This window comes from Domibacillus sp. (genome assembly GCF_031181085.1).
Classification (GTDB): domain Bacteria; phylum Bacillota; class Bacilli; order Bacillales; family Domibacillaceae; genus Domibacillus.
Window position 1 is genome coordinate 57107 of the sequence record NZ_JAPSLE010000005.1, and the last position, 57671, is coordinate 114777.

Genomic DNA, 57671 nt, shown 5'->3' on the forward strand with positions numbered 1-57671 from the left:
GAATTATCCAATCATATTGCTCAGGTGACGGATATTCGACATGAATCTCCTCAGGTGATTTATTTTAAAAATGGAAAACCGGAGTGGAATGAATCTCACTGGAAAATTACAAAAGACCAACTTGCTTCCGTTCTATAAGTCAAACCCAAACGAAATTCGTTTGGGTTTTTTGGTCCTTTTGCTTTAACGCTTAAAAGCGTTTTGGTAATAAAGTAAAATTATCGTGACTTTTCTAAACGGTTGATTTATAATAAATGTAATTAAGAATTGAAAACGGCATTTGTTTGCTTTGAATTGAGGAAATATTTCGATTATATCAGTGTGGAAGGATGAGACATGTGAGCAATCAGGAACTAGAACAGTTAAGAAGCAGAGTGGATGAAATGAATGTCCAGCTGCTAAAGTTAATTAACGAACGGGCAGAACTTGTTCAAGAAATCGGGCGCATCAAAGAAAAACAAGGTGTTAACCGTTATGATCCAGTTCGTGAACGCTCTATGCTTAATAATTTACTAGATAAAAACGATGGACCGTTTGAACGTTCCACTATTGAACATATTTTCAAAGAAATTTTCAAAGCAGGTCTTGAACTTCAAGAAGATGATCATCGAAAAGCGCTTCTTGTTTCAAGAAAGAAAAAGCAAGAAGATACTGTTGTGACGGTGCGGGGACATAAAGTAGGAGATGGCAATGTTACGTTTGTTTTTGGACCTTGCGCGGTTGAATCGTACGAGCAAGTAGCAGAAGTGGCAAAATCGATCAAAGGCAAAGGGTTGAAAATGATCCGTGGCGGTGCTTACAAGCCGCGTACGTCTCCATATGATTTCCAGGGACTTGGCTTAGAGGGGCTGAAAATTTTAAAGCGCGTAGCAGATGAATTTGACCTTGCTGTTGTCAGCGAAATTGTCAATCCGGCTGATATTGAAACGGCCTGTGACTATATCGATGTCATTCAAATCGGTGCCCGTAACATGCAAAATTTTGAGCTTTTAAAAGCAGCAGGGGCTGTGAAAAAGCCTATTTTGTTGAAACGTGGTTTAGCGGCTACCATTGATGAATTTATTAATGCAGCAGAGTATATTCTTGCCCAAGGAAACAATCAAGTCATTCTTTGCGAGCGGGGCATTCGAACTTATGAACGTGCTACGCGAAACACGCTTGACATTACCGCGGTGCCAATTTTAAAACAAGAAACGCATCTTCCTGTTTTCGTGGATGTTACGCATTCAACTGGACGCCGTGATCTTCTTCTTCCGGCGGCAAAAGCAGGTATCGCAATCGGGGCAGACGGAATTATGGCAGAAGTGCATCCGGACCCGGCCGTTGCACTGTCTGATGCAGCGCAGCAGATGAATTTGCAACAATTTGATGAATTTTATGATGAGATTTTAAAATCTGTACCGGTAAAAGCATAAAATTAGAGCTCCTGTGTTTGCACAGGAGCCTTTTTTCGTTAATATAGAGAGAAAGAAACGAAAAGGAGCTATTACCCGATGAATATTACGATTTATGATGTAGCAAGAGAGGCAAACGTGTCGATGGCGACAGTATCGCGCGTAGTAAATGGAAACCCGAATGTGAAACCGGCAACAAGAAAGAAAGTAAATGATGTAATCGAGCGTTTAGGCTATCGTCCAAATGCGGTTGCACGTGGGCTAGCGAGCAAAAAAACAACAACTGTCGGATTAATCATCCCTGACATTTCAAATATTTTCTATGCAGAACTTGCGCGCGGAATTGAAGATATTGCGACTATGTATAAGTACAACATTATTTTAAGCAACTCAGATCAAAATGAAGAAAAAGAGATGCATTTAATTCAAACGATGCTTGGCAAACAAGTAGACGGCCTTATTTTTATGGGCAATCACATTACAGAAGAGCATGTAAAAGAATTTGACCGTTCACCAGTACCGGTTGTGCTGGCGGGGTCTGTTGAAACATCTGGAAAAACAGCTTCTGTTAATATCGATTACAAAGAGGCCGCTCGTGAGGTAATGCAGTCTTTAATTGAAAATGGGCATAAGCGTATTGCTTATGTAGCCAGCCCGTTCCACGATGTGATCAACACAGAGTATGCGCTTGCGGTATACAAAGAGGTGCTTGAAGAAGCGGGTCTTTACGATGAATCCCTTGTTGTAGAAGGCGATTACACATATGATTCTGGAATTGAAGCATGGGAGAAGCTAAGCGAAGCAGATGAAAAGCCAACAGCTGTATTTGTTTACAATGACGAGATGGCTCTTGGTGTTGTTCACACAGCTCAAGAAGCGGGTCTGTCTATTCCAGATGATCTTGAAGTGGTCAGCTTTGATTCAACAAAGCTGTCTCTGATGGTGCGTCCTCAACTGACAGCGGTTGCGCAGCCGCTATATGATATTGGTGCCGTTGCAATGCGTTTGTTAACAAAGCTGATGAACAAGGAAGAAGTAGAAAACTCAGTCGTGGTACTGCCGCACCGCATTGAAAAGCGCGGCTCAACGAAAGCATAAAAAAACAGCATAAACAATAAAAACCGGGCGGGCACAGTGTAAAAACAAACTGTGTCTGTCCGGTTATTTTTTTTGATCACGGAGCGGATAAAGAAGCTTGTCCACCGTCAGCTGGTTCTTTTCTATAATTTCACTTTTTCGCGGGATAGCAGGGTACATATCAGGCGGATCTGTCCAGGACGAGGGAAGGGGATGCGGTGCTTTCGGCTGCCACTTTGCCGTCCAGCCCTCTGGAAATGTTGCGGCAAGATGCTGCTGTCCGCTCATCTCGAGCCATAGTAGAGACCAAGCGCGCGGAACAACACGCCATATATCATAGCCGCCCCCGCCAACCGCAATCCAGCGGCCATCACAATATTCGTGAGCGAGCTCATGGGCCAGTGCCGGAATATGCTTGTAAATGTTAATCGTAGCGGACAAGTGCGTTAGCGGGTCATAATAATGGGCGTCCGCACCGTTTTGCGTTAAAATCACGTCCGGCTTGAAAAAGTGCGTCACTTCACGCAGTGTCGTTTCATAGGAAGCGAGCCAGGACTCATCTTCTGTAAATGCATCGAGCGGTACATTAAAAGAATAACCATAGCCTTGTCCATGTCCTCGCTCTGTTACATTGCCTGTTCCGGGGAAAAGGTAACGCCCTGTTTCATGAATCGAATATGTTGCCACATCCGGATCATCATAAAAAGCCCACTGTACACCATCGCCGTGGTGGGCATCTGTATCTACATATAAAACCCGTGCTTTATACTTTTTTTGCAAATACTTGATCGCAACGGCACTGTCGTTATAAATGCAAAAGCCGGACGCTTTGCCGCGAAATCCATGATGAAGACCGCCGCCTAGATGAATGGCATGATTGGCCCGGCCGGTCATTACCTGGTCAGCCGCGGTCAAAGCGCCGCCGACCAGAAAAGCACTTGCTTCATGCATGTCTTTAAACATCGGTGTATCTTCTGTGCCAAGTCCGAATCCTTCACCGACTGATTCAGGCAATTCACCGCGTCCCGCTTTTTTTACTGCTTCTACATACTCATGGTCATGAATAAGCGTCAACTCTTCATCACCTGCCATACGAGGTTCAATGATCTGGCTGTCGCCCAATGCATTCAGGTGACGAAGCAAATCAAGGGTAAGCGTAAGGCGAAACTGATTAAAGGGATGATGTTCTGAAAACCGATATCGCAATAATTGATCGGAATAGATAAAAACGGCATCATGGTTCATGAACGAATCCCCGGCATGTTTGGCCAAAGCACCTCGTGGCCTTCTTTTTTCAAATCGTCGATGACGCCGACCGGATTCATCGTTCGAATGCGTAAAACAATCACTTTATGTGTTGCAGCTGTGCGGTCCGGATAAACAAGAACACTTTGTACATTTACCCTCCGATGATGCACCACATGTAAAATCTCATATAAAACCCCTGCCCTATTCTCCACACGGACTTCGACGCGTGAACCAGGCTGGTTAACACCCGTGAGTTCTACAAAAGTATGAAGAACGTCGGTTTCTGTCACCAGCCCGATCACTTTGCCGTTTTGAACAACGGGCAGGCAGCTGATATGATGCTCATAAAAGGTTGCAGCGGCATCTTCAACAAAATCGAGCGGGTGTCCTGTAATTACATTTGTTTTCATAATAAGACTGAGCGGCTTGTTTAATTGTTCAGAGCCGTTTTCTTGTTTTAAAATGGAGGGTGTCGCGTCTTTTATGTCTCGATCAGTCACCAGTCCGGCCGATGTATGATCTGCATCTAAAATAGGGATATGGCGGATTTTATGGTCACGGCAAAGCTGAAGAGCGGCCCCGATCGTATCATCAGGGGTAAGTGTATGTATATGAACTTTCATAATTTCTTCAAGGACCACTTGTCAGCCCTCCTTTCTTAATACATAAAGCGGTTCATAAAACGCACCTGGTCAAATTTTTGAATTGATTCCTGATCTACTCTTGAACCAATTCGGACCATTAAACAATTCGCAGGATGAGAGCTGATTTCCGGATCGTCTGTTGCGTACCATACAAGTCCGCCAGCACCCATCATTTTCTCCATGATTTTACGGTATTCCCACACATTTAAACCGGTTCCTTTTAAATCCCAATGCCAATAATATTCGGTGGTGATGGTGATATACTCCTCCATTTGGTCGTCCATCATGGCAACGTGCAGCAGCGTTTGGCCAACCCGGGCTCCCCGGTAATCCGGCGCTACTTCAATCGCGCCAAGCTCAATAAGATTATCAAGTTTTGCTTCTGACCACCGCTCTAGAGGGTCGGGATACAAAAAAGTAACATACCCAACGATCGTTTGATCATTTCTTGCAATAATAATCCGCCCTTCGGGAAGACCCGCAATTTCAATAAGAGCTTCAAGTTGCTGGTCAGGCTGGCGAAATGCTACCAGTCCTTCATGGAACTTGTACTCTGCAAGCTGTTCCGGCTCAATAGGACCTTCTACAATCAGTGTCCCGCTGGGTGTTTGTAATTCTTTCGAATAATAGGTTTTGATATGTTCCATTAGGTCACCGCCTTCATAAATCTTCTATCCTAACCATATACATAAATAAACAATAAATAAAGCGTTTTCACTAAATTTTCATAGAATCCTTACAATCTTCATAATTTTAATTTTGTATAAATTGTGAAAAATCTGGATGTGTTATATAATAAGGGGGCATTCATCATACAAAAGGGGGAATCGGTTTATGAAATTGGAAGCGCTATCAGCTGTACAGGGAAATTATAATTTAGCAGATTATGATCAAACGTATGCCTCTTTTGATTGGAAAGAAGCAGAGAAAGCTTTTTCCTGGTCCCAGACAGGTAAAGTAAATGCGGCATATGAAGCGATTGACCGTCATGCCGAGTCTGGCAAAGGGGAAAAAGTGGCGCTTTATTACCGGGATGCCAGCCGCAGTGAGCAGTACACGTTCGCAGAGATGAAAGCAAATACAAACAAAGCAGCCAATGTACTAAAGCAATACGGAGATCTTCAAAAAGGAGATCGTGTCTTTATTTTTATGCCGCGTTCACCAGAGCTTTATTTCGCAGCATTAGGGGCTATTAAAGCAGGAGCTATTGTAGGACCATTGTTTGAAGCATTTATGGAAGGGGCTGTCCGGGACCGTCTGGAAGACAGCGAGGCACGCATGATTATTACGACGCCGGAGCTTGCAAGCCGTGTTCCAGTGGATGAGCTGCCGAAGCTGGAAAAAGTATTTATCGTGTCCGACAGCGTAGAAGAGGACGAAAAGCAAATAGATTTTATGCAAAAGTGGAAAGAAGCATCAGACCAGTTTGGGATTGAATGGGTAGATCGTCAAGATGGGATGCTGCTTCATTACACATCTGGTTCGACCGGAAAACCTAAAGGGGTTTTGCACGTACATAATGCAATGATTCAGCAATATCAGACAGCCAAGTGGGTGCTTGACCTGCAGGAGAATGACGTATACTGGTGTACAGCGGACCCGGGCTGGGTAACAGGTACAGCTTATGGCATTTTCGGCCCATGGCTGACAGGCTCTACAAACGTCATTGTTGGGGGACGCTTCAGTCCGGAGGCATGGTATGGAACGATTGAAGAGTATAAAGTAAGCGTTTGGTACAGTGCGCCAACAGCTTTCCGCATGCTGATGGGCGCTGGTGACGAAGTTGTGAAAAAGTTTGATCTGTCGTCCCTGCGCCATATCTTAAGTGTTGGAGAGCCATTAAATCCAGAGGTTGTACGCTGGGGTAAAAAAGTTTTTGACCTTCGCATTCACGATACATGGTGGATGACAGAAACAGGCGCTCAAGTGATTTGTAACTATCCGTCAATGGATATTCGCCCGGGATCTATGGGTAAACCGATTCCCGGACTGAAAGCAGCGATTGTAGATGACCAGGGCAATGAGCTGCCGCCAAACCGAATGGGCAATCTGGCGATTAAAAAAGGCTGGCCATCTATGATGGCGGCGATTTGGAACAATGAAGCCAAATACGAATCTTATTTTATGCCGGGTGACTGGTATGTATCCGGAGATTCCGCATACATGGATGAAGACGGTTATTTTTGGTTCCAAGGCCGCGTAGATGACGTCATTATGACAGCTGGTGAGCGCGTCGGCCCATTCGAAGTAGAGAGCAAGCTTGTTGAGCATCCAGCTATTGCCGAAGCAGGGGTGATTGGAAAACCAGACCCGGTCCGGGGCGAAGTGATCAAAGCATTTATTGCGCTTCGTGACGGATATGAACAATCGGACGACTTAAAAGAGGAAATCCGCCAATTTGTTAAAACAGGCCTTGCTGCTCACGCTGCTCCACGTGAAATTGAGTTTCGTGACAAGCTTCCGAAAACACGCTCCGGCAAAATTATGCGCCGCGTCTTGAAAGCTTGGGAGCTTGATCTGCCAACGGGCGATTTATCGACGATGGAAGACTAACAAGTTTGAACGGCTGCTCCGTAAAAAAAGCGGAGCAGCTTTTTTAGTGAAGCAGGAGCAGCATGTAACAACAGACAATTTCCATTTGACAAACAAAGTGGTGCAGGCTACAATGTGTGTTATATTCAATAAACAAAGCGATGAACGGAACAAGTAGTCTGCTGTCCCTGTTACAAAGAGAGCTTTCGGCTGGTGGAAGAAAGCACAAACAGTGAGATGAATTACCTCCCGGAGCTTTCGCCGTGAACAACAAGTAGCGGCTGACGTCTGCCGTCGTTACCGGTATAGAGTGGAGAATAATTTTTTTCTCAAGCCTGGGTGGTACCGCGCGTAAACAGCGTCCCTGCATTGATTGCAGGGGCGTTTTTTTGTTGAAAAGGGAGAGGATAATATGGAATTGTTAGAAGACTTAAAATGGCGGGGCATCGTCTACCAGCAGACAGACGAAGAAGGCATTGAAAAAATGCTAAAAGATGAAAAAATTGCCTTGTACTGCGGTGTCGATCCGACAGCAGACAGTATGCATATCGGCCATCTGCTGCCGTTTTTAACACTGCGCCGCTTCCAGCAGCACGGCCATAAGCCTATTGTACTGGTGGGTGGAGCGACGGGAACAATCGGCGACCCGAGCGGGAAAAAAGAAGAACGTACGCTGCAGACGATGGATCAGGTGCAAAAAAATGTGAATGGCCTTCGTGCCCAGCTGGAAAAAATATTCTCAGTAGAAGGTGAAAATGGCGCTGTTCTTGTCAATAACTACGACTGGATCGGGTCTATGGATGTAGTGACATTCCTGCGTGACTTCGGAAAAAATATCGGTGTGAACTACATGCTGGCCAAGGATACAGTTGCATCACGGCTTGAAAGCGGCATATCATTCACAGAGTTTGCTTATACAATTTTACAGGCGATGGATTTCTACTATCTTCATAAAAACCACGGCTGCCGCATGCAAATTGGGGGCAGTGATCAATGGGGCAATATTACAACCGGCCTTGAAATGATCCGTAAACTAAACCCAGAAGGCGAGCAGGCATACGGCTTTACCATCCCGCTAGTAACGAAATCAGACGGAACAAAATTCGGAAAAACTGAAAGCGGCGCAGTATGGCTTGATCCGGAGAAAACATCTCCTTACGAATTTTACCAGTTTTGGATTAACACAGCGGACGCTGATACAATCCGCTACTTGAAAATTTTTACGTTCCTTTTAAAAGAGGAAATTGAAGCACTTGAAGCATCAATGAAAGAAGAAGCGCATCTTCGTAAAGCACAAAAAGCGCTTGCAGAAGAAATGACACGTCTCATTCATGGAGAAGAAGCGCTGGCTCAAGCGATCAATATTACAAAAGCGCTGTTCAGCGGTGACATTAAGTCATTATCTGCTGATGAAATCGAGCAAGGGCTTAAGGACGTTCCAAGCTACACGGCAGAAGGAGAGCTTCCAAACATTGTTGACCTGCTTGTCGACGCTAAAATTTCTCCATCAAAACGCCAGGCGCGTGAAGATGTGCAAAACGGTGCTGTATCGATCAACGGTGAAAAAATGACAGACACGGCTTATGTTTTATCGGAAGAAGACAAAATGGACGGCCGATTCACTGTCATCCGCCGCGGGAAAAAGAAGTACTTTTTAGTTCAGTACAAGTAATCAATAAAGTGCATATGCATTCAAAAAACCGTCACGCAAAGGGGACGGTTTTTTTGCTTTTTCGATCGATAAATAGGGATTGCTGTTTTATGGTAAAATAAAGAGCAGAGAAAAATAAGAGTCAATCCATTTTGTGATGAAGTCAGGGAGTAATTATATCAGATGAATACATATTTTAATTTAAAAAGAAACTATTATATTGGAATGGGATTTGTAATAGCAGCCATGATAACAGGATTATTGTGGGGGAATCCTCATTTTCATCAAATGGATTCAATCTTTACGATGCATGTGCTTCTTGTAGCCGCAGTTTCTTTGTGCCTTCTCATGTATCCTGCTTTTCAAAACCGGGTGATGAAAACTGTGCTCATTTCGGCAGCCATCGCTTATTTTTATACGATTTTCTTCCTTTATCCAGATACGTGGTCTACGTTTATTTACATTTGTTTGATTCCGGCTATCTCCATTTTATTCTTTGATCCAAAACTTTTTTATTTAACGCTGTTTATGAATACGGCCGCTATTACAAGTATTGTGAGTTATGTCATGATCACTCAAAAAGGCGGACTGTATGTTTTAATGAAGCAGGATCTGATCGGAAATATGATTAACTTTTTCGGCAGCCAGATTATCTTGTGCCTTCTTTTTTATCTGACCTACTTACGAATTAAAAAACAGCGTCTTTATTATGAACAAATTCAGCAGGCGGAGCGAATTAAAACAGCTGGACAATTAGCGGCTGCAGTTGCACATGAAATAAGAAATCCGCTAACGGTCGTAAAAGGATTTTTACAGCTGTATGAACAAGACTCTTCATACGATGAAGAAGCAAAAAAGCACTTTGCTTTAATGATAGATGAGCTCGATACGGCGGAGGAAGTAATTTCTCAATTTTTATCGCTTTCTGCGCCAAGCAAAGAAGTGAGTATGGAAAAAATAAAGATAAAAGAAAGTCTCTATAGTGTAGTGAGCCTGCTCCATTCATATGGATTGCTGCATGCAAACCGGATTGAGTTAGAAGCGGAGGAAGAGTGTATGATTGCGGCCAATCAAATAGAATTCAAGCAATTATGTATTAATCTCATTAAAAATGCGATAGAAGCGTCTGAAGAAGGTCATTCTGTACTTGTTCGGGCAAAACGGGTTAAACAGAACGTAGAAATCTGCATTATTGATCATGGAAAGGGCATGTCCGAAACGGAAATTCAATCACTGGGCACTCCTTTTTATTCATTAAAAAGCAAAGGAACCGGTCTTGGCTTAATGATTTGCTTCAATATCGTGAAAAAATATAAAGGAACGATCCGTTTTCAAAGTGTAAAAGAAAAAGGAACAACAGTAACGATTCAATTTCCTTTGTATGAAGAGATGATATAAATCTATTGAGCATAAAAAAACACCAGCTGTTATATATAACAGCTGGTGTTTTGCGTAAATCCATAAAGCGATAAAATTAACGAGAGTAGAACTCTACGATAAGCGCTTCGTTGATTTCTGCTGGAAGTTCAGAACGCTCTGGAAGACGAGTGAACGTACCTTCAAGTTTATCAGCATCAAACGTCAAGTAGTCAGGTACGAAGTTGTTTACTTCTACTGCTTCCTTGATGATTGAGAAGTTGCTTGATTTTTCGCGAACGCCGATTGTTTGACCGATTTTCACTTGGTATGATGGAATGTCAAGACGTTTTCCATCAACTGTGATATGACCATGGTTAACAAGCTGACGAGCTTGACGACGAGTGCGGGCAAGACCTAAACGGTATACAAGGTTGTCAAGACGTGATTCAAGAAGAATCATGAAGTTTTCACCGTATACGCCTTTTAGTTTACCAGCGCGGTCAAACAAGTTACGGAATTGACGCTCAGTCACGCCGTACATGTGACGAAGTTTTTGTTTTTCTTGAAGTTGTTGTCCGTATTCAGACATCTTTTTACGCTGGTTCGGGCCGTGTGGACCTGGAGCGTAAGGGCGTTTTTCGATTTCTTTACCTGTACCGCTAAGAGAAATGCCTAGACGGCGGGAGATTTTCCAGCTTGGACCTGTGTAACGAGCCATTGAATGACTCCTCCTTCTGTGTTTTTATTTTGTTGTAAAATAAAAACCGGTGTGAATAACTGCCAGCACATTTTGTTTTCATGCACCATCGCCCTGCAGCAACGGGTTACACGATGCCCCTTTTCCAGATTGATACCGGATAAAGAAACAAAATGACATCTAAACAGCGAACACATAGGCTGCATTTATTTTACACAAAGAATAGTATATAACATGCCTATTATAGTGTCAACCTTTTCTTATAAAAAGCGGACGAGTGTTTCGGCAAACTGAACTAGTCCTTCTTCATCCTCTTCGTCAAAACGGTTTGTTTCCGGGCTGTCAATATCGAGCACACCCAGCAGCTCGCCATCTTTGATTAAAGGAACGACAATTTCAGACCGGGATGCCGCGTCACAGGCGATGTGTCCCGGAAATGCATGTACATCTTCAATACGAAGTGTTTTTCGCTCAGCAGCAGCTGTTCCGCATACGCCTTTGCCGAACGGAATGCGGACACAGGCAGGAAGCCCCTGGAAAGGCCCAAGTACGAGTCCGTTTTTGTTTTCATCGAGTACGTAAAACCCAACCCAGTTAATCCGGGGAAGGAATTGGCCAAGAAGAGCCGACGCATTGGCTAAATTGGCAATCGTATTCGTTTCTCCTGTCAGCAGTGCTTCTAACTGCTTATTTACAAGTGAATATTGTTCTGGTTTTGTGCCAGAGTAAGCGGCGGTTTGAAACATGTTTAAACACTTCCTTCTATTATAATAGTACGGTCAATTTGCTCTAAACCCTGACCAATGCCGGCAGCCGCGTGAGCATCTGATCCGTAAACGAGCGGAATACCGAGCGAATGAGCGGCACGGGCAATATCAAGAGGAGGATATGTTTCACCGCAAAGCGGTTTAACAAACCCGGCCCCGTTATAATCAAGCGAATAATTGGCCAGTTTAATGGCCTGCAGCAAGCGGTTTATATGCGGCTCGAACGATGTTGTGCACGGATATAGGAGCTGAAATTTACGCGCAAGCGTAATATGTCCAATTCGGGTTGGCTTAAAAGCTCCGAGATTTGCTTGTACAGACTTCAATACGGTATCATAGTATAATTCATAGACAAATTCAATCGATCCGGCTTCTTTTATAATTCGTCCAAATTCTTCTTCACTAAAGTCGACGCAGACAAATCGTTCGTTCAACGGAAGAAAATGAACGGATAAAATCGCATCATCTAAAAAGGGCCCGTATTCTGTTAGAAATTGAGTGGTTGCTTCTTCGAAACCTGTGATGAAATCTACTTCCAGACCGGTATAGATGGTAAGAGAAGAGGCATATTGCTTTTTCGCGTTTTCCACTTCTTTTAAATACTGTTCAAGGTCGCTTTTTCGCATAGAACTGTCCCGGTTTGGTGCAGGGTCTATAAAGTGGTCCGGCAGCGGTGCGTGTTCTGTAAACGTAATTTCTGAAAAGCCAAGCTCAAGTGCACGCTCAATATACTGATCTAAAGAATCGGTTGAGCCGTGTGGGCAGTATCGTGTATGAATATGTCCGTCTCTAAGCATGCGAAAAAACTCCTTTTTCTTTTAAAAAGCACTTATTTTGACATTTTTTTGTGAAAACCCGCTTAAAAAAACGTAAGTTCCCATTAAAAATGTGGACAATCATGCTATTATTAATGATAGTGAAATTATACGCAATTGACTGAAAGGACGCAATGAGGCGTTTTCTTTCTATACATACTATTTATTCGTGGTTACGAGGGGGCTTATGAGGGTGGAATTTGTCATTGGAGCGATCATTGTCGTACTTGTTTTTTTCATCTATACACTGATGAATAAGAAAAAAAACAGGGCTGAAATCGATCGGCTGGATATGAAGAAAACAGAACTGCTTCACCGGCCGGTTCATGAAGAGCTGGCTAAAGTAAAAAGACTTAATATGACAGGGCAGACAGAGGCTCTGTTTGATAGATGGCGCACCGAATGGGACGAGGTCGTAACCATCGATCTTCCGGCTGTGGATGAAAAGCTTTTTCTTTCAGAAGAGCAGACGGATAAATTTCGATTTGGCGCCGCCAAAAAAACAAATAATGAGATTGAAAGCCGCCTCCATCAAATTGAAAAAAAAGTAAATAATATTTTATCGGAACTCGATCAGCTGGTTGGAAGTGAGGAAAAAAACCGGTCCGAAGGTGAAGACATGCACACACGCCAGCGTGAAGCGAGAAAAAGACTGCTTGCTCATCGTCACACTTTTGGCAAAGCGGCATCCGTGCTTGAGGTGCAGCTTGAAGTGCTTGCAGGCCGTTTTGAAAAGTTCGCCGATTTAACAGAAGAAGGCAACTATCTTGAAGCGCGGGAGCTGTTAATGGAAATTCAAGCGGAAATGGATGCGATGGAGCATAAGATGTCGCGCATTCCTATTTTAATGACAGAGGTAAACCATACGCTTCCGGCTCAATTATCGGAAATTGAGCATGGCTATAAGGAAATGAAGCAGGACGGCTATCTGCTCGATCATTTACAGATTGAAAAAGAAACAGCTGCTTTAAAAGAAGAGCTGAGCCGCGGACGCGATCTTCTTTTGAAAACAGAAGTAGGAGAAACAGAGCTTATTGTGTCCGATGCCAGAGACAGTATCGAATTTTTCTATGATCTGCTTGAAAAAGAAGTGATGGCGAAGCATCAAGTGTTAAAAGATGAAGGTGAAACAGGTACGGCTATTGCCGGGATCAGTGACCAGAACGAGGAGCTGCTCGAAGAAACCGATCTCGTGAAACAAAGCTATCAGCTCAGCGGAGAAGAATCCGATGTGCCGAAACGGCTAAAAGAGGAAATTTACCATCTTGAGAAACAATATGAAATTTTACACGGGCGCATTCAGGAAGAAAAAACGGCTTATTCGTTCCTTCATGATGAATTAAAAGAAATCCAGGTCCGTATCGCCGAAATGAAAAAAGAGCAGCAGGGCTTTGCTGCTTTCCTTCAAACGCTTCGAAAAGACGAGGTAGAGGCGGCAGAGGAACTGTACGGACTCAGAAACCAGCTTCAGCAGATTATGCGGAAAGTAAAGCAAAGCAATCTGCCGGATATCCCAGATTATTACCGGGAAATGAGTGAAGATGCGCGTGTACGTATTCAGCAGACGAATACACACTTGAATGAAAAACCGTTAAATATGAAAGCGGTGCGGGAACAGCTGGATGCAGCAAGTGCCTCGATTGATCATCTTGCTAATAAAACAGACGAGCTGATTGATCAAGTGGCGCTGGCAGAACGAATGATTCAGTTTGGCAACCGGTACCGCCGCACTCACCCTGCTGTGGGACCTAAACTGAATGAAGCCGAGCTCGCTTTTCGCCAAGCAGATTACAGTAAAGCATTGGAACTGTGCGCGACAGCGATCGACAGGGTGGATTCCAAAGGACTCAAAAAGTTTGATGCCCAGTTCAAACAAGAACAATGATAATGCAGAGCCGCCTCGAGAAAAAGAGGCGGCTTTTTTTGACTCAATATGCTAACATGGATAGGTAAAAAAAATGAGGAGCGGCGCCTATGATCTATTTTGACAACAGTGCGACAACGATGCCCGATGATTCGGTGCTCGAGACATTTATAAAAGCAAGCAAGCGTTTCTTCGCCAATCCGTCTTCCCTTCATCATGCAGGTATGGAGGCAGAACGATTTCTTCAAAAAGCGCGTACTCAAGTGGCTTCGCTATGTGGAGTGTCAGCGTCCGAAATTATTTTTACGTCGGGCGGTACAGAATCCAATAACCTGGCGATCAAAGGTACGGCACAATTCTACAAGGGCAGGGGACGGCACATCGTCACGACTCAAATTGAGCATCCTTCTGTTTTTGAGGCATGCCGCGATCTCGAACAGGAAGGATTTCGGGTGACGTACGTAAAGCCGTCAGCAAACGGGGTTGTGACGCCGGCGGATATTGAGCAGGCGATAACAGATGAAACGATTTTAGTTTCTGTTATGCACGTGAACAATGAAACGGGTGCGGTGCAGCCCATCCAGGAGATCGGACGTATCATCCAGCAGCATCCGCAAACACTATTTCATGTAGATGCTGTTCAGGGGTTCGGCAAAGTGCCGCTTAACTTGGAGGGTTGGGGTGTTCACCTGATGTCTGTATCCGGTCATAAGCTGCATGGATTAAATGGCACAGGCTTTTTATTTAAAAAGCACGGTATCCACCTTGCTCCTTTGCTTTCGGGCGGCGGGCAGGAAAGCGGCTTCCGAAGCGGTACAGAGCATACGGCTGGAGCAGCTTCACTGGCAAAAGCCGTTCGTATGGCGTTTGAGTCGGATATGGAACCGGTGCGGCACATCACCGAATGGCTGTATCATGAACTGGGAAAACGTCCGTGGGTAAACATCCATACTCCGGTTGCTCAGTCAGCTCCACATATTTTAAGTTTATCTTTTCCTGGATTAAAGGGGGAAGTTCTTGTACATGCCCTTGAACAGGAAGAAGTGATTGTTTCAACGACCAGCGCCTGTTCTTCGAAGCTCGCAAAGCCAAGCCGGGTGCTTCAGGCGATGGGCATCAGCAGCGAACTTGCGGCTTCGGCAATTCGCATCAGCTTGTCATCCCGCAATACGATGAAGGAAGCTGAACAATTTATCGAAGCGTTGGACCGCGTCGTTCCAACGCTCGCAAAAAAAAGGAATGAACGAACATGAATTATGACCGCGTATTGATCCGGTACGGTGAAATGTCTACAAAAGGACGGAACCGGAGTAAATTTACAAATAAAATGAAAACCAATATTAAACGTTTGTTAAAAGATGATCGAATTGGTGTAGAAGCGCAGCGGGATCGGATGTTTCTTTATTTAAATGGAGCATCTTTTGACAAAGTAAAGGATGCGCTTGTCCATGTGTCGGGCATTCAATCCTTCAGCCCAGTAATGAAAACAGCGCAGAATATTGATGACATAAAAGAAGCAGCACTGGCGCTGGTTGAAAAAGCGATGGATGGCAAACCGGCTTCGTTCAAAGTCAATACACGCCGGGCAGACAAACAGTTTCCGCTTGATACGCATGAGTTGAATCATGAAATTGGCAGCTTTGTTTTACGAAAAACGGAACAATTAACGGTAGATGTACGAAATCCGGATTTCGTCTTAACGATCGAAGTAAGAGAAGAAGGGGTTTATTTATCTTCAGAAACGATTCCTGGAGCAGGCGGCATGCCAGCGGGCGCTTCAGGTAAAGCGGTTCTTCTTTTATCCGGCGGAATTGACAGTCCGGTTGCCGGTTACATGATGATGAAGCGCGGCGTCGAAATCGAAGCAGTCCATTTTTTCAGCCCTCCTTATACAAGCGACCGGGCTAAACAAAAAGTGATTGATTTGGCAAACGTACTGACAACATATGGCGGCAATGTCCGTCTGCATATCGTGCCGTTTACGAAGATTCAAGAAACGATTCACAAGCAGGTGCCGGAAAACTATACAATGACCTCAACACGGCGGATTATGATGCGCATTGCTGACCGCATTCGTGAACAGACCGGCGCTCTGGCTATTGTCACAGGAGAGAGCCTTGGACAGGTAGCCAGCCAGACGATGGAAAGCATGGCTGCGATCAATGATGTAACCAACACACCAGTTCTTCGGCCGCTCATTGCAGCAGACAAACTCGAAATCATGAATATTGCCCGCAAAATCGGTACGCATGATATTTCGATTCTTCCATTTGAAGACTGCTGCACGATTTTTACGCCGGCTGCACCAAAAACAAAGCCGAAAACGGAAAAAGTCCAGTTTTTTGAAAGCTTTTTAGACTTTGAACCGCTTATTAAAGAAGCGATTCAATCAACCGAGACAATGTTGCTTCCAAACATTGAAGAAGAAATGGACGATCTTTTGTAAAACACCGCGCCTGTGAGCGCGGCTTCTTTTAACAAATATTTCGTGTATAGAAATAAATGAGGTGAAAAAATGCAGGACGAACGAAAAGCCGGCATGATCTATACAGCCGGTTCGTATGTAATATGGGGCTTGATTCCGATTTACTGGAAGCTGGTCAGCGGTGTATCCGCTTATGAAATACTCGCTAACCGCGTGATATGGTCGTTTGTTTTTATGATTTTGCTGCTTGTTCTGATGAGAAAGTTTGCTCCGCTGGGACAAGTGTTAAAAGAAATTACCGCTCACCCTAAGAAAGCGGCGGCACTTGCAACGGCTTCTGTTTTAGTCAGCATTAACTGGTTTGTGTTTATTTGGGCAGTCAACAACAACCATATTATTGAAACAAGCATGGGCTATTATATCAATCCGCTTATGAGTGTGCTGCTTGGTATTCTTGTATTGAAAGAAGCTCTTTCAAAAGCACAAATCCTTTCTTTTATTCTGGCGGCATGCGGTGTGCTCATTATGACTTTTTCCTATGGCTCTTTTCCGTGGGTATCGATATCACTGGCGGTTTCGTTTGCGCTTTACGGACTGGCTAAGAAAATGATCAGAATGGATGCTGCAGTGGGATTGACGATCGAGACAGCTGTTGTGACGCCGATCGCTGTTTTATATTTGGCTTTTCTTTCATCGAGCGGAACCCTTCAATTGTTTTCCGGCAGTGTACAAACGGATCTTCTGCTTATCGGAGGAGGCGTACTGACAGCCGTTCCCCTTCTTTTGTTTGGTCACGGCGCCCAAAAAATACCGCTTTACTTAATTGGTTTTTTACAGTATATTGCTCCGACAATGACGCTGCTGCTCGGTGTGTTTTTATACCATGAGCCTTTTACACCATCCCAGCTGCTGTCGTTTTCTTTTATTTGGAGTGCGCTCGTTGTTTTTACATTTGCTCAATTAAAAACGGCTCAAAAGAAAAAAGCCGTTATTTAACTCTTTTTCATTGCAATGGCATTGGTCGATTCAGTATGATGTATGTATAATGCAGAATGTGGAGGGAATTATAGATGGCAAACGTAACATTTAAAGGCAATCCAATGACATTGATTGGCGATGAAGTAAAGGTAGGAGACAAAGCGCCGGACTTTACTGTTTTGGCAAATGACTTATCTCCAGTCACGCTTGCAGACACAGCAGGCAAAGTGCGTTTAATCAGTGTAGTGCCTTCGATTGATACAGGTGTTTGCGATGCGCAGACACGCCGTTTTAACGAAGAAGCAGCCCAATTGGACAACGTTGAAGTATTAACCATTTCGGCTGACCTTCCATTTGCTCAAAAACGCTGGTGTGCAGCAGCGGGTCTTGAAAATGTGAAAACATTATCAGATCACCGTGATTTTTCATTTGCACAAGCGTACGGCATTGGAATGCAGGAACTTCGCCTTTTGGCTCGTTCTGTTTTTGTAATCGATTCAAGCGACACTGTTACATACGTGGAATATGTTGGAGAAGGAACAGATCATCCAGACTACGCCGCAGCAATTGAAGCTGCAAAAGCAGCAAACTAATTTAGTACAGGTTCGGTTTGCAGCCGGCTTTGACATTTTGTCGGAGCCGGCTGTTTTTTTCGACAGGAAAGTGAGGTTTTTTTATGACACAGGAATTAACAGTAGAAAATTTATTTGGGGTATTCGATGAATCGGCCGCTCTTCTAAGCCGTCTTTTGTCTATTCCCTATTTAGAAGCGCTCGGTGAAACGGCAGAAAATCTTTTTCACGGGGATGTTATCCAGGAAGAATTAAATGAGATGGATGAAAAACGCCTGCAAAAGCTTTACAGCAGCGCACAGCTTGACCGCTATTCAAAAGAAGCGATCCGCAAAGCGTTTCAGCTCGCTATTTTAAAGGGCATGAAAGAGCATGTGCAGCCCAATCATCAAATGACACCGGACTCAATCGGTTTGTTTATCGCTTATTTATTAAGAAAAAGCATGGGAAAAAACACTTCTTTTACCCTGCTTGACCCAACTATTGGAACGGGAAACCTCGTGGCCACTGTGTTAAATGAGTTTGACGGCAAGGTGGAAGCGTACGGAGTTGACCTTGATGATGTGCTGCTTAAGCTGGCATATGCGGGAGCCAACCTCCTGCACCATCCTATTACGCTGTATAACCAGGACGCGCTGGAGCCGCTTTTAATCGATCCAGTTGATGTTGTTGTATGCGACCTGCCGGTTGGCTATTATCCAAATGATGCTCGGGCTTCTTCTTACAAGCTAAAAGCGGACAGCGGCCATTCATATGCACATCATTTGTTTATTGAACAGAGCTTACATCACACCAAGCCGGGCGGCCAGCTTTTCTTTATTATTCCAAATGGTCTTTTCGAATCGCCGGAAGCGAAAAAGCTGCAGGCTTTTTTAACGGAAGAAGCGTATATCGAAGGTGTGATCCAGCTGCCGGAAACCCTTTTTAAAAACAATAATGCAGCAAAAAGTATTTTGATGATCCGGAAAAAAGCACCGGGTGTGAAAAAGCCGAAGGAAGTATTGCTCGCAGCAATGCCGTCTTTAACGGATAAAAGGGCAACAGCGTCTATTGTACAAAAAATTGATCGGTGGTTTGCAGATTATCAGAAGGGATGACCAATATGTGGACAAAACGGGATCAGGCTTACTGGGAGGAGTTAATGGCGTGGGAACAGCAGCTTGCAGCTGATCAAAACAGCACAGCAGAAGAAGCGAATTCTTTTACAAGCCAGGCCGCAGCTGTCCTGCCGGAAGAGACGCAGACGCTCCTCGCTGAAAAAGCGGATGAAGGTTTAAAGAATATTTATGCGTTTATGCACAAAACACAGCTTCAAAACGAAGTACGCAGTCGAGTGCTGGCTGTAGCGCGGGTTTTTGATGATGAAATCGAAACGCTGGCACATATGCGCCGCCTGCCCATTGATCAGCTTCATTACATAAGCAGCCAGCAAACAGCCCGCAGCCGCCTGCTTGCAGCTGCACAGGGGGCTCTTACGGGAACGGGAAAACTTTTGCCGCTGGCAGCCGATGTGGTTTCACTGCCCGTTATTCAGCTGCATGTTATTGAAGCAACTGCGATGTCCTATGGTTTTGATTTGAACGAACCATTTGAGAAAGAAACTATCCTTCACGTACTGTATACAGCCATGCTCCCGAAGCATTTGAAAGTAGATGGATGGGCGCAGCTGATTACGGAGGTGGAAGAAGGAACATCTTATATAGACGGCCGCTGGTCCTTCAATGAGTCGATGCTGCGGGAGCCGCTGCAATACATCATCAAGCTGGCAGCTGTCAGGGGATTTCGCCGCCAGAAAATATCCGGCCTTCCACTCCTGTCAATGGCCATTGGCATTGGAGCAAGCTGGCGGACAGTAAACGAAACAGCAGTGTTGGCGGAACGATACTATCAATACCGTTATTTGCATGAAAAAAAGAACCGGAATTAAAAAACCGGTTCTTTTTTATGCATGTGTTTTTTTTGCCTCATCTACGTCTGGCGACGTTCTAAACCAAAGCCATAAATCATTAATAATAGAAGCAAGCTCACTGATCTCTGTATTCAGCCGGCACGATTGGTCGAAGTTCTCTTCTTCATTTAAGGCGGCTTGTTTCCTATTAATTTGTCCTTCAAGTTCGCCGATGCGGTCTGGGATGGTTCCTCGGATCGTTTCCCATTCGAGAGTGATCTGCTGGCGTTCATTCACGGAATAAGAAAACCAGTCATGCTGAAGCGCAGGAAGAGGAATGCCCAGGCGTTTATCATATTGAAACATTTGGTCACCTGCTTTTAACGGGTTTCTTCCATAGTAAAAGAAAAAGGGTAAAATAGCAAAAGAGCTGAATATGCAGAATCTTTACATAAATACACAAAAAAATGTATTTTTTTTGAGAAAACCACTTGAAAGGCCCCTCTGAACATGATATTCTTTATACATAATATAAGAATAAAAATAAGATTCGTTGAATAAATATACTTTTGTTCGCAAGAAAGAGGAGGAAATATAGATGGGTAAGAAAGTAGTTCTGGCATATTCGGGTGGCCTTGATACATCCGTTGCAATTCCGTGGCTGAAAGAAAAAGGATACGACGTTGTAGCGGTTTGCTTGGACGTCGGCGAAGGAAAAGATCTTGAATTTATTAAAAACAAAGCCCTGCAGGTTGGTGCAGTCGAAAGCTACATGATCGATGCGAAAAAAGAATTCGCGGAAGATTTTGCGCTTGTTGCTTTGCAGGGGCATACATGGTACGAAAACAAGTATCCAGTTGTATCTGCACTGTCTCGTCCGCTTATTTCAAAAAAGCTGGTTGAAATCGCAGAACAAGAAAATGCAACAGCTGTTGCGCACGGATGCACAGGAAAAGGAAACGACCAGGTTCGTTTTGAAGTGGCGATCCGCGCTCTTAATCCAGACCTTGAAGTATTGGCTCCTGTTCGTGACTGGGCTTGGTCACGTGAAGAAGAAATCGAATATGCGAAACAGCATAATGTGCCGGTGCCAATCGGTAAAGAAAGCCCGTTCTCAATTGACCAAAACTTATGGGGACGTGCTAATGAGTGTGGCGCTCTTGAAGATCCTTGGGCAGCACCGCCGCTTGAGGCATACGACTTAACTGCTCACTTAGAAGATACGCCGGACACGCCGGATATCATTGAAATTGATTTTGAAGAAGGGGTTCCAACATCTGTGAATGGTGAAAAAATGGAGCTGGCAGAACTCATTCTTCACTTAAATGAAGTGGCAGGCAAGCACGGTATCGGCCGTATTGACCATATTGAAAACCGCTTGATCGGCATTAAATCGCGTGAAGTATACGAGACTCCAGGTGCGACGACATTGATCACTGCGCATAAAGAGCTTGAAGATATTACACTTGTAAAAGAATTGGCTCACTTTAAACCAGTCATTGAAAAACGTTTAACGGAAATTATTTATGACGGTCTTTGGTTTAACCCAATTCGTGAATCGCTTGTTGCGTTTTTAAAAGATACACAGAAATATGTAACAGGCACAGTTCGTGTAAAATTGTTTAAAGGCCATGCAATTGTAGAAGGAAGAAAGTCGCCGTATTCATTGTATGATGAAAGCCTTGCAACATACTCGAAAGACGATGCGTTTGACCATGCGTCTGCAGTTGGTTTCATCAACTTATATGGTCTTCCAACGGTTGTGAGCTCACGGGTTCATAAAGAGAAGGGGCTTAAGTAATCATGACGAAAAAGTTATGGGGCGGCCGGTTCCAAAAATCAGCGGAAGAGTGGGTAGACGAATTCGGAGCGTCCATCTCATTTGACCAGGAGCTCGTTTTCGAGGATATCGAAGGCAGCATCGCCCACGTGACCATGCTTGGTGAAACAGGTATTTTAACAAGTGAAGAAATGGAACAAATCAAGTCAGGACTTGAGGCTTTAAAGAAGAAAGCCGAAGCCGGTGAAATCGAGTTTTCGGTTTCGCTTGAAGACATCCATTTAAATTTAGAAAAAGCTTTAATTGATTCGATTGGCCCTGTTGGCGGCAAGCTTCATACCGGAAGAAGCCGGAATGATCAAGTTGCTACAGATATGCATTTGTACCTGAAGAAGCAGGTTAAAAACATTATCGGGCTAATCAGCCAATTTCAATCAGTTTTAGTGGAGAAAGCCGATCAGCACAAAGAAACGATTGCGCCAGGCTACACACACTTGCAGCGGGCGCAGCCGATTTCATTCGGCCATCATTTAATGACATATTTTTGGATGCTGCAGCGTGACAAAGAGCGGTTCACAGAAGCGCTTAAACGGATCGATGTATCACCGCTCGGGGCGGGGGCACTTGCGGGAACAACATTCCCGATTGACCGTGAGCGTTCAGCAGAACTGCTTGGATTCGCCGGCGTCTATCAAAACAGCATGGATGCGGTAAGCGACCGGGATTTCATTCTTGAGTTTTTAAGCGCATCATCCATTTTAATGATGCACTTATCCCGCTTTTCAGAAGAAATTATTTTATGGTCAAGCCAGGAGTTTCGTTTTGTCGAGATGGATGATACGTTCTCAACAGGCTCAAGCATTATGCCGCAAAAGAAAAATCCGGATATGGCAGAGTTGATCCGCGGCAAAACGGGCCGTGTATATGGAAACTTGTTTAGTTTGCTGACGATTTTAAAAGGACTGCCGCTTGCATATAACAAAGATATGCAGGAAGACAAGGAGGGCATGTTTGACACTGTTCATACTGTTCTCGGTTCTTTGAAAATTTTCGCTGGCATGGTGGATACAATGACGGTAAACGAAGACCGCATGAAAGACGCCGTGCAAAATGACTTTTCTAATGCAACAGAGCTTGCGGATTACCTGGCTGCAAAAGGCATCCCATTCCGAGAGGCGCATGAAATCACAGGGAAACTTGTTTTTACGTGCATTCAAAAAGGGTGCTTCCTGCTTGATCTTTCTATGGAAGAGCTGAAAGAAGCATCAAGCGTGATTGAAGAGGATATTTACGGCGTTCTATCTCCGTATGAAGCGGTTAAGAGAAGGAAGTCTCTTGGCGGCACTGGTTTTGACCAAGTAGAAAACCAGATTCAAGCGGCAAAAGAACTGCTTAAGTAAAAAGCTTAAGGCGCTGCTATCAGTGGCGCTCTCTATAAAAAAACCGCCAAAGGAGTGGCGGTTTTTTTTTGTTATTCATCAGGATCATCCGTACGGACAATTAACACATCGCATCCGGCTGCCCGTGTGATATGCTCAGAAACGCTTCCAATCAAAAAGCGTTCCATTGCGTTAAGCCCGGTGGCCCCGCATATAATTAAATCGGCTTCTACATGCTTTGCTACGTTTTTTGGAATCACAGCTTTTGGAGACCCGTATTCAACAAATACATTTATGTTTGTAACACCGGCCGCTGCTGCTTCTTTTTTGTAATCATCTAAGAGTTCATTTCCATACTTTGTTGCCCGGTCGGCAATGGAACGGTCATACGCTTCAATAGCGGCGAATGAGCGGGTATCAATGACATGGACCAGATTAAGCGAAGCGCCATTTCGTTTGGCGATTTGAATAGACTTTTTAAATGCCCATTCTGCTTCCTTTGACCCATCTACCGCTACTAAGATGTGCTTGTATTTTAGCATAATTCATTCCCCCTTATAGTTTTATTTTACCTCGAAAAAAGGAAATCAAAAGTGGTAAGTCTAACATTTCTGTAAACTTTCTTAAAGAGGTTTGAAGATTTTAAAGACAGGGAAAAGCCATTTGATGTATTAAAGATTAAAGAAGGGAGTCTGCTCATAAAAGTATCGTATCATGGACATTCAGTTGTAAAAATCCGATCAAACGGAAAAACAGTTCTAATCGATCCGTTTATTAGCGGGAATGATTTAACAGATTTAAGAGCAGACGAACAAAATCCGGATTTTATTATTCTTACACACGGACATGGGGACCACGTCGGAGATACGGTTGATATTGCCAAGCGAAGCGGCGCGCTCGTCATTGCAGTCAATGAACTCGCTCTTTACCTGCAGCACCAGGGGGTAGAAGCCCATCCGATGCATATTGGCGGAAGCCGGGAATTCGAATTTGGGAAAATCAAATTTACGCAGGCTTTCCATGGATCAGGGCTTCAGCAGGCAGATGGAACGTTTCTTTATATGGGTATGCCGGCGGGTGTACTGATTATGAATGAAGGAAAAACCGTTTATCATGCGGGTGATACTGCTTTATTTTCGGATATGAAACTAATCGCGGAGCGTCATCCAATCGACCTGGCCCTTCTTCCGATCGGGGACAATTTTACGATGGGGCCGGAAGACGCGGCGGTCGCTATTCATTACGATACATTTCCGCCAATCCGCCAAAATCCCGCAGATTTTGTTTCCATGGTACAAAACGGAAGCGGCCGGGTAATGACAGTAGGGGAAGTAATCGAGTTATAAAAGCGGAGCCGTCTCAATTGAGGCGGCTTCTTTTTTTTCGCTTTGTTTTGTTCTATAATTGAAAAAGGAATGAGAGCGGAAAGGGACGGGTGGAGCCAGTGACAACAAAACACGAACAAATTCTTCAATATATTGAGGAATTACCGATCGGTGAAAAAATTTCCGTCCGCCAGATTGCCAAAGCGCTGTCGCTTAGTGAAGGGACTGCTTACCGGGCCATAAAGGATGCTGAGACAAAGGGCATGGTCAGTGCGATTGAGCGTGTCGGCACGATTCGGATCGAGCAAAAGAAAAAAGAGAATATTGAAAAGCTGACGTTTGCAGAGGTTGTGAATATTGTAGACGGACAAGTGCTTGGCGGGCGAAACGGGTTGTATAAAACATTAAATAAGTTTGTCATCGGAGCAATGCAGCTCGAAGCGATGATGCGCTACACAGGACCGGGCAACCTGCTGATTATTGGTAACCGTGTGAAAGCTCATGAGCTCGCTCTTCAAGCGGGCGCTGCGGTCCTCATTACAGGCGGATTTGAGGCAGGCGACGAAATAAAAAAACTGGCCGATGAGCTGGAGATGCCGGTCATCTCAACAAGCTATGATACATTTACTGTAGCAGCCATGATCAACCGGGCGATCTACGATCAGCTGATCAAAAAAGAAATTGTACTGGTCGGGGATATTTTAACACCAGTGGAAAGCAGTGTATTTCTTCAACTTGGAGATACAGTGGGTGACTGGCTGGATAAAAACAGAGAAACGTCACACAGCCGGTTTCCGGTTGTAGATGAGCACTTAAAGGTATTCGGTATTGTAACGGCGAAAGATATTATGGGAAGCGGCCGGGAAATTGGTGTGGAAAAAGTAATGACGAAACACCCGCTTACCGTCACCTTGAAAACAAGTGTGGCTTCAGCCGCCCATATGATGATCTGGGAAGGAATTGAACTGCTGCCAGTCGTAGACGAACAAAATCGTCTGCAGGGTATTGTCAGCCGCCAGGATGTGCTTAAAGCGATGCAAACCGCACAACGTCAGCCACAGGCAGCTGAGACTCTCGATGATACGATTGCCAAGCAGCTGATTCTGCCTGAGGATCAAAGCGCAAGCGGCAGTTATCAGTTTGAGGTAACCCCGCAAATGACCAATCAGCTCGGCACGGTTTCTTACGGAGTGTTTACAACGATTGTAACCGAAGCCGCAAATCGCGTTTTGCGTGCACATAAACGTGGTGACCTTGTGGTAGAAAATATCACGATTTACTTTTTAAAACCGATTCAGATGGAGTCCATTCTTACGGTTGCCCCAAAAGTGCTGGAAATTGGCCGTAAGTTCGGGAAGGTAGATGTCGAGGTATATAATGCAGGGGTGCTTGCAGGCAAAGCGATGATGATGTGCCAGTTAATTGATCGATAAAAAAAGCAGGCGGCCTGCCTGCTTCCTCGGTTACAGCTGATCCATTTTTTCTGCTTCCTGCCGGGCGAATGGCTGGTAATGCCTGTACAATTTAAAACCGGCCGCCATGCTGGCGAATCCGTACAAAATAAAAATGGCGGAAATAATATAGGCGGTTGTAGTCTGCTGAATAAGCAGCGTATTTACGCCAAACGTGCCGACAAATAACCCCAGTACCATACTGGATTTAGCGGACAGCCACTTTCTTTCCATTGGCCGTCTGCTTCTGACATATTGGACTTTATAAAACAAGTAAAACATAAATGATAAAACAATGATGACGACCAAAAAGAAATTAGGCATTCGATGTATTCCTCCGTTTTTGGCTTCCATTTTTATTGTAACGGGAACAGCGGCGGATTTCCACCGGAAACAAGCCTGTAGAGAAGGGGAAAAAAGTTGAAACAACAGATTATTGATAAAATTAAAGAATATGATACGATCATTCTTCACCGTCACGTACGTCCGGACCCGGACGCATACGGATCACAAGGAGGGCTCGCTGAAATAATCCGCGCTACGTTTCCGGAAAAAAACGTTTACACGGTTGGGGCAGAGGAGCAGACGCTTTATTTTATGCGGCGCCTCGATCAAATTGAAGACAGTGTTTATGAAAATGCGCTCGTCATTGTATGTGATACAGCCAACCAGGCGCGAATTTGTGATCAGCGTTTCAAACTTGGGAAAGAAGTGATTAAAATTGATCATCATCCAAATGAAGATCCATACGGCGATCTTCTTTGGGTAGAGGAAGATGCGGCAGCGTGCAGCCAGATGATTTATGAGCTGTTTAAAACATCTGGCGGACAGCTGAAGATCAATGACGAAGCAGCACGCCTTCTTTATGCAGGTATTGTCAGTGATACAGGGCGTTTTTTATACCCGTCTACGACGATTGAGACTATGCAGTGCGCTGGTGAATTGATGCAGTATGAGTTTGATCGGCAGGAGCTGTTTAACCATTTGTATGAAAAAGACGCACATGTCTTGAAGCTTGAAGGATATATTCTCCAGCATTTTGTAATGGATGAATCGGGTGTAGCGGAAGTGCGGATGACGAAAGAATTGTTAAAGCAATTCGGCGCTACACAAGCTGAAACCTCTCTTCTTGTCAGCATTTTAAGCGGTGTAAAAGGCATTAAAGCGTGGGTCTTCTTTATTGAAGAAGAAGATCAAATCCGTGTGCGCTTCCGCTCTAAGGGACCTGTCATTAATGGGCTGGCGGTGAAGCACGGAGGCGGCGGCCATGCGCTTGCGGCAGGGGCAAGTGTGTATTCATGGGAAGAAGCAGACCAAGTATTAGCAGATTTAAAAAATCTTGTAGCAGGGCAATAAAGGAGAATTTTTTCTCCTTTCTTTTTATATTAAAAAGAGAACGTATATTCAGATTGTGAGAGGAGTGAAAAGAAGTGATCCAGCTGGAAACGGAAACGGCATACAGCTTTCGTGGCGCGACGCTCACGCCAGAGCAAATCGCTCAAAAAACGCAGGAAGCGGGCCAAAAGGCGGTCGCGCTGACAGATTGGAACAACCTGCATGCAGCTATTCCTTTTTATCTTGCCTGCCAAAAGCGCGGCATTAAGCCTATTTTGGGATTAAAAGCGGAAGTGGAAGCCCAGCAGGAGAGTGATCGGGCATATCCGCTTCTTTTGTACGCGCAAAATGATAATGGCTTTTCAAATTTAATTAAAATTTCCAGTGCTTTGCAGACAAAAGCAGAAGCCGGTCTTCCGCTTCGCTGGCTGAACGGATACGCTAAAGATCTGATTGCCGTTCTGCCAGGCCTAGATGGTGATCCTTCTGAAGAAGCACTGGCTTTTTTTAAAGAGGTTTTTCAGCATTTTTATATCGGGCTTCGTGGAACGCGGGCTGAACGTTTTTTAATAGAAAAAGCAAGGGCTGACGGCATTCCGGTTGTAGCCATTGGTCATGTTCAGTATGCCGATCCAGCAGGCGCTTTTGCTTCAACATGCCTCCAGGCCATCCGGGACAACCGGCTTATTGAACCGGAAGAAGAATTAACGGAAGCAGTGTATGCTTTTAAGCCCGAGGCTCAATGGAAGGAACTCTATCAGGATATTCCGGAAGCAATGGACAATACGGCGGTTATTGCCAGGCTCTGCGATGTGAACATAAAATTTGGCAGCCGCCTTCTTCCCGCATTTCCTCTGCCGGAGGGAGAAAGTGCCGTTGAACGGTTGAAAAATTTATGTATGGAAGGGCTGAGGGACCGAAGTGATCCGGCTTATATAGAGCGCCTTTCCTACGAGCTGTCTATAATCAGCAGAATGAATTTCAGTGATTACTTTTTAATTGTTCATGATTTTGTACACTTTGCCAAAAAACAAGGAATTCTGACAGGGCCGGGCCGGGGATCCGCTGCCGGATCTCTTGTAGCCTTTGCCCTTGGTATTACCGCAGTAGATCCTATCCGCCATAATCTCTTGTTTGAGCGGTTTTTAAATCCGGAGCGGATTACGATGCCGGATATTGATATTGATTTTCCAGATTATCGTCGTGATGAGGTAATCCGGTACATCACTCAAAAATATGGTGCTGTTCACGCCGCGCAAATTGTAACGTTCGGTACGTTATCAGCTAAAGCGGTGATGAGAGACACAGCCCGGGTCTTCGGTTTTGACAGCGGAGAATTATCACGGCTGTCAAAGCTTATTCCGTCGACACCGGGAACGAAGCTTTCACAGGTTAACTTAGAGGGCTGGCGGGCGGAGTCGCCTGTTCATGAACGCATTTATCAAACAGCACTCCGCTTGGAAGGACTGCCGCGCCATACCTCTACACATGCAGCGGGTATCGTGATGACTGAAAAGCCGCTCACTGACCATGTGCCCATCATGAAGGGGCATGACGGGGTGTATTTAACGCAATATCCAATGGAGCCGCTTGAGCAGCTGGGGCTTTTAAAAATAGATTTGCTGGGCTTGCGCAATTTAACAACAATCGAACGAATCATCGCTTCTATTCGAAGAAAAACCGGCCGGAGGATAGACTTATTGTCGCTTTCGCTAGATGATCATGATGTTTTCAAGCTGCTTGGAGAAGGAAAGACAGCCGGTATTTTTCAATTTGAATCTGAAGGAATGAAAAATGTTCTCACACAGCTGCAGCCAAACCGCTTTGAAGATATGGTAGCCGTAAATGCCTTATACCGCCCCGGCCCAATGGAACAGATTCCCACCTATATTAAACGGCGGCATGGACAGGAATCGCTTCAATATCCACATCCCGTTTTAAAAGAGATACTAGAGCCGACGTATGGCATCATTGTCTATCAGGAGCAGATTATTCAAATCGCTGTGCAGCTAGCCGGCTTCACACCCGGAGAAGCCGATTTGCTGCGCCGTGCTGTAAGCAAAAAGAAAAAAGAGACACTGGAGCAGGAGCGAAAACATTTTGTCAGCGGTGCTGTTCAAAATGGTGTCGAAGAAAACATCGCTCTTTTCGTGTACGACTTGATTGTCCGGTTTGCTGACTACGGCTTTAACCGAAGCCATGCGGTTGCCTACAGTATGATCGCATACTGGCTTGCCTGGCTGAAGGTTCATTATCCGGCTCATTTTCTAGCAGCGCTTTTGCAATCTCAAACGGGAAATGAAGAAAAGATGCGGCAATACGCAGCGGAGGCAGCGGAGTATGATCTTTCTTTTCTCGCACCATCTGTTAATATGAGCAGCTATTCATTTCAAGCCGAACAAGATGGGATTCGATTTGGTCTTGTGCCGATAAAAGGAGTGGGCCAGACGGTTGCCAAAACGATTATAGAGGAACGAAAAGAGGGCCGTTTTCAGGATTTATTTGATTTCTGCCAGCGGGTTCCGGCGAATATTGTGAATCGAAAAGCAATTGAATCACTAATTTATGCGGGAGCGATGGATGAGTTTGGCCAGGATCGTGCGGTGCTGCTGGCCAGTATTGATGCGGCCGTAGAACACGCAGCTCTTATTCAGCCGGATGAAGGGAGTTTATTTGAAGGGCTTGGTGTATCGTTCCATCCTAAATATGCGGATGTAACTGGACTTCCCGTAGATATAAAACTGGAAAAAGAACGGGAAATGCTCGGTCTGTATGTTTCGGATCACCCGATAGCGCTTCATCGAAAGGTGCTTGCTCAAGCCGGTGCCGTTCCAGTGATAAAGGTTCAAGCCAGCCGAAAAGTCATCACAGCAGGAATGATCGGAAGCATTCGTGAGATCCGCACGAAAAAAGGCGATAAAATGGCTTTTTCCTCCCTTGCAGATGAAACAGGAGAGCGGGAAATGATCTTATTTCCGGAAGTGTACCGAAAACATGGCCCATTTATTGAAAAAGGGAAAGCTGTACTTGTAAAAGGAGCAGCAGAAGAACGAAATGGCAGTCTCCAGCTTATTGTTCAGTCTCTTGAACCGATTCAAGAAGGAATAAACAAAACGATAGAAAAAAAACAAGTTCTTTTTATCCAGCTGCCGGAAGGAAAAGGAGAAAGTGAGCTGGCAGGCTGGGTAGTGGAAGAGCTTCAGCTTTATCCGGGCCAGGCCTCGGTGGTGATCCATTATGAACGGACGAAGGAAACAGTAAGGCTCGGGCCGAAGTATAAAGTATCACCGAAAGAAGAATTGATTGAGGGGCTGAAAAAAAGGTGTGGAACACGCAACGTTGTGCTTAAATCCTTTGACTAACCTTTACAATTCAGGATGAATCGTTTAAAGTATTATATTGAATTGTGTGGTCTGACCACTTAAAGGAGAAAAAGAGGAGCTGGCAGAATGTCGAATCGGGAAGAAGCGCTTCAAATGCATAAAGAAAATCACGGTAAATTGTCAACTGGTATTAAAACAGTTGTGAAAAATGCAAAAGACTTAAGTCTTGCTTATTCACCTGGTGTGGCAGAGCCGTGCAAAGAAATTTATGAAAAGCCAGAAACCGTGTATGATTATACAATGAAGGGCAATATGGTAGCGGTTGTCTCAGACGGCACTGCAGTGCTTGGACTGGGCAATATTGGCCCGGAAGCCTCTCTTCCGGTTATGGAAGGAAAAGCTGTGCTGTTTAAGAGCTTTGCAGGAGTAGATGCTTTTCCAGTCTGCTTAAACTCAACGGATCCGGAAAAAATCATTGAAACGGTTAAAATGATGGAGCCGACATTTGGCGGCGTAAACTTAGAAGATATTGCGGCTCCGAACTGCTTTGTGATTGAGGAGCGGCTGAAGAAAGAAACAAATATCCCTGTTTTCCACGATGATCAGCACGGTACTGCTATTGTGACAGTAGCCGGTTTAATTAATGCCCTTAAGCTGACAGGGAAAAAGATGACGGACATTAAAGTAGTGGCAAATGGTGCGGGTGCAGCAGGTATTGCTATTATTAAATTGTTAAAAGGATATGGCTTGCAAAATATCATTATGTGTGACTCGCGAGGAGCCATTTACGAAGGGCGCCCAGAGGGCATGAATCCCGTAAAAGACGAAGTAGCGAAGTTTACGAACCGCGAGAAAAAAGCCGGCAGCCTTGCTGATGTCATTGAAGGAGCGGACGTATTTATCGGAGTATCGGTAGCGGGTGCGCTAACGAAAGAAATGATCCAAACGATGAACGAAGAACCTATTATTTTTGCGATGGCAAACCCAACACCGGAAATTATGCCGGAAGAAGCAAAAGCAGCCGGAGCAAAGGTAATCGGAACCGGCCGTTCTGATTTTCCGAACCAGGTAAACAATGTGCTGGCTTTTCCGGGTATTTTCCGCGGGGCATTAGATGTCCGTGCCACACATATAAATGAAAAAATGAAACAAGCTGCTGTAGAAGCGATTGCCAGCCTTGTGGCTGAAGAAGACCTTCATGCCGATTATGTAATTCCAGGTCCTTTTGACCCCCGGGTTGCGCCTGCCGTAGCAGCGGCTGTAGCAAAAGCCGGCATGGAAACAGGCGTGGCGCGCCGGAAAGTAAAACCGGAGGATGTTCGCCAAAAAACTATGCAGCTGTCATTGATTGGCAAAGGTGAATAAATGACTGGTTCTGTGCGCCCGCCATCAAAATTTTTGGCTGCCATTGCACAAATTCAGGAAATGATTAAAAGGGACCGCCTTCGGCCCGGAGATAAAATCCCTTCAGAGCGCGAGCTTTCAGACAAGCTTTCCATCGGGCGTTCATCAGTTCGTGAAGCATTGCGGGCGCTCGAGCTGCTGGGGCTTATTGAAACGCGGCGCGGCGAAGGGACTTTTCTGCGTGACTTCAAAGACCATCAGCTTGTCCCGCTCATCGGTACCTTTCTTTTTGATGGCGACCAAACAAGAGAAGATCTTCACGATGTAAAGGCGATCTTGGAGCTCGGCTGTCTCGCCGTTTTGGCGGGAAAAGCCGATTTAGATTCAATAGAGCTGACAGGTTCTTTTGAGGAGCTGACAGGTAAAACCGGCAATCGGCTCCTGCGAAACATATGGATGATTATTTCAAATTATGCAGGAAGCGATCCGGACCATGAACGGCTTCAAAAGCTGCTGGCATCAGCCAGACAAATTCAGTATTCAAAACGCCAGTAAAGGGGTGGGACAATGGCGATTAAAAATATGTTTACCAAACAAAAACCAAAAAAAATAAAATATGCAACCATTCCTTCGGAGGCGGCCAAGCAGGATGTTCCAGAAGGCATCATGCAAAAGTGTCCGAAGTGCAAAAAGATCATGTATACGAAAGAACTGGAAAAAAATCTTCATGTTTGCATGGGCTGCGGGTATCATTATCCGATGAAGGCCTTTGAACGGATCGAAAGCCTTCTCGATGAAGGATCTTTCCGTGAGCTTGATGCAGAGCTGTCAACAGCTAATCCACTCGGGTTTCCTGATTATGAAGAAAAAATAGCGGCCGACCGAAAGAAAACCGGGCTGAATGAAGCGATTGTCACAGGCGTTGGAGCCATCAATGGCCATCAGGCCGCTTTTGCGTTCATGGACTCATCTTTCCGGATGGGCAGCATGGGTTCAGTGGTAGGCGAGAAAATTACCCGTGCCGTTGAAGAAGCGATCCGCCTGCAGATTCCTTTTATTATCTTTACCGCATCCGGCGGAGCACGGATGCAGGAAGGCGTTTTATCGCTCATGCAAATGGCGAAAACAGGGGCTGCTTTTAAGCGTCTCAGCGACCGGGGCGGGCTCATTATTTCTGTAATGACGCATCCGACAACTGGCGGTGTATCGGCGAGCTTTGCATCTCTCGGCGACTTTAACTTTGCAGAGCCGGGTGCGCTGATCGGATTTGCCGGGCGGCGGATTATTGAGCAAACCATTCGCGAAAAGCTGCCGGAAGATTTTCAAACAGCTGAATTTTTGCTTCAGTGCGGACAGCTTGATGCCGTTCTGCACAGAAAAGAAATGAAAGATAAGCTTTCATTTTTACTCGATATCCATCAAACGGGCGGTGTAAAAAAATGACAGGACTTGAGTTTGAAAAGCCGGTCCGTGACCTGCAGGAAAAAATAGCGGAGCTTAAAAATTTCACCTCCAGCTCTGATGTAGACTTGTCAGATGAAATTGAAAAGCTTGAGCTGCGCTTAAAGAAGCTTGAAGATGACATTTACAACAGCATGACACCTTGGGACCGTGTTCAAATGGCACGCCATCCAAATCGTCCAACCACACTGGATTACATTCCTTTCTTGTTTGAAGGATTTTTCGAACTTCATGGAGACCGTGCATACGGCGATGATGCAGCCATCGTAGCAGGGGTGGCAAAGTACCATGGCCAGCCGGTAACGGTGATTGGACATCAGCGGGGACGCGATACAAAAGAAAATATTCAGCGTACGTTTGGCATGCCCCACCCGGAAGGCTACCGGAAAGCACTTCGTTTAATGAAACAGGCAGAAAAGTTTAAACGCCCGATCATTTGCTTAATTGATACAAAAGGTGCGTATCCGGGCAAAGCGGCGGAGGAGCGGGGACAAAGTGAAGCCATTGCCCGTAATATTTTTGAAATGGCCGGCTTAACCGTACCAATTATCTGCATCGTTATTGGTGAAGGAGGAAGCGGAGGAGCCTTAGCACTCGGTGTCGGTGACCGTCTGTTTATGCTTGAAAACTCTACGTACTCGGTTATCTCGCCCGAGGGAGCAGCCGCTTTATTATGGAAAGACGCGAGTCTCGCGAAGCGTGCAGCAGAAACGATGAAAATTACAGCTCGGGATTTGCGCTCACTCGGTATTGTGGATGAAATTATTCCAGAGGTGCGGGGCGGAGCACACCGTGATGCAAAAGAGCAGGCGCAGCTGATTGACCAAGTGTTGTATCCGGCCATGAAAGAGCTGCAGAGCATTGATCATGCAAACCTGGTTGACCAGCGTTATGAAAAATATAAACGAATCGGCGGCTATGCTGAACAAACAACCGGCCTGAATAATTAATATTCAGGACCGGTTTTTTCCTTGCATAGACATTTTCTTTGTGGTAACGCTTACTTATTGAGTAAACATTGTGAACGGGAAAACGTTCTGTTATCTTAAAAGAGGGTAGGCATACAAAAGATGCAACTGACAAAAATTTTTAGAGGTGACAAGATATGAAACGAATTGGTGTGTTAACAAGTGGCGGGGATGCACCTGGAATGAATGCAGCCGTGCGTGCTGTTGTCCGGAAAGCGATTTACCACGACATGGAAGTATTCGGTGTTTATCAGGGATATCATGGCTTAATTAATGGGCATATTAAACAATTAGATCGTGGTTCGGTCGGCGATATTATTCACCGAGGCGGAACGATGCTGCGCTCAGCCCGCTGCTTGGAATTTAAAACGCTTGAAGGCCAAAAGCAAGGCATCGAGCAAATGGAGAAGTTTGGGATCGAAGGATTAGTGGTAATCGGTGGAGACGGTTCTTACATGGGTGCGAAAGCATTAACAGAACATGGTTTTCCGTGTGTCGGAGTGCCTGGAACAATCGATAACGACATTCCCGGAACAGAATTTACAATTGGCTTTGATACAGCTTTAAATACAGTCATCGACGCGATCGATAAAATCCGGGATACAGCCAGCTCCCATGAGCGCACATTCATTGTAGAAGTAATGGGCCGTCATGCCGGCGATCTAGCGCTTTGGTCAGGCCTTGCAGGCGGTGCGGAAACAATCCTTATTCCGGAAGCACCTTACGATATGAACAAAATTGCGGCCAAGCTGAAACGCAGCCAGGAGCGCGGTAAAAAACACAGTATTATCGTCGTAGCAGAAGGAGTCATGACAGGCAGCAAGTTTGGTGCTATTATTGAAGAGTTGACAGGATTCGACACGCGTGTTTCCGTTTTGGGCCATATGCAGCGCGGAGGCTCACCAAGCGCAGCAGACCGAGTGCTCGCCAGCCGTCTTGGTGCACATGCAGTGGAATTACTTCTAGAAGGAAAAGGCGGTCGTGCTGTCGGGATCGAACAAAACCAAATTGTTGATTACGACATTATTGAGGCGCTCTCAAAACCGCATAAAGTCGATCAGCGTATGTATGAATTATCGCAAGAACTGTCGATTTAATCACAAAAATGGAGGAACTATCAATGCAAAAAACGAAAATCGTCTGTACAATTGGACCAGCAAGCGAAAGCCTTGAAACGCTTCAATCATTAATGAACGCAGGCATGAATGTTGCACGCTTAAACTTTTCACACGGAAGCCATGAAGAGCATGGAGCGCGTATTCAAAACATTCGCCAGGCAGCAAAAAACACAGGGAAAACTGTGGCGATTTTGCTCGATACAAAAGGTCCTGAAATTCGTACACATAACATGGAAAACGGAGCTATTGAGCTTGAAAGCGGCAAAGATGCTGTTATTTCCATGACAGAAGTATTGGGGACACCTGAAAAGTTTTCGATTACTTACTCAGGTTTGATTGATGATGTGGAACCAGGTTCAAGTATTTTGCTTGATGACGGCTTGATTGGTCTTTTGGTTACAGGCATTGATCGTGAAAAAGGCGAAATCGGCGTTCGGATTTTAAACAGCGGTACATTAAAAAATAAAAAAGGTGTAAACGTACCAGGCGTTTCTGTTAAATTGCCAGGTATTACAGAAAAAGATGCGGACGATATCCGTTTTGGTATCGAGCAGGGTGTCGACTTTATCGCTGCTTCTTTTGTACGCCGCACATCTGACGTATTGGATATTCGTGAGCTGCTGGAAAAACACAAGGCTACTCACATTCAAATCATCCCGAAAATTGAAAACCAAGAAGGCGTTGATAACATCGATGACATTCTTGAAGTATCAGACGGGCTGATGGTTGCACGTGGCGATCTTGGTGTGGAAATTCCGGCTGAAGAAGTGCCGATCGTACAAAAGAAACTGATTAAAAAGTGTAATCTGCTTGGCAAACCAGTTATTACGGCTACGCAAATGCTTGATTCTATGCAGCGTAACCCGCGTCCGACACGTGCGGAAGCAAGTGACGTAGCAAATGCGATTTTCGATGGAACAGATGCGATTATGCTGTCAGGTGAAACAGCAGCCGGTGCATATCCGCTTGAAGCAGTAAAAACGATGCATAACATCGCAGTCCGCGCAGAAGCAGAGCTGCAAATGAGAGATATTCCGCCTCGCCGCCGCAATAATACAGGCCGTATGACTATGACAGACGCTATTGGCCAGTCTGTAGCTAAAACGGCGGAAGCATTGGAAGTAAAAGCGATTATCGCACCAACGTCAAGCGGACATACTGCACGGATGATTTCACGTTACCGTTCTAAAGCATCTATCTATGCTGTAACAGACAGCGAACGCGTAATGAGAAGCTTATCACTTGTCTGGGGCGTATTCCCGGTTATGGGGCTTAGTGTGTCTTCAACAGATGATATGCTGGATAACGCGATTGTCCGCTGCCTCGATGAAGGGCTGATCAGCCACGGTGAGCTTGTTGTTATTACAGCGGGTGTGCCGGTAGGTGAATCTGGAACAACGAACTTAATGAAAATTCATGTTGTTGGTGACATTCTTGTGAAAGCACAAGGTATCGGCCGTCATTCAGCATATGGAAGAGTTGTGACAGCTAAAACAGCTTCTGAAGCCATTGAAAAAGTAAAGCCGGGCGATATTCTTGTCACATACGGAACCGATCGTGAAATGATGCCTGCCATTGAAAAATGCAGTGCCCTTATTACAGAAGAAGGCGGATTAACAAGCCATGCGGCTGTAGTTGGCATCAATCTTGGCATTCCGGTTATCGTGGATGTTGAGGGAGCTCTTAATACGTTCTCAGATGGCCAGGAAATTACAGTAGATGCGGCACGCGGTATTATTTACAACGGTCACGCTAACGTTTTGTAAAAAACAAACCAGCTTGATGGATAGACAAACCAAGAAGCAAAAATAAGGGTGCTGTGATGAGCCCGAAAACGCCGGTTAAATGGTAGCCTGCAAATGCTGCAAATAAAACGGCCAGCGGATGAAGGCCTGCTGAATCGGAAACCAGCTTCGGTTCAAGCAGCTGGCGTACAAGAACAAGGGTCGTATATAAAACAGCAGTGAAAATGGCTGCGTGGGTTTGTCCAGTAAGAAGGCAGAAGAAAATCCAGGGTACAAACAAAAGGATGGAGCCGACAATGGGAATAAACTCAAGAACGGCCGTTAAAAAAGCCAGCTCCAGTATATGAGGAGTACCCAGCAGGAAAAAGCCTGCGCATGCTGCTGTAAAAGTAACAGTAAACAGCTTTAATTGTGCGTATCCATAGGCGTACAAGGAAAAAGAAAAGGTATTGGCTGCACGGGCTGTTTTGGCACGGATGGATTCGGGCAAAAGAGAGAGGAAAAAAGAGCCGTCTTTTGCCATGAAAAAAGCAGCCAGCAGAGCAATCAGCAATTGGGTGGCTGTACCTGGGAGTGAGAGAAAGTAAAAAGTGCCTGCAAGAAGCCACTTTCCTGCGGATTCCTCAACAGTGTGAGCAGCGGCCGTTTCGACCGTGTGCAGATATTGCAGTAAAAGAGCAAGCTGGTCTTTGGTTAAAAAATTCATCATGCTTTGAAGCAGCTGCTCCAAATGCATAACGGCGATAGGAATATAATGAGGAATCACTGTATGCAGATGGGAAACGGTCCGGGCGCTAATCCAGGCGAACAGCAGGCAGCCTGCTGACAGAAGCAGAAGAATCCAGACCATTGATACACATACAGCCACTGTCCGGGAGGCATTCGTTTTTCTTTGAATAAAGTGGGCTGGTCTATGTAACACAGCGGCAAAAAATGCCCCAGCTAAAAATGGCTTGAAAATTGGCAGGAGCCAGTAAATAAGCAGAAAAATTGCACTGGCAATAAGATATTGAACAATGATCCGCATGGTACATGCCCCCGTTTCTATACTACTCGTATGAGAAAAAGGGCACGGCCATGCGTCTTTTTTTAGGAGTGAAGTTATGCAGGCGTTTTTATTTTTGCTTCTGCTGACAGCAATCAGCATTGTAGCCAAAAACCAATCATTGCTTATTGCTTCGGTATTCTTACTGGCCTTAAAAGCAATAGGCCTCGATCTAAAGTGGTTTGATATGATGCAGAAAAACGGAATAAATTGGGGGGTTACGGTAATCACAATTGCGGTACTCGTCCCCATTGCAACAGGGGCGATTGGCTTTAGGGAATTGGGCGCGGCTCTGAAATCACCGTATGCCTGGATCGCTCTTACAGCCGGCATTTTAGTAGCGCTCATTGCAAAAGGAGGAATCGTGCTTTTAGCCGATGATCCCCATATCACCACAGCGCTGGTGCTTGGCACCGTATTAGCAGTCGCTCTTTTTAACGGAGTTCCAGTCGGGCCGTTAATTGGTGCCGGCATCGCGTATTATGCAATGAAGATGTTTTCTGTACTTTAGCAGAAAAAATGAAACTTTTTCAATACCTCTCCGTATGAATACACAATAAGATAAAAAGGAGCTGGATACGTTGTTAAACAAAAATCCGGGTATTGCTGCTGTCTTAAGTGTATTCTGGACGGGTGTCGGGCAAATTTATAACGGCCAGATTATGAAAGGTTTAATTTTAATTGTTGTGCAGATGATTAATGCAGCCTTGATGTTTGTGCTGATTGGGTTTATCACTTATCCGCTTGTATGGATCTGGGGCATTTATGATGCTTACAAAACAGCGGACAGAATGAACAGACGGTCTGACTTTTAAACTAAAACTTACTATAATACCATAAATTCCGGGTATGTTAAGCCCGGAATTTTACTGTTTTCAAAAAAATTCGAACAATTTGGCACGTTTTGATTCACAAACTTGCTCACATTGTTTATAATAAGCAATGTAAGCGCACACCTTTTTGAACATTTAAGTAATTTTGTTTTAAAAGGAGCACGTAATTTACATATGCTTTTTTATTTATAAAATGGTACTGAGCAGTTGCTCGGCATGCATACACAAATAAAAAAGCGGGTAACGGGGAAATAAACAAGCGAAGGAGAGATAATTATGACTACTGCACGCGGACTCGAGGGAGTAGTGGCTACAACATCATCTGTCAGCTCTATCATTGATGACACACTTACATACGCAGGATACAATATTGATGATCTGACAGAGAATGCAAGCTTTGAAGAAGTAATTTATTTGCTTTGGCATCGCCGTCTTCCAACACAAGCGCAGCTGGATGAACTGAAAGAGCAGCTTTCGGAAAACTATACCATTCCAAAAGAAATTTTGGATCATTTTAAAATGTATCCAATTGAGAAAGTTCATCCAATGGCGGCGCTTCGTTCATCTGTGTCACTGCTTGGCCTTTACGATGAAGAAGCTGATGTTATGACAGATGAAGCCAACTACCGCAAAGCGATTCGCATCCAGGCGAAGATTCCGGCGCTTGTGACAGCATTCTCACGCATTCGTAAAGGGGAAGAGCCGATTGCACCGAAAAAGGAGTACGGTATTGCCGAAAACTTCTTGTATATGCTTTCTGGTAATGACCCAACAGCCGTAGAAGTTGAAGCATTTGATAAAGCCCTTGTTCTTCACGCAGATCATGAGCTTAATGCGTCTACTTTTACAGCCCGTGTCTGTGTCGCTACTTTGTCAGATATGTATTCAGGTGTAACTGCAGCTCTTGGCGCTTTAAAAGGGCCTCTTCATGGCGGCGCAAACGAGCAGGTTATGAAAATGCTTACAGAAATCGGTTCAGCAGATAACGTAGAACCGTATATTCTTGAAAAGCTCAATAACAAAGAAAAGATCATGGGCTTCGGTCACCGCGTATACCGCCAGGGCGATCCACGGGCTAAACACCTTCGTGAAATGTCTAAGCGTTTAACAGAGCAAAACGGTGAGGCAGAGCTTTATAACATGTCTATCGAAATTGAAAGTCTTGTTACAGGAAGCAAAAACCTGCCGCCAAACGTAGACTTCTATTCGGCATCCGTTTATCACAGCCTTGGTATTGAGCATGATTTATTCACGCCTATCTTTGCTGTAAGCCGTGCATCAGGCTGGATTGCACATATTCTTGAACAGTATGCCAACAACAGACTGATCCGTCCGAGAGCTGAATATACAGGTCCGGATATGCAAAAATACGTACCTATTAGCGAACGCGTATAATTAAGAAAGCATTTGCAAAAAAATAAATAACTAGTGTAATATGAAAATAGTAAACACGGGTTAGAGAAATTTTCTCTAACCTTTGAACATGGAATTGGAGGGAAAGGCAAGATGACTCAAGGCGAAAAAATTTCAATGCAAGATGGCGTACTAAATGTACCAAACAATCCAATCGTTCCTTTTATTGAAGGCGATGGAATTGGTCCTGATATTTGGGCAGCTGCTTCACGCGTTTTAGATGCAGCGGTTGAAAAAGCGTATAATGGCGAAAAGAAAATTGTTTGGAAAGAAGTTCTTGCGGGTGAAAAAGCCTTTAACCAAACAGGCGAATGGCTTCCAAAAGAAACGCTTGAGCAAATTGACGAGTATTTGATCGCAATTAAAGGTCCACTTACAACGCCAGTTGGCGGCGGAATCCGTTCATTGAACGTAGCACTTCGCCAGGAATTGGATCTTTTCACATGCCTTCGTCCTGTTCGTTATTTCGATGGTGTACCTTCACCAGTAAAACGTCCTGAAGATACTGATATGGTCATCTTCCGTGAAAACACAGAAGATATTTATGCAGGTATTGAGTATGCTGAAGGCTCAGATGAAGTGAAAAAAGTGATCGAGTTCTTGAAAAACGAAATGGGCGTTAACAAAATCCGTTTCCCTGAAACATCTGGTATCGGTATTAAACCTGTATCAAAAGAAGGAACACAGCGTCTGGTACGTGCGGCGATCAACTACGCAATCAAAGAAGGCCGTAAATCTTTAACGCTTGTTCACAAAGGCAACATTATGAAATTCACAGAAGGTGCGTTTAAAAACTGGGGCTATGAGCTTGCTGAAAAAGAATTTGGCGATAAAGTGTTCACTTGGGCACAATACGACAAAATCAAAGAAGCAGAAGGCACAGAAGCAGCAAACAAAGCACAATCTGAAGCCGAAGCTGCAGGCAAAATTATCGTAAAAGATTCCATTGCCGATATCTTCTTACAACAAATTTTAACTCGTCCGAAAGAGTTTGATGTCGTAGCGACAATGAACTTGAACGGAGACTATATTTCTGATGCGCTTGCAGCTCAAGTAGGCGGAATTGGAATCGCACCAGGTGCCAATATCAACTATGAAACTGGCCATGCGATTTTCGAAGCAACACACGGTACTGCGCCGAAATATGCAGGTCTTGATAAAGTAAATCCATCATCTGTTTTGTTGTCAGGCGTTTTGCTTCTTGAGCACCTTGGCTGGAATGAAGCAGCAACTGCGATTACAAAATCAGTTGAAAAAACAATTTCTTCGAAGGTTGTTACATATGACTTTGCCCGCTTAATGGACGGTGCAACAGAAGTGAAATGTTCCGAGTTCGCAGACGAATTGATTAAAAACCTGTAATGTTGATTGATGCTCTCCCCAAAAGGAGAGCATCTTACATAATATTTGGTTCCACCATAAATAAAGGAGGAGTTTTATTATGACAGCATATAACCGTAAAAAGGTTTCTGTAATCGGCGGCGGCTTTACTGGTGCTACAACGGCATTTCTTCTGGCACAAAAAGAGCTGGCAGACGTTGTTCTTGTCGACATTCCGCAGGCAGAAGGCCCAACAAAAGGCAAAGCACTTGATATGCTTGAAGCAAGCCCTGTCCAAGGATTTGATGCAAATATTACCGGCACGTCTGATTATGCTGAAACAGCAGATTCGGATATCGTCATTATTACAGCAGGTATTGCACGCAAACCAGGCATGAGCCGTGACGATCTTGTTCAAACAAATCAAAAGGTTATGAAATCTGTTACGTCTGAAATCGTAAAATATTCTCCAAATTGTACAATTATCGTTTTAACAAACCCAGTTGATGCGATGACATACACTGTTTTAAAAGAATCGGGCTTCCCGAAAAGCCGTGTGATCGGTCAATCAGGTGTCCTGGACACAGCTCGTTTCCGCACATTCGTTGCACAAGAGCTTAAGATTTCTGTAAAAGACATTACAGGATTCGTTCTTGGCGGACACGGAGACGACATGGTTCCGCTCGTACGCTATTCTTACGCAGGCGGGATTCCGCTTGAAACGCTTATTCCAAAGGACCGCTTAGATGCCATTGTTGAGCGTACACGTAAAGGCGGCGGTGAAATTGTCCAGCTTTTAGGCAACGGTTCAGCGTATTACGCACCGGCTGCGTCACTTGTTGAAATGACTGAAGCGATTTTAAAAGATCAGCGCCGCATTTTGCCGGCAATTGCGTATCTCGAAGGTGAATATGGCTACAATGATATATATTTAGGCGTTCCGACCATTCTAGGCGGCAACGGCATTGAAAAAATCATTGAACTTGAATTAACTGCAGAAGAGCAAGCAGGTCTTGACAGATCTGCTGAAGCTGTACGCAGCGTGATGTCTGTTCTTTCTTAAATCAAGTATAAAAAAAGAACCTGCCGTATTACAGCAGGTTCTTTTTTTATGCAGAACAGCACTTTATCGGGTAGGATTTCTTCGCTATAATGAAAGATAGACATTTGAATCAGGAGGGTCATATGAAGAAAATTTTGGTTGTAGATGATGAACCATCTATTGTCACGTTAATTAAATATAATCTGGAGCAGGCAGGTTTTGAAGTGGAAACCGCTTGTGATGGAGAGGAAGCTCTTCAAAAAGCGGAGTCTGTGTCTGCAGATTTAATCATTTTAGATTGGATGCTGCCAAAGTTCGATGGCATGGAAGTGTGCAAGGACTTGCGGCAAAGACGGGTTGCTACGCCTATTTTAATGCTGACAGCAAAAGACGAAGAATTTGATAAGGTGCTTGGTCTTGAACTTGGGGCAGATGACTATATGACAAAACCGTTCAGTCCAAGAGAACTAATTGCACGCGTAAAAGCGATTTTGCGCCGCGTACAGCTGCCGCCGGCAGAACCAGTTGTTGAGGAAGAAGGGGACAGCGCCTTAATTAAAGTGGCGGACTTAAAGCTTTATCCTGAAAAATATGAAGCGTATTACAAGGAAAACTTGCTGGATTTAACGCCAAAGGAATTTGAACTGCTGCTGTTTTTAGCAGAAAACAAAACGAGAGTGCTGACACGCGACCAGCTTCTTGCGGCAGTCTGGAAATATGACTTTGTCGGGGATACCCGTATTGTAGACGTTCACATCAGCCATTTAAGAGACAAGATGGAAGAAAACACGAAAAAACCGCAGTATATTAAAACAATCCGCGGACTTGGATATAAACTGGAAGAACCGAAAGAAGCGTGATCAATTTCCGGGCAAAACTCATTCTGTCGCTTTTTATTTTGATTGCGGCTGTTTTGGCCGCTTTGGGAATCTGGCTTGGCCAAATGTTTAAATCTTACTATCTTGCTACCATTAATGACCGGCTTGAGCGGGAAACCTCCCTGCTAGCCAGTGCAGTAGAAGATTGGGGAGGAACAGAAGCAATTAATCCGATGGTGCTTGACAAATGGAGCGAGCAGATGGATACGCGTTTGAGTGTGGCGGATAATAATGGAGATCTTCTTTATGACAGCGGCGGGACAGATGAAGAAGAAAACGCCGTGCACCGAGATATCGCCCACCGTATCTCAGAAACTTTAAATGACAAAAATTATCAAACCTCCTTAATGCGTAAAATGGATGTTCAATACCACTGGACACCCATTTTAGCAAAAACGGGAGAGCAGGAAGGCTACGTCATTGTAAGTATGCGGGTCGATGCGCTCGATGAAATATACGGCCAAATTTGGGCGATTTTGCTGACTTCGCTTGGACTGTCCCTGCTCTTGATTATTTTAATCGGGACCAAAATTACTACCCGGTATGTAAAGCCAATTGAATCGGCAGCTATGGTGGCCATTGAGCTGGCAAAGGGTAACTATAGGGCAAGAACATATGAAACGCCTCCTGATGAGATGGGAATGCTCAGTACGTCGATTAACATATTAGCAAGAAACCTTCAAGAAATGATGCAAGCGCAGGAAGTTCATCAAAATCGCCTGACAACATTAATTGAAAACATTGAAAGCGGGCTTTTGCTTATTGATGACCGCGGCTATATTGTGATGGCGAACCGGTCTTTTAAAAAAATGTACAGCACTGGCCGCATCATTAAAAAACGGTATTATGAAGTCATTACCCAAGAAGACGTGATTAAAATTGTTGAGGACGTTTTTATGACAGAGAAAAATGTCCGCCGGCAAATTAAAATGACGTTTGATCTTGAAGAGAAGGACATTGAAGTATCAGGTGCCCCGATTATCGGTACAAACGACGAATGGAAAGGGATTCTCGTCGTGTACCACGATATTACGGAAATTAAGCATTTGGAACAAATGCGTAAGGATTTTGTTGCCAACGTGTCCCATGAATTAAAAACACCGATCACCTCAATCAAAGGCTTTTCAGAAACACTGCTGGACGGTGCGCTGAATGACCCGGATGCTGCAAAGATGTTTCTGGATATTATCTGGAAAGAAAGCGGCCGCATGGAAAGGCTTGTGGCTGATTTACTCGACCTTTCCAAAATTGAGCAGAAAGGACTTACGCTTAATTTAACAGAAGTGCCGTTGAAAAAACTGTTGAGTGAAGTGATTGTCACGCTTGAAAGCCGTCTGGAAGCAAAAGATATTGCTCTTCAAATGAACGTGTCTGATCATCTAATTATTCAAGGAGATGAATACCGGCTCAAGCAGGTGTTTGTTAACCTCATTACAAATGCCATTTTATACACACCAAAAGGCGGGCAGATTTTCGTGGATGCAAGCGAGTCGGGCCAGATGGTGAATTTAAAAGTTTCTGATACCGGTATTGGAATTGAAAAAGCGGAGCTGCCGCGTATTTTTGAACGGTTTTACCGTGTGGATAAAGCGCGGAGCCGGGATTCAGGCGGAACAGGGCTTGGCCTTGCCATTGTTAAACATATTATGGAAGCCCATCACGGAAAAATTAACGTGGAAAGCAAGCTGAACGAAGGAACGACGTTTACCGTTTCGTTCATCAAGAATTTGCGGAATGATTTTACAAAAGATTAACGAACCGTTTACATTTATTTTATATTGAACTGGTATAGTATGAATATCAACCCCTTTATCCAGCTTTTGTTTGGCGGAGGCGCTTAGTTGATGGCTCTCCGCCGCTTTTTTTTCCGAAAAACAAACAAGCCGTTGTTTTCTTTTTTTCTGCCGTGCATGGTAGAATAAAAAAGAAAAACAACGGCTTTTTTACTGATGAATGTGTAGTGCCGGGTGTCTGAGGGCTTACAGGAGAAGGGGTTACAAGGTACTGCAGCCGGATGCTGTCAACTTTTGCTCCATTCTTACGCCTGCTGCCGATAAGGGGCGCCTGGCGCTTTTTGAGGTGCATGTACTATGAATGCCAAGGAGGATGTATGAATAAAAAATTAGTGCTTATTGACGGAAACAGCATTGCGTATCGGGCTTTTTTTGCATTGCCGCTTTTAAGTAATTCAAAAGGTGTGCATACAAATGCCGTATATGGCTTTGCGATGATGCTTAATAAAATGGTGAAAGACGAACAGCCGACTCATATACTGGTTGCCTTCGATGCGGGTAAAACGACTTTTCGCCACAAAACATTTACAGAATATAAAGGGACGCGCCAAAAAACGCCGCCCGAGCTGTCTGAACAATTTTCTTATGTGCGCGAACTGCTGAAAGCGTACAGTATTCCTTACTTTGAATTGGAAAACTATGAAGCCGATGACATTATCGGGACATTGTCTCTTCAAGCAGAAAAAGAAGGATATACGGTTAAAATATATTCGGGCGACAAAGATTTAACACAGCTCGCTACAGACAAAACGACTGTATGCATTACACGCAAAGGCATTACAGATATTGAAGAATATACACCTGAACATATTGAAGAAAAATATGGCCTGGCACCGATGCAGATCATAGACATGAAGGGGCTGATGGGAGATGCTTCCGACAATATCCCTGGGGTGCCGGGTATCGGTGAAAAAACAGCGATTAAACTGTTAAAGCAGTTTCACTCTGTTGAAGAATTGATCCAGTCTATTGATGAGGTTAGCGGCGCAAAGCTCAAGGAAAAGCTTGTTGAACATAAAGATAAAGCAATCATGAGCAAGCAACTTGCAACGATCTTACGGACGGTGCCTATGGAGCTCGGAGTCGAACGACTTGCTTATCAGGGGGCAGACCAGGATAAATTGTATGATTTATACCGGGATCTCGAATTTAAGTCATTGCTTGACGGTATTCAGCGTACGGAGGAAGCCGAACCAGCAGCAGACGTGGATTTTACCATTGTAAGGGAGCCGCAGGCGTCTCATTTTGAACAAGCGGACGCTGTATATATAGAAATGCTCGATGTGAACTACCACCGGGCGCCAATTGCCGGTATTGCTGTGTCGGGAAGTGGGAAAACCATTTTTCTGCCGGGCGAAACGGCTGTGTCTTCTCTGGCATTTAAGCAGTGGGCGGAAAACCCGTCTGCCCGAAAAACTGTTTATGATGCAAAAAGAACGGTCATTGCGCTGCGGCGTTCGGGGATCGAGTTAGCCGGTGTCGATTTTGATGTGTTTTTGGCGTCTTATTTAATTAACCCATCTGAATCACCGGAAGATTTCGCTGCTGTAGCAAAGCTGCATGGGGAAACAGGCATCGCATCGGATGAAACCGTTTATGGGAAAGGGGCAAAACTAGCTCTTCCAGACGAAGCTGTTTATGCGAAGCATATTAGTGCAAAAGCAGAAGCGTTAAGCCGGCTTGATGACACATGCCGGCAGGAGCTGACTGAAAACGACCAAAATGAATTGTTTGATGACTTGGAGCTTCCTCTTGCCCTCATTTTAGCCGACATGGAATCGGAAGGCGTGCGGGTTGATATGGACCGGTTAAATGAAATGGGAACCGAGCTGAAAAAACGGCTTGCACAAATGGAACAAACGATTCACCAGCTGGCTGGAACGGACTTTAATATAAATTCACCGAAGCAGCTTGGCGTTATTTTGTTTGAAAAGCTCGGTCTTCCGCCGGTTAAAAAAACAAAAACCGGGTACTCAACTTCGGCGGACGTTCTTGAAAAATTGGCGCCGTCACATGAAATTGTGCAGCATATTTTAGATTACCGACAAATCGGCAAATTGCAGTCTACGTATATTGAAGGACTGCTGAAAGTAGCAGACCCGGATACACATAAAATCCATACCCGCTTTAATCAGGCTTTGACTCAGACGGGACGGTTAAGCTCTACTGATCCTAACCTGCAAAACATTCCGATCCGGCTTGAAGAAGGACGGAAAATCCGACAGGCATTCGTGCCGGAAAAAAAGGATTCTGTTATGTTTGCTGCCGACTACTCTCAAATTGAGCTGCGGGTGCTGGCACATATAAGCGGCGATGAAAAACTGATTGAAGCTTTTCAGCAGGGACTTGATATTCATACGGCCACGGCTATGGAAGTTTTTCATGTAGATGAAGACGGAGTAACATCGAACATGCGGCGCCAGGCAAAAGCCGTTAACTTCGGCATTGTTTACGGCATAAGCGATTACGGCTTGTCTCAAAGTCTTGGCATTACACGAAAGGATGCAGCCGCTTTTATCGAACGGTATTTAAACACCTATCCAGGTGTAAAAGAATATATGGATACGGCCATTCGCCAGGCCAAAGAAAAAGGCTATGTGACGACATTGTTAAACCGCCGGCGTTACATTCCGGAAGTTACCAGTCGAAACTTTAACCTGCGTTCATTTGGGGAACGTACGGCGATGAACACACCGATTCAAGGAAGCGCAGCAGATATTATTAAAAAAGCGATGATTGACGTTGCTGAACGTCTTGAGAGAGAAGGCTTAACATCCAAACTGCTGCTGCAGGTGCATGATGAATTGATTTTTGATGTGCCAAAGGAAGAAATCAAACAAATGGAACAAATTGTGCCGGATGTCATGGAGCATGCTTTTGAGCTCGATGTCCCGCTGAAGGTAGATTATTCATTTGGGCCAACATGGTATGATGCGAAGTAAGGAGAGAGAAACATGCCGGAATTACCAGAAGTAGAAACGGTCCGCCGTACGCTGAGCGAGCTGGCGGCGGGCAAAACAATTGCCGGCGTTGATGTGCGCTGGCCGAAAATGATCAAACAGCCCGAGGCGGACGCTTTTCGCGACGCATTGATTGGTGAAACCATTCAGTCCATCGATCGGAGGGGGAAATTTTTAATTTTTCAGCTCGATCATTACGCGCTTATTTCCCATTTACGTATGGAAGGCAAGTTTAGTGTAAATGAAGCTGCGGAGCCTGAAGCCCCTCATACTCATGTTGTTTTTTCATTCACGGATGGTACGGAGCTTCGGTATCGGGACGTTCGTAAATTCGGTACGATGCATTTAACGGCGAAAGGTGCCGAACACGAGCTGGCTTCGCTGAAAGGGCTCGGTCCTGAGCCGTTTGATGAACACTTTACAGCCGATCATTTATATGAAAAGCTGCAAAAAACATCACGCCAGGTAAAAACAGCCCTTTTAGATCAAGTGATTGTAACAGGGCTTGGCAACATTTATGTGGACGAAGTGCTGTTTCGTTCCCGCGTGCATCCGCATCGGCTCGGCCAGACGATTACAAAGGAAGAAGCGGCAGAGATTCACCAGCATACGGTCGCCGTACTGGCAGAAGCGGTAGAGCGGGGCGGAAGTACGATTCGCACATATGTAAACAGCCAGGGACAAAAAGGGACCTTCCAGGAAGTATTAAATGTATATGGACGTGCCGGAGAAGCATGTGTGGAGTGCGGAGCAGAAATTGTAAAAACGAAAACAGGCGGGCGCGGCACGCATATATGCCTGAACTGCCAGCCGCTGGAGCGTCCGCTATGATTATTGGATTAACAGGCGGCATTGCAACTGGGAAAAGTACGGTCAGCAATATGTTAAAAGAAAAAGGCTTCCCTGTTATAGATGCTGATATTGCCGCCCGTGCCGTTGTAGAGCCGGGACAGCCAGCTTTGCAGGGAATTGTCGACACATTTGGCAGTGATGTGTTAAGCGCGGATGGATCATTAAACCGGCAAAAGCTCGGCTCGATTATTTTTCATGATGAAGCGAAGCGAAAGCAGCTGAATGAAATTGTACATCCTGCCGTGCGGGCCTGGATGATGGCTGAGAAGGATAAAGCTGTCCAGAAGGGATACAAAACCATTATGTTTGATATCCCCCTTCTTTTCGAAAGCAAGCTTACCTGGATGGCAGACCGCACGCTGCTTGTTTATACTGATCCTGCTGTTCAATTGCAGAGGCTGATGAACCGAAACGGGTACACGGAAGAAGAAGCATCTGCCCGCATTCAATCTCAAATGCCAATTGAAGAAAAAAAAGAGCTGGCTGATGATATCATCAATAACAGTGGTACAAAAGAAGAAACTGCAAAGCAGCTTGAGCAGTGGCTGACCCGATTAGGACTCGATTCTTAATCGGGTCTTTTTTTGTCCCTTTATAAATTTTTTAAAATTAGTGGGACATTTTTTGTTCCATTTTCCGTTTAATATGTTATACTAAATTCAGTTAATCAATATAAAGTATAACATTATTAGCGGGAGGGCCTTATTTATGACAAAAGCAAAAGTAGCCATTAATGGATTTGGACGTATTGGCCGTATGGTATTTCGTAAAGCTATTTTAGAAGACAACCTTGATATTATTGCGGTAAACGCCAGCTATCCGGCGGAAACCCTTGCACATTTGCTTAAATACGACACGAATCACGGAAAGTTCGAAGGGGATATCGAAGTTGAAGAAAAAGCGCTTATTATAAATGGAAAGCGCGTACAGCTTCTGTCCAGCCGTGACCCGCTTGAGCTTCCATGGGACAAACTTGGAGTAGAAATTGTAATTGAAGCAACAGGTAAATTTAATGCCCGTGAAAAAGCGGCCCTTCACCTGCAGGCAGGTGCAAAAAAAGTCATTTTAACGGCACCGGGCAAAGAAGAAGACGTCACTATTGTGATGGGGGTTAATGAAGAAGTACTTGATATTGACAAACACCATATTATTTCCAATGCATCCTGCACAACAAATTGCCTTGCACCGGTCGCAAAAGTATTGGATGATCAATTCGGTATTGAAAATGGATTGATGACAACCGTTCATGCGTACACAAATGATCAAAAAAATATTGATAACCCGCATAAAGATCTTCGCCGCGCCCGTGCCTGCGCTCAGTCTATTATTCCGACTTCGACAGGAGCAGCAAAAGCACTTTCTCTGGTGCTGCCGCAGTTAAAAGGAAAAGTGCATGGAATGGCCCTGCGTGTGCCAACATCTAATGTTTCACTGGTAGACTTGGTAGTCGATGTGAAAAAGCCAGTAACGGCAGAAGAAGTAAACGAAGCCTTTCAAAAAGCAGCGGCAGGTCCATTAAATGGTATTCTTGGTTTTACAGAAGAGCCGCTTGTATCGGTTGATTTTAATACAAACCCTCATTCTTCTACGATCGATGGCCTGACTACGATGGTCATGGGCGAAACAAAAGTAAAAGTGCTTGCCTGGTACGATAATGAATGGGGTTACTCATGTCGTGTTGTCGATCTTGTTCAGTTTGTGGCAGAACAAATGAAGAAAAAAGTTTATATTTCAGCTTAATTGTCTCATACATAAGCCCCGGTACCCGCCGAGGCTTTTTTCTATGAAAAAAATAAAGAAACTTGTTGCAAAATGTTTTGACAGGTCGTATACTCAACTTTGTGAAATAAATGCTTAAAGGGTTAGGACCTCTTCGGACTAACTTTCCCCCGTGGCAGTGATCACTTTTACAATTGATTCAAAAACTACTTTGTAAAAGGGGGAACGATCATGGAAACAATGGGTCGTCACGTCATTTCAGAATTATGGGGCTGCAATTTTGACAAATTAAACGATATGGAAGTCATCGAGAGAACATTTGTCGACGCCGCTCTTAAATCAGGTGCGGAAATTCGCGAAGTCGCGTTCCACAAGTTTGCTCCTCAAGGAGTAAGTGGAGTCGTCATTATCTCCGAGTCTCATTTAACGATTCACAGCTTCCCGGAACATGGATATGCAAGTATTGATGTTTATACATGTGGGGATCTTGATCCGAACATTGCTGCAAACTATATTGCAGATGCACTTGAAGCTGAAACACGCGAAACAATTGAGATGCCGCGTGGTATGGGTCCGGTACGCACGCAACTTAAAGAAACTGCAAATGTGTAAGCAAAAAGAGGTGTATGAACTTTCATACACCTCTTTTTTATTTTCATAAGGTCTCTTTTTTAGTATGATAATGAGTAAGAACGAAACCAGCACATTGCAGGATATAAATAAAATCGGAGTTGATTAAAGCCATGATTTGCCCTGACTGCCGTTTTAACGGGACGAAAGTTGTCGATTCGCGCCCGGCAGATGACGGGCATTCCATCCGCCGGCGCCGTGAATGTGAAAAATGCGGCTACCGGTTTACGACTTTTGAACGCGTAGAGCACATGCCGCTCATCGTTGTAAAAAAAGAAGGAATGCGCGAAGAATTTAACCGCGAGAAAATGCTTCGCGGATTGATAAAAGCATGCGAGAAGCGCCCGGTGCCGCTTGGAACGCTTGAAAAAATGACCGCTGATATCGAACAAGAACTGCGCTCAAAAGGTGTATCGGAAGTGCAGTCAGATGCAATCGGTGAAATGGTCATGGACCGCCTTGCAGAAATTGATGAAGTAGCGTATGTCCGTTTTGCGTCCGTGTACCGGCAATTCAAAGATATTAACGTATTTTTGGATGAATTAAAAGAAATTATTAACAAAGAAAAATAAACTCCCGGGAGAGACAGAGCTCCGGGCTTTTTTCTTCTTATTTAAGAAACTTTGAGGTGAAGAATATGAATCGGCACTGGAATGAAATGCAGCCCGCCGATGCTTACAGGGTGACAGTGTCCGGCTGTGTAGACAGCCTTGAACAAAAAGTGGTTGCGCTGTTGTACCAGCCGCTGATCGGTGCCCAGGCACTCAGCTTATACATGACCATGTATGCGGAAGTAGAGGATGGCAAGCTGTCGTCTGAGAGTGCCCTGCACTATCATTTAATGAATACACTTGGCTGCAGTCCGCAGCAAATATACGAAGACCGGCTTAAGCTGGAAGGGATTGGCTTACTGAAAACGTATGTGAAAAAAACAGGAGAAAACCGCGAATTTCTTTATGAGCTGCTGCCGCCTCTTGCTCCAGATCAATTTTTTACAGACGGTCTTTTAAACGTTTTTTTATACCGGAAAATTGGACGTCCTCATTTTTTGAGGCTGAAGCGGATATTTTGCGACCGGGAGCCGAAGTCGCCTGATTATCAGGATGTGACCCATGCTTTTCCGGACGTTTTTTCAACAGGGTATACAGAAATGCAGGAAGCAGAAATAGACAGTGCGCCGGAGCCGGGTACCCGCCTCGCTTCAAAAGGAACCAAAACAGGACCTGTTTTAAATGAATCCTTTGACTTTTCAGCGCTTGAAAGGGCTCTTAAAGACGCCCTGATTCCGGCATCTGCCCTCACACCTTTTATTAAAGAAACGATTAAAAAATTGTCTTTTTTATATGGCATTCAACCGCTTGATATGAAGAACCTGGTTTTGTCTTCGATAAACGAGCAGGATGAAATTGAGGTGGAGGAACTTCGGAAATCTGCGCGTAATGCCTATCAGTTTGAATCAGGCGGGCGCCTTCCAGACATGACACCGCGTATGGGAAGCCAGGAGCTTAAGGAAGCGGGTGAGCCGAAAACAAAAGAAGAAAAGCTGATCCTTCATTGTGAGTCGGTTACCCCCTATCAAATGATGATCGATATATCAGATAAAGCGCCCTCATCCGTAGATATGAAGCTTATTGAGCAGGTAATGCTGCAGTACGATTTTACGCCGGGTGTAATGAATGCGCTCATTCAATATGTTATGCTGAAATCAAATATGAAGCTGTCTAAAAGCTTTATGGACAAAATTGCCGCCCAGTGGGCACGCAAAAAAGTAAAAACGGCCAAAGAGGGTATTGAACTGGCAAAAACGGAACAAAAGCAGCCGAAGGAATGGACAAAGCCAAAGAATACCTCATCATCCTATGGAAACCGGAAAGCAGTTCGCCAGGAAAAACTGCCAGCCTGGTTTACGGAAAAGGAAAAAGAAAAAGACACAGAAAAAGAGCGGCCTAAACAAAGCGAAGACTTTGAAGCGAAGAAACGCAAATTGCAGGAAGAACTGAGAAAACGGAAAGAGGGGGCGTCGGCCGGTGAAAAAGATTAACGAAGCACTCGGGAATATCAAAACGTCGCCCGGGTTTGCAGAACAATATGAGCAGACAAAACGGGAAGTGCTGGCAGACAAAACGATCCAGACATTTATTAAAGAACACAATCTTGGTGAGCGGGAAGTAACACGCGCGATGGTCAAATTATATGAGTATGTATCCCAAAGCCGCGGCTGCGGGAAATGCCCATCTCTTGACGGGTGTGTGAACATGATGCCGGGCTTTGAGCCGGAGCTTTCCATGCGTTACCAGGCAGTTGAACTGGATTACAAGCGCTGTCCTCGTAAAATTCGGGATGATGAAATGAAACATTTGCGCCGGCACGTGAAAAGCCTCTACATGCCGGGAGACGTTTTAAAAGCTACATTTGATCAAGTGGAGCTGGATGATGAAAGCAGAATAGATGCGGTTTCAATGGCAAAAGATTTTGTTGACAGCTACGCGCCTGGGCAGGCTTCTAAAGGTTTATATATACATGGGAAATTCGGCGTCGGTAAATCCTTTTTATTTGGTGCTATCGCCAATGAATTGGCCGAGAAGCATATTGCATCCATGATCGTTTATTTTCCGGAGTTTGTCCGTGAAATGAAACAGTCGCTTAACGACCATTCAACGGGAGAGAAAATTGAAGCGGTGAAATCCGCGCCTGTTTTAATGATTGACGATATTGGGGCAGAAACGATGTCGAGCTGGATTCGCGACGATATACTCGGTACAATTTTGCAGCACCGTATGCTTGAAGGGCTTCCGGTTTTGTTTACCTCTAACTTTAATTATAGTGAGCTGGAGCATCACCTGACGCATTCACAGCGCGGTGAATCCGAAGAGCTGAAAGCAGCACGCATTATGGAACGCATTAAGTTTTTGACCACGCCGGTGGAACTGACCGGTATGAACCGCCGGCATTAAAACTCACTCTTGATTTTGAGCGAGAGGGAGACTATAATAACGTCATATGAAAAGCGAAGACAGGGACATGTTTCATTTGAGACGTCTACAGAGAGGGAAAGCGATGAGCTGCAACTTTCCCGTCGAAACAAATGAATTCACCACCCTCGAGCTCTGCTTCTGAACCTGAAAGTAAGAAGCGGCGGCACCAGACCGTTATCTGACTGTAATTGAGCCGGGAATTTCCCGGAAAGTTGGGTGGAACCGCGATTAAACCTCGCCCCTTCGTTTATGAAGGAGCGGGGTTTTTTGTCGTTTAAAAAGAAGGAGGAAATACAAATGTCGATTCAATTAACATTCCCAGACGGTGCCGTAAAGGAATTTCCGTCTGGAACAACAATGGAAGAAGTTGCGCAGTCGATCAGCCCGGGCCTGCGTAAAAAAGCACTTGCCGGCAAAGTATCAGGACAGTTTATTGATTTAAAAACACCGATCGAGCAGGATGGTGCTATTGAAATTATTACACCTGAGCATGCTGACGCGCTTGAAGTTCTTCGCCACAGTACAGCACACTTGATGGCGCAGTCGATCAAACGTATTTATGGAGCCGACAAAGTCAAGCTTGGTGTGGGTCCGGTTATTGAAGGCGGCTTTTACTATGATATTGATCTAGATGAATCCATTACACCGGAAGATTTGCCGAAAATCGAAAAAGAAATGAAGAAAATCATTAACGAAAACGTGCCGGTTATCCGCAAAGAAGTATCACGCGCGGAAGCAGAGCAGTTTTTTAAAGAAATTGATGATGAATACAAGCTGGAGCTTCTTGAAGCAATTCCGGAGAACGAAACGGTTACACTGTATGAGCAGGGTGATTTCACCGATCTATGCCGCGGTGTACACGTTCCGTCCACTGGAAAGCTAAAAGAATTTAAGCTGCTTAACATTGCCGGCGCATACTGGCGTGGTAATTCAGACAATAAAATGCTTCAGCGTATTTACGGAACGGCTTTCTTTAAAAAGGAAGATCTTGAGCATCACTTGAAAATGATTGAAGAAGCAAAAGAGCGCGATCACCGCAAAATTGGAAAAGAGCTTGATTTGTTTACAAATTCCCAGAAGGTCGGACAGGGTCTGCCGCTTTGGCTGCCAAAAGGTGCAACCATCCGCCGTATTATCGAGCGCTACATTGTCGATAAAGAAGTAAGCCTCGGTTATGACCATGTATACACACCGGTAATGGGAAGTGTTGAACTTTACAAAACAAGCGGCCACTGGGATCATTATCAGGATGGTATGTTCCCGGTCATGGAAATGGACAACGAGGATCTTGTTCTTCGCCCGATGAACTGCCCGCATCACATGATGATTTATAAAAATGACATTCACAGCTATCGCGAGCTGCCGATCCGTATTGCTGAACTTGGCACAATGCACCGCTATGAAATGTCAGGCGCCCTTGCCGGCCTGCAGCGTGTTCGCGGGATGACATTGAATGACGCCCACATCTTTGTTCGTCCAGACCAAATCAAAGATGAACTCAAACGTGTTGTCGAGCTGATCCTGTCTGTTTATAAAGATTTTGACTTAAATGATTACTCATTCCGCTTATCTTACCGCGATCCGGAAAACACAGAGAAATACTACGATGATGATGAAATGTGGGAAAAAGCACAAGCGATGCTGAAAGACGCAATGGATGAACTTGGCATGGAGTACGTAGAAGCAGAAGATGAAGCGGCGTTCTACGGTCCGAAGCTTGACGTACAGGTGAAAACAGCGCTTGGCAAAGAAGAAACTTTGTCTACTGTACAGCTGGATTTCCTTCTTCCGGAACGCTTTGACTTAACATATGTGGGTGAAGACGGCAAGCAGCACCGTCCGGTTGTTATTCACCGCGGTGTTGTTTCCACAATGGAACGCTTTGTTGCATTTTTGATTGAAGAATACAAGGGAGCATTCCCGACATGGCTTGCACCGGTTCAGGTTCAAATCATTCCTGTTTCCAATGAGGTTCACTATGACTATGCAAGAAAGTTACAGGATGAGCTGAAAGCAGCCGGCATCCGTGTCGAAATGGACAGCCGTGAAGAAAAGCTCGGGTATAAAATCCGTGAATCGCAAATGAAGAAAATTCCGTACATGCTCGTAGTGGGTGATAAAGAACTTGAGAGCGGTACAGTGAATGTCCGCAAGTACGGTGAACAGCAGTCTGAGACGATGTCATTTGATGCTTTCCGCGACCTTGTTCAAAAAGAAGGCAAACGTTAAGAAAAAAACTATTGTTTTTTTTAAAAAGCAATGGTATTATTTAAAACGTTGGTTCTTTCAATTTGTCTTCTGGACATTTGAAAGAGGATATGATATAGTTACTTAGGTGAATGAAACACATAATAAAAGAAAGCAGAAGCACCCGCTTCTCACCTCGTCTGACAGAAAAGTTGGCAGGTTGACATGGTAAAACGACTAAGCTGTTTTGGACAGCTTTTTACTAGCGGGGCATCTACTTTTAGATGCCTCGCTTTTTTCATGCAGCAGTGCGCTTCTCTTTTAAATAGTGTTTTTAAAATGACCCGGAGGTGGCTTGTTATTAGCAAAGATATGAATTTAAACGAAGGCATCCGTGCCCGTGAAGTACGCTTGATCGATCAAAACGGCGATCAGCTCGGCATTAAACAAAAACGCGAAGCGCTTGAAATTGCTGCCCGCGTAAATCTTGATCTTGTGCTTGTTGCTCCGAACGCGAAACCGCCTGTAGCCCGTATTATGGATTATGGAAAATTCAAGTTCGAACAGCAGAAGAAAGATAAGGAAGCCCGCAAAAACCAGAAAATCATCCAATTAAAAGAAGTGCGCTTCAGTCCAACGATTGATGACCACGATTTTAATACCAAGCTTCGCAATGCGATTAAGTTCTTGGAAAAAGGTGACAAAGTAAAAGCATCGATCCGATTCAAAGGACGTGCGATTACGCATAAAGAAATCGGCCAGCGTGTACTTGACCGCTTTGCAGAAGCGTGCAAGGAAGTTGCGACTATTGAGTCCAAGCCGAAAATGGACGGCCGTAGTATGTTCCTTATTATGGCGCCTAAAAACGAAAAGTAAACCAGTTT

At 44.7% G+C, this 57671-nt stretch carries 52 protein-coding genes and 3 other annotated features (1 of these 55 cut by a window edge); of the genes, 42 read left to right on the top strand and 10 right to left on the bottom strand.

From position 1 onward, the window contains the following. The 3 genes from ytxJ to ccpA all read left to right on the top strand — a co-directional run. On the top strand, positions 1 to 138 hold the final stretch of the coding sequence (gene ytxJ / locus RIN81_RS09195) for a bacillithiol system redox-active protein YtxJ (protein ID WP_309089499.1). 183 nt of this gene lie to the left of the window's left edge; only the last 138 of its 321 coding nucleotides appear in the window; its start codon lies beyond the left edge, outside the window; its stop codon occupies positions 136 to 138. A gap of 200 nt (positions 139 to 338) precedes the next feature. Next, positions 339 to 1415, top strand: coding sequence for a bifunctional 3-deoxy-7-phosphoheptulonate synthase/chorismate mutase (locus tag RIN81_RS09200; RefSeq protein WP_309089501.1), 1077 nt, complete (start codon positions 339 to 341; stop codon positions 1413 to 1415). A 78-nt stretch (positions 1416 to 1493) separates the two neighbouring features. Next, positions 1494 to 2492 (top strand): catabolite control protein A, encoded by a 999-nt coding sequence (gene ccpA, locus RIN81_RS09205; RefSeq protein ID WP_309089503.1) that lies wholly within the window; start codon positions 1494 to 1496, stop codon positions 2490 to 2492. Between the two features lie 63 nt (positions 2493 to 2555). On the opposite strand, the gene RIN81_RS09210 is transcribed toward ccpA, so the two are convergent. Genes RIN81_RS09210 through RIN81_RS09220 form a run of 3 tightly spaced genes read right to left on the bottom strand, consistent with a single transcriptional unit; the run spans position 2556 to position 5010 of the window. Then, positions 2556 to 3716, bottom strand: a complete 1161-nt coding sequence (locus tag RIN81_RS09210) for an acetoin utilization protein AcuC (RefSeq protein ID WP_309089505.1) — start codon at positions 3714 to 3716, stop codon at positions 2556 to 2558. Next, complete coding sequence (locus RIN81_RS09215) at positions 3713 to 4360, bottom strand: acetoin utilization AcuB family protein (protein WP_309089507.1); 648 nt, start codon at positions 4358 to 4360, stop codon at positions 3713 to 3715. Before RIN81_RS09215 ends, RIN81_RS09210 begins: the two co-directional genes overlap by 4 nt. Before the next feature lie 17 nt (positions 4361 to 4377). Next, positions 4378 to 5010, bottom strand: coding sequence for a GNAT family N-acetyltransferase (locus RIN81_RS09220; RefSeq protein WP_251269674.1), 633 nt, complete (start codon positions 5008 to 5010; stop codon positions 4378 to 4380). A gap of 187 nt (positions 5011 to 5197) precedes the next feature. On the opposite strand from RIN81_RS09220, the gene acsA reads away from it, so the two are divergent. The 3 genes from acsA (at position 5198) to RIN81_RS09235 (ending at position 9944) form a co-directional block, all read left to right on the top strand. Next, on the top strand, positions 5198 to 6916 hold the full coding sequence (gene acsA, locus RIN81_RS09225) for an acetate--CoA ligase (RefSeq protein WP_309089510.1): 1719 nt from the start codon (positions 5198 to 5200) through the stop codon (positions 6914 to 6916). Positions 6917 to 7047: 131 nt separating this feature from the next. Next, positions 7048 to 7264, top strand: a binding site (T-box leader). A gap of 43 nt (positions 7265 to 7307) precedes the next feature. Beyond that, positions 7308 to 8567, top strand: coding sequence for a tyrosine--tRNA ligase (tyrS, locus tag RIN81_RS09230; RefSeq protein WP_309089512.1), 1260 nt, complete (start codon positions 7308 to 7310; stop codon positions 8565 to 8567). A 162-nt stretch (positions 8568 to 8729) separates the two neighbouring features. Continuing rightward, entirely contained in the window at positions 8730 to 9944 is a 1215-nt protein-coding gene (locus RIN81_RS09235) for an ATP-binding protein (RefSeq protein WP_309089515.1), read from the top strand. 76 nt (positions 9945 to 10020) lie between these two features. Here RIN81_RS09235 and rpsD read toward each other — a convergent pair whose 3' ends face one another. The 3 genes from rpsD to hisJ all read right to left on the bottom strand — a co-directional run bounded on the left by rpsD (position 10021) and on the right by hisJ (position 12166). After that, positions 10021 to 10623: a 30S ribosomal protein S4 gene (rpsD, locus tag RIN81_RS09240; protein WP_242233239.1), complete on the bottom strand. Its 603-nt coding sequence runs from the start codon at positions 10621 to 10623 to the stop codon at positions 10021 to 10023. Between the two features lie 239 nt (positions 10624 to 10862). Continuing rightward, entirely contained in the window at positions 10863 to 11348 is a 486-nt protein-coding gene (locus RIN81_RS09245) for a GAF domain-containing protein (protein WP_251269668.1), read from the bottom strand. 2 nt (positions 11349 to 11350) lie between these two features. Next, a complete protein-coding gene (hisJ, locus tag RIN81_RS09250; protein ID WP_309089517.1) occupies positions 11351 to 12166 on the bottom strand; it encodes a histidinol-phosphatase HisJ in 816 nt (271 codons plus the stop codon). A gap of 211 nt (positions 12167 to 12377) precedes the next feature. Here hisJ and ezrA point away from each other — a divergent pair, with 211 nt between their 5' ends. The 7 genes from ezrA (at position 12378) to RIN81_RS09285 (ending at position 19950) form a co-directional block, all read left to right on the top strand. Continuing rightward, complete coding sequence (ezrA, locus tag RIN81_RS09255; protein ID WP_309089519.1) at positions 12378 to 14069, top strand: septation ring formation regulator EzrA; 1692 nt, start codon at positions 12378 to 12380, stop codon at positions 14067 to 14069. 89 nt (positions 14070 to 14158) lie between these two features. Beyond that, positions 14159 to 15301: a cysteine desulfurase family protein gene (locus RIN81_RS09260; RefSeq protein ID WP_309089521.1), complete on the top strand. Its 1143-nt coding sequence runs from the start codon at positions 14159 to 14161 to the stop codon at positions 15299 to 15301. Continuing rightward, positions 15298 to 16494 carry a tRNA uracil 4-sulfurtransferase ThiI gene (gene thiI, locus RIN81_RS09265; RefSeq protein WP_309089523.1) on the top strand — a complete coding sequence of 399 codons (1197 nt, stop codon included), beginning with the start codon at positions 15298 to 15300 and terminating at the stop codon, positions 16492 to 16494. The genes RIN81_RS09260 and thiI overlap by 4 nt, the downstream gene beginning before the upstream one ends. 69 nt (positions 16495 to 16563) lie before the next feature. After that, positions 16564 to 17469, top strand: coding sequence for an EamA family transporter RarD (rarD, locus tag RIN81_RS09270; protein ID WP_309089526.1), 906 nt, complete (start codon positions 16564 to 16566; stop codon positions 17467 to 17469). 74 nt (positions 17470 to 17543) lie between these two features. After that, positions 17544 to 18044: a thiol peroxidase gene (tpx, locus tag RIN81_RS09275; protein WP_309089528.1), complete on the top strand. Its 501-nt coding sequence runs from the start codon at positions 17544 to 17546 to the stop codon at positions 18042 to 18044. A gap of 83 nt (positions 18045 to 18127) precedes the next feature. Beyond that, positions 18128 to 19120 (top strand): class I SAM-dependent methyltransferase, encoded by a 993-nt coding sequence (locus RIN81_RS09280; RefSeq protein ID WP_309089530.1) that lies wholly within the window; start codon positions 18128 to 18130, stop codon positions 19118 to 19120. A gap of 5 nt (positions 19121 to 19125) precedes the next feature. Then, positions 19126 to 19950, top strand: a complete 825-nt coding sequence (locus tag RIN81_RS09285) for an EcsC family protein (RefSeq protein WP_309089532.1) — start codon at positions 19126 to 19128, stop codon at positions 19948 to 19950. Positions 19951 to 19965: 15 nt separating this feature from the next. Here RIN81_RS09285 and RIN81_RS09290 read toward each other — a convergent pair whose 3' ends face one another. Beyond that, positions 19966 to 20277, bottom strand: a complete 312-nt coding sequence (locus RIN81_RS09290; protein ID WP_309089534.1) for a hypothetical protein — start codon at positions 20275 to 20277, stop codon at positions 19966 to 19968. A gap of 232 nt (positions 20278 to 20509) precedes the next feature. Here RIN81_RS09290 and RIN81_RS09295 point away from each other — a divergent pair, with 232 nt between their 5' ends. Beyond that, positions 20510 to 21712 (top strand): argininosuccinate synthase, encoded by a 1203-nt coding sequence (locus RIN81_RS09295; protein ID WP_242233250.1) that lies wholly within the window; start codon positions 20510 to 20512, stop codon positions 21710 to 21712. Between the two features lie 2 nt (positions 21713 to 21714). After that, positions 21715 to 23091, top strand: coding sequence for an argininosuccinate lyase (gene argH, locus RIN81_RS09300; RefSeq protein ID WP_309089536.1), 1377 nt, complete (start codon positions 21715 to 21717; stop codon positions 23089 to 23091). A gap of 71 nt (positions 23092 to 23162) precedes the next feature. Here the strand turns inward: argH and RIN81_RS09305 are convergent, their stop codons facing one another. Next, the gene (locus RIN81_RS09305; protein ID WP_375164526.1) at positions 23163 to 23612 is read right to left on the bottom strand and encodes a universal stress protein; all 450 of its coding nucleotides are present in this window, start codon (positions 23610 to 23612) and stop codon (positions 23163 to 23165) included. Between the two features lie 156 nt (positions 23613 to 23768). Here RIN81_RS09305 and RIN81_RS09310 point away from each other — a divergent pair, with 156 nt between their 5' ends. After that, complete coding sequence (locus RIN81_RS09310) at positions 23769 to 24416, top strand: metal-dependent hydrolase (RefSeq protein ID WP_309089862.1); 648 nt, start codon at positions 23769 to 23771, stop codon at positions 24414 to 24416. 98 nt (positions 24417 to 24514) lie between these two features. After that, on the top strand, positions 24515 to 25828 hold the full coding sequence (locus tag RIN81_RS09315) for a DRTGG domain-containing protein (protein WP_309089538.1): 1314 nt from the start codon (positions 24515 to 24517) through the stop codon (positions 25826 to 25828). Between the two features lie 30 nt (positions 25829 to 25858). On the opposite strand, the gene RIN81_RS09320 is transcribed toward RIN81_RS09315, so the two are convergent. Further along, positions 25859 to 26170, bottom strand: a complete 312-nt coding sequence (locus tag RIN81_RS09320) for a YtpI family protein (RefSeq protein ID WP_309089540.1) — start codon at positions 26168 to 26170, stop codon at positions 25859 to 25861. Positions 26171 to 26266: 96 nt separating this feature from the next. Here RIN81_RS09320 and RIN81_RS09325 point away from each other — a divergent pair, with 96 nt between their 5' ends. The 8 genes from RIN81_RS09325 to pyk all read left to right on the top strand — a co-directional run bounded on the left by RIN81_RS09325 (position 26267) and on the right by pyk (position 37161). Further along, positions 26267 to 27202 (top strand): DHH family phosphoesterase, encoded by a 936-nt coding sequence (locus RIN81_RS09325; protein WP_309089542.1) that lies wholly within the window; start codon positions 26267 to 26269, stop codon positions 27200 to 27202. 74 nt (positions 27203 to 27276) lie between these two features. Beyond that, the gene (gene dnaE / locus RIN81_RS09330; RefSeq protein WP_309089544.1) at positions 27277 to 30543 is read left to right on the top strand and encodes a DNA polymerase III subunit alpha; all 3267 of its coding nucleotides are present in this window, start codon (positions 27277 to 27279) and stop codon (positions 30541 to 30543) included. 87 nt (positions 30544 to 30630) lie between these two features. After that, positions 30631 to 31869 (top strand): NADP-dependent malic enzyme, encoded by a 1239-nt coding sequence (gene ystJ, locus RIN81_RS09335; protein ID WP_309089546.1) that lies wholly within the window; start codon positions 30631 to 30633, stop codon positions 31867 to 31869. Then, on the top strand, positions 31870 to 32403 hold the full coding sequence (locus tag RIN81_RS09340; protein WP_309089548.1) for a FadR/GntR family transcriptional regulator: 534 nt from the start codon (positions 31870 to 31872) through the stop codon (positions 32401 to 32403). 12 nt (positions 32404 to 32415) lie between these two features. Further along, a complete protein-coding gene (accD, locus tag RIN81_RS09345; RefSeq protein WP_309089550.1) occupies positions 32416 to 33291 on the top strand; it encodes an acetyl-CoA carboxylase, carboxyltransferase subunit beta in 876 nt (291 codons plus the stop codon). Next, entirely contained in the window at positions 33288 to 34259 is a 972-nt protein-coding gene (gene accA, locus RIN81_RS09350) for an acetyl-CoA carboxylase carboxyl transferase subunit alpha (protein WP_309089552.1), read from the top strand. Before accD ends, accA begins: the two co-directional genes overlap by 4 nt. Before the next feature lie 155 nt (positions 34260 to 34414). After that, a complete protein-coding gene (gene pfkA / locus RIN81_RS09355) occupies positions 34415 to 35374 on the top strand; it encodes a 6-phosphofructokinase (RefSeq protein ID WP_242233261.1) in 960 nt (319 codons plus the stop codon). Positions 35375 to 35397: 23 nt separating this feature from the next. Next, positions 35398 to 37161: a pyruvate kinase gene (pyk, locus tag RIN81_RS09360; protein WP_309089554.1), complete on the top strand. Its 1764-nt coding sequence runs from the start codon at positions 35398 to 35400 to the stop codon at positions 37159 to 37161. Here the strand turns inward: pyk and RIN81_RS09365 are convergent. After that, entirely contained in the window at positions 37148 to 38167 is a 1020-nt protein-coding gene (locus RIN81_RS09365; protein WP_251269647.1) for an AI-2E family transporter, read from the bottom strand. The genes pyk and RIN81_RS09365 overlap by 14 nt on opposite strands. 76 nt (positions 38168 to 38243) lie before the next feature. On the opposite strand from RIN81_RS09365, the gene RIN81_RS09370 reads away from it, so the two are divergent. From RIN81_RS09370 to infC, 17 genes are all read left to right on the top strand, one after another. After that, the gene (locus tag RIN81_RS09370) at positions 38244 to 38696 is read left to right on the top strand and encodes a DUF441 domain-containing protein (protein WP_251269646.1); all 453 of its coding nucleotides are present in this window, start codon (positions 38244 to 38246) and stop codon (positions 38694 to 38696) included. 70 nt (positions 38697 to 38766) lie between these two features. Continuing rightward, the gene (locus RIN81_RS09375) at positions 38767 to 39000 is read left to right on the top strand and encodes a hypothetical protein (protein WP_242233265.1); all 234 of its coding nucleotides are present in this window, start codon (positions 38767 to 38769) and stop codon (positions 38998 to 39000) included. Between the two features lie 294 nt (positions 39001 to 39294). Beyond that, positions 39295 to 40413: a citrate synthase gene (gene citZ / locus RIN81_RS09380; protein ID WP_309089556.1), complete on the top strand. Its 1119-nt coding sequence runs from the start codon at positions 39295 to 39297 to the stop codon at positions 40411 to 40413. Positions 40414 to 40524: 111 nt separating this feature from the next. Continuing rightward, on the top strand, positions 40525 to 41793 hold the full coding sequence (gene icd, locus RIN81_RS09385) for an NADP-dependent isocitrate dehydrogenase (protein ID WP_242233267.1): 1269 nt from the start codon (positions 40525 to 40527) through the stop codon (positions 41791 to 41793). 79 nt (positions 41794 to 41872) lie between these two features. Next, on the top strand, positions 41873 to 42814 hold the full coding sequence (gene mdh, locus RIN81_RS09390; protein WP_309089558.1) for a malate dehydrogenase: 942 nt from the start codon (positions 41873 to 41875) through the stop codon (positions 42812 to 42814). Positions 42815 to 42936: 122 nt separating this feature from the next. Then, complete coding sequence (locus RIN81_RS09395) at positions 42937 to 43653, top strand: response regulator transcription factor (protein WP_309089560.1); 717 nt, start codon at positions 42937 to 42939, stop codon at positions 43651 to 43653. Further along, complete coding sequence (pnpS, locus tag RIN81_RS09400) at positions 43650 to 45425, top strand: two-component system histidine kinase PnpS (RefSeq protein ID WP_309089562.1); 1776 nt, start codon at positions 43650 to 43652, stop codon at positions 45423 to 45425. Before RIN81_RS09395 ends, pnpS begins: the two co-directional genes overlap by 4 nt. Before the next feature lie 356 nt (positions 45426 to 45781). After that, positions 45782 to 48406 carry a DNA polymerase I gene (gene polA / locus RIN81_RS09405; protein ID WP_309089564.1) on the top strand — a complete coding sequence of 875 codons (2625 nt, stop codon included), beginning with the start codon at positions 45782 to 45784 and terminating at the stop codon, positions 48404 to 48406. Positions 48407 to 48418: 12 nt separating this feature from the next. Then, positions 48419 to 49255, top strand: coding sequence for a DNA-formamidopyrimidine glycosylase (mutM, locus tag RIN81_RS09410; protein WP_309089566.1), 837 nt, complete (start codon positions 48419 to 48421; stop codon positions 49253 to 49255). Next, positions 49252 to 49848, top strand: a complete 597-nt coding sequence (gene coaE / locus RIN81_RS09415; RefSeq protein ID WP_309089568.1) for a dephospho-CoA kinase — start codon at positions 49252 to 49254, stop codon at positions 49846 to 49848. The genes mutM and coaE overlap by 4 nt, the downstream gene beginning before the upstream one ends. Positions 49849 to 49984: 136 nt before the next feature. Further along, a complete protein-coding gene (locus RIN81_RS09420) occupies positions 49985 to 51016 on the top strand; it encodes a glyceraldehyde-3-phosphate dehydrogenase (RefSeq protein ID WP_309089570.1) in 1032 nt (343 codons plus the stop codon). A gap of 210 nt (positions 51017 to 51226) precedes the next feature. Further along, positions 51227 to 51607 carry an adenosylmethionine decarboxylase gene (gene speD / locus RIN81_RS09425; protein WP_242233275.1) on the top strand — a complete coding sequence of 127 codons (381 nt, stop codon included), beginning with the start codon at positions 51227 to 51229 and terminating at the stop codon, positions 51605 to 51607. Positions 51608 to 51738: 131 nt separating this feature from the next. After that, positions 51739 to 52197: a transcriptional regulator NrdR gene (gene nrdR / locus RIN81_RS09430; RefSeq protein ID WP_242233276.1), complete on the top strand. Its 459-nt coding sequence runs from the start codon at positions 51739 to 51741 to the stop codon at positions 52195 to 52197. Positions 52198 to 52262: 65 nt separating this feature from the next. Further along, positions 52263 to 53666 (top strand): replication initiation and membrane attachment family protein, encoded by a 1404-nt coding sequence (locus RIN81_RS09435; protein WP_309089572.1) that lies wholly within the window; start codon positions 52263 to 52265, stop codon positions 53664 to 53666. Continuing rightward, positions 53653 to 54579: a primosomal protein DnaI gene (dnaI, locus tag RIN81_RS09440; protein ID WP_309089574.1), complete on the top strand. Its 927-nt coding sequence runs from the start codon at positions 53653 to 53655 to the stop codon at positions 54577 to 54579. Before RIN81_RS09435 ends, dnaI begins: the two co-directional genes overlap by 14 nt. A gap of 47 nt (positions 54580 to 54626) precedes the next feature. After that, positions 54627 to 54846, top strand: a binding site (T-box leader). Between the two features lie 51 nt (positions 54847 to 54897). Further along, on the top strand, positions 54898 to 56829 hold the full coding sequence (gene thrS / locus RIN81_RS09445) for a threonine--tRNA ligase (protein WP_309089576.1): 1932 nt from the start codon (positions 54898 to 54900) through the stop codon (positions 56827 to 56829). Positions 56830 to 56953: 124 nt separating this feature from the next. Then, positions 56954 to 57092, top strand: a sequence feature (ribosomal protein L20 leader region). Between the two features lie 34 nt (positions 57093 to 57126). Next, the gene (gene infC / locus RIN81_RS09450; protein WP_251269634.1) at positions 57127 to 57663 is read left to right on the top strand and encodes a translation initiation factor IF-3; all 537 of its coding nucleotides are present in this window, start codon (positions 57127 to 57129) and stop codon (positions 57661 to 57663) included. Positions 57664 to 57671: the final 8 nt, after the last annotated feature.

What these genes read in the sequence shown, in the direction of transcription:
- ccpA (WP_309089503.1), top strand. Translation starts at nt 1,494, where the DNA reads ATGAATATTACGATTTATGATGTAGCAAGAGAGGCAAACGTGTCGATG.
- RIN81_RS09210 (WP_309089505.1), bottom strand. Translation starts at nt 3,716, where the DNA reads ATGAACCATGATGCCGTTTTTATCTATTCCGATCAATTATTGCGATAT.
- RIN81_RS09220 (WP_251269674.1), bottom strand. Translation starts at nt 5,010, where the DNA reads ATGGAACATATCAAAACCTATTATTCGAAAGAATTACAAACACCCAGC.
- acsA (WP_309089510.1), top strand. Translation starts at nt 5,198, where the DNA reads ATGAAATTGGAAGCGCTATCAGCTGTACAGGGAAATTATAATTTAGCA.
- tyrS (WP_309089512.1), top strand. Translation starts at nt 7,308, where the DNA reads ATGGAATTGTTAGAAGACTTAAAATGGCGGGGCATCGTCTACCAGCAG.
- RIN81_RS09235 (WP_309089515.1), top strand. Translation starts at nt 8,730, where the DNA reads ATGAATACATATTTTAATTTAAAAAGAAACTATTATATTGGAATGGGA.
- rpsD (WP_242233239.1), bottom strand. Translation starts at nt 10,623, where the DNA reads ATGGCTCGTTACACAGGTCCAAGCTGGAAAATCTCCCGCCGTCTAGGC.
- RIN81_RS09245 (WP_251269668.1), bottom strand. Translation starts at nt 11,348, where the DNA reads ATGTTTCAAACCGCCGCTTACTCTGGCACAAAACCAGAACAATATTCA.
- hisJ (WP_309089517.1), bottom strand. Translation starts at nt 12,166, where the DNA reads ATGCTTAGAGACGGACATATTCATACACGATACTGCCCACACGGCTCA.
- RIN81_RS09260 (WP_309089521.1), top strand. Translation starts at nt 14,159, where the DNA reads ATGATCTATTTTGACAACAGTGCGACAACGATGCCCGATGATTCGGTG.
- thiI (WP_309089523.1), top strand. Translation starts at nt 15,298, where the DNA reads ATGAATTATGACCGCGTATTGATCCGGTACGGTGAAATGTCTACAAAA.
- rarD (WP_309089526.1), top strand. Translation starts at nt 16,564, where the DNA reads ATGCAGGACGAACGAAAAGCCGGCATGATCTATACAGCCGGTTCGTAT.
- tpx (WP_309089528.1), top strand. Translation starts at nt 17,544, where the DNA reads ATGGCAAACGTAACATTTAAAGGCAATCCAATGACATTGATTGGCGAT.
- RIN81_RS09280 (WP_309089530.1), top strand. Translation starts at nt 18,128, where the DNA reads ATGACACAGGAATTAACAGTAGAAAATTTATTTGGGGTATTCGATGAA.
- RIN81_RS09285 (WP_309089532.1), top strand. Translation starts at nt 19,126, where the DNA reads ATGTGGACAAAACGGGATCAGGCTTACTGGGAGGAGTTAATGGCGTGG.
- RIN81_RS09290 (WP_309089534.1), bottom strand. Translation starts at nt 20,277, where the DNA reads ATGTTTCAATATGATAAACGCCTGGGCATTCCTCTTCCTGCGCTTCAG.
- RIN81_RS09295 (WP_242233250.1), top strand. Translation starts at nt 20,510, where the DNA reads ATGGGTAAGAAAGTAGTTCTGGCATATTCGGGTGGCCTTGATACATCC.
- argH (WP_309089536.1), top strand. Translation starts at nt 21,715, where the DNA reads ATGACGAAAAAGTTATGGGGCGGCCGGTTCCAAAAATCAGCGGAAGAG.
- RIN81_RS09305 (WP_375164526.1), bottom strand. Translation starts at nt 23,612, where the DNA reads ATGCTAAAATACAAGCACATCTTAGTAGCGGTAGATGGGTCAAAGGAA.
- RIN81_RS09320 (WP_309089540.1), bottom strand. Translation starts at nt 26,170, where the DNA reads ATGCCTAATTTCTTTTTGGTCGTCATCATTGTTTTATCATTTATGTTT.
- ystJ (WP_309089546.1), top strand. Translation starts at nt 30,631, where the DNA reads ATGTCGAATCGGGAAGAAGCGCTTCAAATGCATAAAGAAAATCACGGT.
- RIN81_RS09340 (WP_309089548.1), top strand. Translation starts at nt 31,870, where the DNA reads ATGACTGGTTCTGTGCGCCCGCCATCAAAATTTTTGGCTGCCATTGCA.
- accD (WP_309089550.1), top strand. Translation starts at nt 32,416, where the DNA reads ATGGCGATTAAAAATATGTTTACCAAACAAAAACCAAAAAAAATAAAA.
- accA (WP_309089552.1), top strand. Translation starts at nt 33,288, where the DNA reads ATGACAGGACTTGAGTTTGAAAAGCCGGTCCGTGACCTGCAGGAAAAA.
- pfkA (WP_242233261.1), top strand. Translation starts at nt 34,415, where the DNA reads ATGAAACGAATTGGTGTGTTAACAAGTGGCGGGGATGCACCTGGAATG.
- pyk (WP_309089554.1), top strand. Translation starts at nt 35,398, where the DNA reads ATGCAAAAAACGAAAATCGTCTGTACAATTGGACCAGCAAGCGAAAGC.
- RIN81_RS09365 (WP_251269647.1), bottom strand. Translation starts at nt 38,167, where the DNA reads ATGCGGATCATTGTTCAATATCTTATTGCCAGTGCAATTTTTCTGCTT.
- RIN81_RS09370 (WP_251269646.1), top strand. Translation starts at nt 38,244, where the DNA reads ATGCAGGCGTTTTTATTTTTGCTTCTGCTGACAGCAATCAGCATTGTA.
- citZ (WP_309089556.1), top strand. Translation starts at nt 39,295, where the DNA reads ATGACTACTGCACGCGGACTCGAGGGAGTAGTGGCTACAACATCATCT.
- icd (WP_242233267.1), top strand. Translation starts at nt 40,525, where the DNA reads ATGACTCAAGGCGAAAAAATTTCAATGCAAGATGGCGTACTAAATGTA.
- mdh (WP_309089558.1), top strand. Translation starts at nt 41,873, where the DNA reads ATGACAGCATATAACCGTAAAAAGGTTTCTGTAATCGGCGGCGGCTTT.
- RIN81_RS09395 (WP_309089560.1), top strand. Translation starts at nt 42,937, where the DNA reads ATGAAGAAAATTTTGGTTGTAGATGATGAACCATCTATTGTCACGTTA.
- polA (WP_309089564.1), top strand. Translation starts at nt 45,782, where the DNA reads ATGAATAAAAAATTAGTGCTTATTGACGGAAACAGCATTGCGTATCGG.
- mutM (WP_309089566.1), top strand. Translation starts at nt 48,419, where the DNA reads ATGCCGGAATTACCAGAAGTAGAAACGGTCCGCCGTACGCTGAGCGAG.
- coaE (WP_309089568.1), top strand. Translation starts at nt 49,252, where the DNA reads ATGATTATTGGATTAACAGGCGGCATTGCAACTGGGAAAAGTACGGTC.
- RIN81_RS09420 (WP_309089570.1), top strand. Translation starts at nt 49,985, where the DNA reads ATGACAAAAGCAAAAGTAGCCATTAATGGATTTGGACGTATTGGCCGT.
- speD (WP_242233275.1), top strand. Translation starts at nt 51,227, where the DNA reads ATGGAAACAATGGGTCGTCACGTCATTTCAGAATTATGGGGCTGCAAT.
- nrdR (WP_242233276.1), top strand. Translation starts at nt 51,739, where the DNA reads ATGATTTGCCCTGACTGCCGTTTTAACGGGACGAAAGTTGTCGATTCG.
- RIN81_RS09435 (WP_309089572.1), top strand. Translation starts at nt 52,263, where the DNA reads ATGAATCGGCACTGGAATGAAATGCAGCCCGCCGATGCTTACAGGGTG.
- thrS (WP_309089576.1), top strand. Translation starts at nt 54,898, where the DNA reads ATGTCGATTCAATTAACATTCCCAGACGGTGCCGTAAAGGAATTTCCG.
- infC (WP_251269634.1), top strand. Translation starts at nt 57,127, where the DNA reads ATGACCCGGAGGTGGCTTGTTATTAGCAAAGATATGAATTTAAACGAA.